Here is a 55,264-nt window from a genome sequence, read left to right on the forward strand (position 1 = left end):
GCACGCCGATCTGGTCAGCTATCCGGCGGGCGATGGCCTGGTCAAGCTGGCGGCCGGCTGGCTGATCGAGCGGGCAGGGTGGAAGGGCTTTCGCGACGGGGATGCCGCAGTGCATCGCCTGCAGGCGTTGGTGCTGGTCAACCATGGCCGTGCCACGGGCGCGCAACTGCTGGCCCTGGCGCAGCGCATCCAGGGCGATGTGCTGGCGCGATTCGGCGTCGATCTGGAAATCGAACCCAACGTTCTCTGAAGCGCTCCTGGAGCACGCGCTGCTCCAGGCACTTCACTCGCGGTGACGGAAAGCGGACATGAAAAAGGGGATGCCTAGGCATCCCCTTTTTGCGTACCGCCGGAGGATCAAACCTGAGGTTTGATCTCCTCCTTCTCTGCGGCCGCTTCTTCTTCCGGCTGTGCCTGTTCTACCGCTTCGCTCGCAACCTGCTCGCTGGCAGCAGGGGCTGCTTCAGCGCTCGGCTCGACGGCAGGGGCTGCCTCTTCGCTTTCGCTTGCAGTGGCGCTCGGCTCTTCAACCGGGGCGCTTTCCGCGACTACCGGCTCGTTCTGCTCGGCCGGTGCGGCGGCGGCAGCTTCGGCGGCTTCACGGGCCAGGCGCTCGGCTTCGCGCTGACGACGACGCACTTCGCGCGGGTCGTTCGAGGCGCGGCCGGTGGCATTGGCCGGAACTGCTTCCGCTGCCGGAGCGACTTCCTCGGCTACTGCCGGAGCAGGTTCCTGGGCAGCTTCGACGACCGGCTCGGGCTGTGCAACCGGCTCGACAGCAGGTGCTTCGACGGCTGCCGGCTCTTCGGCTGCAGCGGCAGGGGCTGCCTCGACCGCCGTTTCGGCGACCACAGCGCTCTCGACCGCTTCGCTCACTGGGGCTTCGGCTGGCGCCTCGACCGGCTGTGCAGCAGGCGCTTCAGCCTCGACGGCCTCGACTGCTGGCGCTTCAGTGGCCGGCGCTTCGCTGGCGACGGCTTCGCTGCTGTCGACGCTTTCTGCAACGACCGCAGCGGCAGTGGCGACTGCGACCGGGGTGGCGGCCTGGGCGTCGTTGCCAGCGGCTTCGCTGTTCTCGGCGCTCTCGATCAGGTTGCCATCGGCATCACGCTGACGCTCGCGACGGTTGCTGCGGCGACGCTGACCGCGAGAGCGACGACGCGGGCGCTCGCCTTCAGCGTTACCCTGCTCGTCGTCTTGCAGCTGCTCTTCGTTCGGCAGCGCTTCGTCCTGTACGGCCTCGGCCTGCTCGGCGCGCGGCTGACGCTCCTCGCGTGGCGGACGCTGACGCTCCTGGCGCTCGCCGCGTGGCTGGCGCTCGGCGCGCTGCTCGTCGCGTTGCTCGTTGCCAGCGTCCAGCGGCTCGCGCAGTTCGCGCACGCGCTCTTCACGCGGGGCACGCTCTTCGCGCGGCTTGCGCTCGCGACGGTTCTCCTGGCCTTCGCGCGGTGCGCGTTCTTCACGCGGAGCACGCTCTTCGCGCGGCTGGCGCTCTTCACGGGGCTCGCGGGCCTGACGCTCTTCACGCGGGGCGCGCTCTTCACGAGGCTTGCGCTCGTCGTCACCACGGCGACCGCCGCGGTTACGGCTCTGCTGGCGACCGTTGCGACGCTCTTCGCGCGGCGGACGCTCCTTGCTCTTCTTCTCGACCACCGCCGGCTGGACTTCTTCTTCCTTGCCGGCGAACAGGCTGACCAGCGACTTCACCAGGCCCTTGAACAGGCTCGGCTCCGGTGCGCTGACGGGGGGCAGCGGCGCCTGCGCCTGCGGCTCGGCGGCGACCGGCGCGTTGCTGCGCGGTGCGGCCTTGATCGCGGCTTCCTGGCGAACCAGGGTGCGGGTGGCGGCGGCGGGGTGGGCGGCTGCGTCCTCGGCCTCGGTGGTGGCGGCGATTTCGTAGCTGGTCTGGCTGCTCAGGGCTTCCGGACTGTCGTCACGCAGGCGCTGGACTTCGAAGTGCGGCGTTTCCAGGTGATCGTTCGGCAGGATCACGATGCGCGCGCGGGTGCGCAGTTCGATCTTGGTGATCGAGTTGCGCTTCTCGTTGAGCAGGAAGGCGGCGACCGGGATCGGTACCTGAGCGCGGACTTCGGCGGTGCGATCCTTCAGCGCTTCTTCTTCGATCAGGCGCAGGATGGCCAGCGACAGGGATTCGACGTCGCGGATGATGCCTTGACCGTTGCAGCGTGGGCAGACGATGCCGCTGGTCTCGCCGAGGGACGGACGCAGGCGCTGACGGGACATTTCCAGCAGGCCGAAGCGCGAGATGCGGCCGACCTGAACGCGGGCGCGGTCGGCTTCCAGGGCTTCGCGGACTTTCTCTTCCACGGCGCGCTGGTTCTTCGCCGGGGTCATGTCGATGAAGTCGATGACGATCAGGCCGCCGATGTCACGCAGGCGCAGCTGGCGGGCGATTTCCTCGGCCGCTTCCAGGTTGGTCTGCAGGGCGGTTTCTTCGATGTCGCTGCCTTTGGTGGCGCGCGCCGAGTTGATGTCGATGGACACCAGGGCTTCGGTCGGGTCGATGACGATGGAACCACCGGACGGCAGCTTCACTTCACGCTGGAAGGCGGTTTCGATCTGGCTTTCGATCTGGAAGCGGTTGAACAGCGGCACGCTGTCTTCGTACAGCTTGATCTTGCTGGCGTACTGCGGCATCACCTGCTGGATGAAGGACAGGGCTTCTTCCTGGGCTTCGACGCTGTCGACCAGCACTTCGCCGATGTCCTGGCGCAGGTAGTCGCGGATGGCGCGGATGATGACGTTGGATTCCTGGTAGATCAGGAACGGGGCAGGGCGGCTGGTGGAGGCTTCCTTGATGGCGCTCCACAGTTGCAGCAGGTAATCGAGGTCCCACTGCATTTCTTCGCTGGAGCGGCCCAGGCCGGCGGTGCGCACGATCAGGCCCATGTCGGCCGGAGCGTCGAGGCCATTGAGCGCTTCACGCAGTTCGTTGCGCTCTTCGCCTTCGATGCGGCGGCTGATGCCACCTGCGCGCGGGTTGTTCGGCATCAGGACCAGGTAGCGGCCGGCCAGGCTGATGAAGGTGGTCAGGGCCGCGCCCTTGTTGCCGCGTTCTTCCTTCTCGACCTGGACGATGACTTCCTGGCCTTCCTTGAGTACGTCCTTGATGTTGACGCGGCCGCCTTCAGGGGCCTTGGAGAAGTATTCGCGAGAGATTTCTTTGAGGGGGAGGAAGCCGTGGCGTTCGGAACCGAAATCGACGAAGGCGGCTTCAAGGCTGGGTTCGACGCGGGTGATGCGGCCTTTGTAGATGTTGGCCTTCTTCTGTTCGCGGGCGCCGGACTCGATGTCCAGATCGTAGAGTTTTTGGCCATCTACCAGGGCAACACGCAACTCTTCGGGCTGAGTCGCGTTAATGAGCATTCTTTTCATGTGGTACCAATGGGCTCCGGGCTAGCGGAAGCCACGTTAGGCACACACGACTATCAGAGTCGGTGTCAGGCGCGTCAGAAACGGTCGTAAATCGTTCCACTGTCTAGCGACGGTCGGCCATCGAAGGCCGCGGTCGCGACGGACGTCTCCTGCTTGCTGTGGTGACAGAAAGCACTCAGTCAGGAGGAGGAATCAACTGGCGGAAGCGGACGAGATGAGGCGTCTTTGATCAAGCTATGAGCTACGCAGTCCGACAGTTGTACATCTCCACCCTACACGTATCGCTGAAAATCGGGTGCCGCGCGCGGATTCCGCAGCGGTTGTCAGTTACCGCGACCGCCCCACTGGGCGAGTCGCGCATCATACTCAAGGCGTTGTTTCCGAATTCTTCACGGCCTTTTGCGGCCTTCTAACACTGAACAATCCGTCGGACGGCCTCACGTCCTGAAAGGGTTGCGCGGGCAGGGGATGGCAAGTTTGGCGATCATCCGCAAGCCAGGCCACTTTTGGCGGCGTTCGCGACTATAGCAGCAATGATTAAGTGCTTCAATTCCATAAAAAATTGTTATGATTGCGCGATGACTACTCCTGCCTCTCCAACCTCCGGCGTCCAGCTGATCGAGGTTGCACCGGAACTCGCCGGCCAACGCATCGACAATTTCCTCCGGACACAGCTCAAGGGCGTGCCCAAGACCCTGATTTACCGCATCCTGCGCAAGGGTGAAGTGCGCGTGAACAAGGGGCGCATCAAGCCCGAGTACAAGCTGCAGGCTGGTGACGTGGTACGGGTGCCGCCGTTGCGCCTGGCCGAGCGCGATGAGCCCGAGCCGCTGGCTCAGGGCCTGCTGGAACGCCTCGAAGCGGCCATCGTCTACGAGGACAAGGCGCTGATCGTGCTGAACAAACCGGCGGGTATCGCCGTGCATGGTGGCAGCGGCCTGAACTATGGGGTGATCGAGGCGTTTCGCCAGCTGCGCCCCGATGCCAAGGATCTGGAGCTGGTGCACCGCCTGGATCGTGATACCTCGGGTCTGCTGATGATCGCCAAGAAACGCAGCATGCTGCGTCATCTGCATGAGGCGCTGCGCGGTGATGGCGTCGACAAGCGCTACATGGCGCTGGTGCGCGGGCACTGGGCGACGGCCAAGAAACAGGTCAATGCGCCGCTGCAGAAGAGCAATCTGCGTTCCGGCGAGCGCATGGTCGAGGTTGATGGGGAAGGCAAGGAGGCGCTGACGCTGTTCCGCGTGCTGCGCCGCTTCGGTGACTTCGCCACCCTGGTCGAGGCCAAGCCGGTCACCGGGCGCACCCACCAGATCCGCGTGCATGCCAAGCATGCCGGGCACTCCATCGCCGGTGACTCCAAGTACGGCGATGACGAATTCACGCGCGAGATTCGCGAGCTGGGCGGCAAGCGCCTGTTCCTGCATGCCTACGAGCTGCATGTGCCGCTGCCGGATGGCGGTGTGCTGAAGCTCGAGGCGCCGGTGGACGAGATGTGGGCCAGGACCCTGGAGCGTCTGAGTGCCTGACTATCAACTGCTGGTCTTCGATTGGGATGGCACGCTGGTCGACTCCATCGGTCGCATCGTCGAGGCCATGCATCGCGCTGCCGATATCACCGGCGTGCCGCGCTGCAGCGATGTGGCGGTGCGCGGCATCATCGGTCTGGAGCTGGGGGTGGCGATCGGCACGCTCTATCCGGAACTCGATGAATCGTTGCGCATCGAAGCCATTCGGCGTGCCTACAGCGAGCAGTACCTGGCGCTGGAAACCGAGCCGTCGCCGCTGTTCGACGGCGTGCGCGAGTCGCTCGAAGTCTTTCGCGAGCAGGGCTATCGTCTGGCGGTCGCGACCGGCAAGGGGCGCAAGGGGCTGCATCGGGTGCTGGCGGACAAGGGTTGGCTGGACTACTTCGATATCACCCGTTGCGCTGACGAGACGGCGAGCAAGCCGGATCCGCTGATGCTGCACGAGATTCTTGCGCATTGCCGGGTGCAGCCCGAGCGGGCGTTGATGGTGGGGGATTCGACCTTCGACCTGCTCATGGCGCGCAATGCCGGGATGGACGCGGTAGCGGTCGGTTTCGGTGCTCAGCCATTGTCGGTTCTGCGTGAATGTGCGCCGCGTTTGGCAATCAACGAGTTCAATGAGCTGCGCGCGTGGCTGGAAGGCCGTCATGCGCAGCATCCTTCAGAGGTGAGTGAGCATGTCGGATGAGTGGAAGTCATCGTCGTCGTCGGGCGAGGATGCCAAGAGCTGGAAACTGCTTGAGAAAACCCTGCTTTCAAGTGTGCAGGAGCAGCGTCGGTCCCGGCGCTGGGGGATCTTTTTCAAGCTGCTGACCTTCATCTATCTGTTCGGTGCGTTGGCGCTGGTGTTGCCGGCGCTCGACCTGAAGTCGGCCTCGACCACGACGGCGCACACGGCGCTGATCGAGATTCGCGGCATGATCGCCGATCGTGAGGAAGCCAGCGCCGACAAGGTGGTGGGCAGCCTGCGTGCGGCGTTCGAGGACAGCAACACCAAGGGTGTGATCCTGCGTATCAACAGCCCGGGCGGCAGTCCCGTGCAGTCGGGCTACATCTATGACGAGATTCGTCGCCTGCGTGGCGAGTACCCGCAGACCAAGGTCTACGCGGTGATCAGTGATCTCGGGGCGTCCGGCGCCTACTACATCGCCAGTGCGGCGGACGAGATCTACGCCGACAAGGCCAGTCTGGTCGGCTCGATCGGGGTCACGGCGGCCAGCTTCGGCTTCGTCGATACCATGGAGAAGCTGGGTGTCGAGCGTCGCGTCTACACCTCCGGCGAGCACAAGGCCTTTCTCGATCCGTTCCAGCCGCAGAAGGAAGAGGAGACACGCTTCTGGAAGACCGTGCTGGAAACCACGCACCGTCAGTTCATCGACAGCGTGAAGAAGGGGCGGGGTGAGCGACTCAAGGCGGATGAGCATCCCGAGCTGTTCTCCGGCCTGATCTGGTCCGGCGAGCAGGCTCTGCAGTTGGGTCTGATCGATGCCCTGGGCAGTGCCAGCTATGTGGCGCGCGAGGTGATCGGCGAGAAGGAAATGGTCGACTACACCCAGCGGGACACGCCGTTCGATCGCTTCGCCAAGCGCCTGGGTACCAGTGTGGCGGATCGCATCGCGCTGTGGATGGGCTTCCAGGGGCCGACGCTGCGCTGAGGAATGCTCCCGTAGGGCGGGTGTAATCCGCCAGTCTCGGTCGGCGGGTTGCACCCGCCCTACGGTATCTCGACGCCCTCGTTGAGCAGCATGTCCACCAGGCGGATCAGCGGCAGGCCGACCAGGCTGGTGGCGTCTTCGCCTTGCGTGCTGCGGAACAGGCTGATGCCCAGGCCCTCGGATTTGAAGCTGCCGGCGCAGTCGAAAGGTTGTTCGCGCTGCAGGTAGCGCAGGATCTGTCCGTCATCGAGCGGGCGAAAGTGCACGGTGAAGGGAACGCAGTCGACCTGGCATCGGCCGCTGCCTGTATCGAGCAGGGCCAGGCCGGTGAGAAAGGTGACGCTGCTGCCGCTGGCGGCGCGCAGTTGCTGCTGGGCCCTCGGCAGGTCATGGGGTTTGCCGAGAATCTGGCCGTCGCTGAGGATGGCGACCTGATCCGAGCCGATGATCAGGTGGTTGGGGTGCTGGTCGGCCAATGCGCGGGCCTTTGCCTCGGCCAGGCGCCTGACCAGGTCGATGCCGGTTTCGCCTGCCAGGCGGGTTTCGTCGATGCTCGGCGACTGCCAGGTGAAGGGCAGTTGCAGGCGGTCGAGCAGTTCGCGGCGGTAGGGCGAGCTGGAGGCGAGCAGCAGCGCGGGCATGTTCTCTTCCTTATATAAGTGGGCGAGAAATTCTACTGGTCGTGCCTGGGTGAATACAGGCTCAATTTCCTTTGACACGGGCAGGGTGCATCCCTAGAATGCTGCGCCTATGTTGAATGGGCCGATTCCACCTCACGTTGATCCGCGCAAGCTCGCCGACCGCGAAGCTACCCTCGAAGGGCAGCTCGAACTGGCCAGCCTGCCGCGTCTCTGCGACCCGCTTGCCGATACGGCGGGCGCGGTGCAGGCGAAGTTTCACTTCGGGCGTGACGAGCAGAAAACTGTGGTGATCCGCAGTGAGCTCGAGGTTGAGGTCAAAATGGTCTGCCAGCGTTGTCTGGAGCTGGTCGCGCTACCCATCCGCAGCGAATGTGAATACGCGGTGGTTCGGGTTGGAGCGAACACTCAGTCCTTGCCGAAGGGCTACGACGTGCTGGAAGTGGGTGAGGAGCCGCTGGAGCTGCTCGGTCTGGTCGAGGATGAATTGCTTCTCGCCCTGCCGATCGTTCCTGCTCACGCCCCAGGTGATTGCCAGCAGCCGGACGGTCTCGATGAGCCCGAGCCGGGCGAGGACGAGGTATCGCGGTCCAACCCGTTCAGTGTATTGGCGCAGTTAAAGCGTGACCCAAACGTTTAGGAGTTAATGAGTTATGGCTGTTCAGCAGAACAAAAAATCCCGTTCCGCCCGCGATATGCGCCGTTCGCACGACGCACTCGAGGCCAGCGCCCTGTCCGTAGAGAAGAGCACCGGTGAAGTTCACCTGCGCCACCACGTTTCTCCGGAAGGCGTATACCGCGGTCGTAAAGTGATCGACAAGGGCGCTGACGAGTAATCCTTGTCCGCCTCGATCATCGCGATTGATGCAATGGGTGGGGACTTCGGTCCCCACTGCATTGTTCCGGCCTGCATTTCCGCGCTGGCCGAGTTCCCCTCGCTACACCTGACCCTCGTCGGTCAAGCTCCCCTCATCGAAGAACAGCTCGCTCGCCAGTCCGGCGTCGATCGCGCGCGCCTGCAGGTTCATCACGCCAGTGAAGTGATCGCCATGGACGAGCGTCCGGCTCAGGCGCTGCGCGGCAAGCCCGATGCTTCGATGCGCGTGGCGCTGGAGCTGGTGCGGCAGCGTCAGGCGCACGCCTGCGTCAGTGCCGGCAACACCGGTGCGCTGATGGCGTTGTCGCGCTATCTGCTCAAGACCCTGCCGGGGATCGATCGGCCGGCCATGGTCAGTCCGATACCCACCGAGCGCGGCCATTGCTACCTGCTGGACCTGGGCGCCAACGTTGACTGCAGCGCCGAGCACCTCTACCAGTTCGCCATCATGGGTGCGGTCGCGGCCGAGACGCTGGGTATCGCGCGGCCACGGGTGGCGCTGCTCAATGTCGGCACGGAAGACATCAAGGGCAACCAGCAGGTCAAGCTCGCCGCCAGCATGCTGCAGCAGGCGCATGGGCTGAACTTCGTCGGCTACATAGAAGGTGACGGTGTCTATCGCGGCGAGGCCGACGTGGTGGTGTGCGACGGTTTTGTCGGCAACATCCTGCTCAAGTCCAGCGAGGGGCTCGCGCGAATGGTCACCGGGCGGGTCGAGGCGCTGTTCAGGGAGGGGCTGTTCGCCCAGGCCATCGGCGCCCTGGCGATGCCGCTGCTGCGTCGCCTCAAGGCCGATCTGGCGCCGGCACGGCACAACGGCGCGAGTTTTCTCGGGCTGCAGGGCATCGTCGTGAAGAGTCATGGCGCCGCCGGCCGGGAGAGTTTCCAGAGCGCCATTCGCTGCGCGCTGCGCGAGGTGCAGGAGAATCTGCCGCAGCGACTGCATGGTCGACTCGAGGACTTGTTGTTGTAGACTCGTCGCGTTTTCGCTGTGTGACGGGGCCGGAATGTGACCGCGGCGCGTAGCCTGTCATCCAACTGTCAGTTTGCTGCGCCAGGCTCGCCTGGCGCTGGTTTTTCGACTCAAGGGACTTATTCATGTCTGCATCCCTCGCATTCGTCTTCCCCGGTCAGGGTTCGCAAGCCCTGACCATGCTCGCCGATCACGGTGCCCAGCAGAAGCTGGTGCTCGATACCTTCGGCGAGGCTTCCGAAGCCCTCGGTTACGACCTCTGGGCGCTGACCCAGCAAGGTCCGGAAGAGCAACTGAACCAGACCGACAAGACCCAGCCGGCCATCCTCACGGCCTCCATCGCCCTGTGGCGTCTGTGGCAGGCCGAGGGCGGCGCCAAGCCGGCATTCGTCGCCGGTCACAGCCTGGGTGAGTACTCCGCGCTGGTTGCCGCTGGCAGCATCGCGTTCGCCGATGCCGTGAAACTGGTCGAGCGTCGTGGTCAGCTGATGCAGCAGGCCGTGCCGGCCGGGCAGGGCGGCATGGCGGCGATTCTCGGTCTGGAGGACGCCGACGTGCTGGCCGCTTGTGCCGAAGCGGCGCAGGGTGACGTGGTCAGCGCGGTCAACTTCAACGCCCCGGGTCAGGTGGTGATTGCCGGTAGCGCCGCTGCCGTCGAGCGCGCCATCGAGGCCTGCAAGGCGCGTGGCGCCAAGCGCGCCATGGCGCTGCCGGTCAGCGTGCCGTCGCACTGCGCACTGATGAAACCCGCCGCCGAGCGTTTCGCCGAGTCGGTCGAGGCGCTGAGCTGGCAGGCCCCGCAGATTCCGCTGGTGCAGAACGTCAGTGCTGCCGTGGTATCCGATCTGGCCACCCTGAAGGCCGACCTCCTGGCTCAGCTGTACAGCCCGGTGCGCTGGGTCGAGTCCATCGTGCGTCTGTCCGAACAGGGCGTGACCGATCTGGTCGAGTGCGGCCCGGGCAAGGTGCTCGGTGGTCTGAACAAGCGCTGCGTCAAGGGTATCAATACCCACAACCTGGATACCCCCGACGCCTTCGCTGCCGCTCGCGCTGCGCTGGCTTGAAACGGTTTTGGAAAGGAGAAGCACATGAGTCTGCAAGGTAAAGTCGCGCTGGTCACCGGCGCCAGCCGTGGTATCGGCCAGGCCATCGCTCTGGAGCTGGGCCGTCAGGGCGCCATCGTCATCGGTACCGCCACCAGCGCCTCGGGCGCCGAGCGTATTGCCGAAACCCTGAAGGCCAATGGTGTCGAAGGCGCCGGCCTGGTGCTCGACGTGAGCAACGACGAATCCGTTGCCAGCACCCTCGAACATATCCAGCAACATCTTGGCCAGCCGTTGATCCTGGTCAACAACGCCGGCATCACCCGTGACAACCTGATGCTGCGCATGAAGGACGACGAGTGGTTCGACGTCATCAATACCAACCTGAACAGCCTCTACCGCCTGTCCAAGGCCGTGCTGCGTGGCATGACCAAGGCGCGTTTCGGGCGCATCATCAACATCGGTTCCGTCGTTGGGGCCATGGGCAACGCCGGGCAGGTCAACTACGCTGCTGCCAAGGCCGGCCTGGAAGGTTTCAGCCGCGCACTGGCGCGTGAAGTGGGTTCCCGTGGTATCACGGTCAACTCGGTGGCTCCTGGTTTCATCGACACCGACATGACTCGCGAGCTGCCGGAAGCCCAGCGCGATGCGCTGCTGACGCAGATTCCGCTGGGTCGTCTGGGGCAGGCCGAAGAGATCGCCAAGGTGGTCGGTTTCCTGGCTTCCGATGGCGCAGGTTACGTCACCGGGGCTACTATCCCGGTGAATGGCGGTATGTACATGAGCTGAATGTGACGCGAGCCATCAGAAAACTGTCATAGTCGCTGTCTAAAATCCGTTATAAAGCTGCAACAGGTTTATAGACAGATCGTTGAAGTGTTCCTGGGGGCTCCCCGGCATTCAGCTTGAAATGCTAAAAACCCTTTCTATACACTTGGCCGCTACCAGCTGCCTGGATTTGTCCAATTAGGAGTGAAAACAAGGTATGAGCACCATCGAAGAACGCGTCAAGAAAATCGTTGCCGAGCAACTTGGCGTTAAAGAAGAGGAAGTTACCAACAGCGCTTCCTTCGTCGAAGACCTGGGTGCCGACTCTCTTGACACCGTTGAGCTGGTGATGGCTCTCGAAGAAGAATTCGAGACCGAGATCCCGGACGAGCAAGCAGAGAAGATCACCACCGTTCAGGAAGCCATCGACTACGTGACTGCCCACGCGCAATAAGTCACCGTCAGCTTTCTGACCGAGAAAAGCCGCACTGCCCTAAACAGGCGTGCGGCTTTTCTTTACGTGCAGGGCGCATGCAGCGCCTGAGTAGAACAAGAGGAGATTGCTGTGTCGCGTAGACGCGTCGTGGTTACCGGTATGGGCATGCTGTCGCCGCTGGGTAACGATGTGCCGAGCAGCTGGCAGGGCATTTTGGCCGGGCGCAGTGGCATCGGTCTGATCGAACACATGGACCTGTCCGCCTACTCCACCCGTTTTGGCGGGTCGGTCAAGGACTTCAACGTCGAGGAGTACCTCTCCGCCAAGGAGGCGCGCAAGCTAGACCTGTTCATCCAGTACGGTCTCGCTGCCTGCTTCCAGGCCGTGCGTGATTCCGGCCTGGATATCACCGACGCCAATCGCGAGCGCATCGGTGTGGCCATGGGCTCCGGTATCGGCGGCCTGACCAATATCGAGAACAACTGCAAATCGTTGCACGAGCAGGGGCCACGGCGCATTTCGCCGTTCTTCGTGCCGGGCTCGATCATCAACATGATTTCCGGCTTCCTGTCGATCCACCTGGGTCTGCAGGGGCCGAACTACGCCATCGCCACGGCGTGCACCACGGGCACCCACTGCATTGGCATGGCGGCGCGCAACATCGCCTATGGCGAAGCCGACGTGATGGTCGCCGGTGGTGCCGAGATGGCGGCCTGCGGCCTCGGCATGGGCGGCTTCGGTGCGGCTCGTGCGCTGTCCACGCGTAACGACGAGCCGACCAGGGCCAGTCGTCCCTGGGACAAGGGCCGTGACGGCTTCGTGCTGTCCGATGGCTCCGGTGCGCTGGTGCTGGAAGAGCTCGAGCACGCCAAGGCGCGCGGTGCCACCATCCATGCCGAGCTGATCGGCTTCGGCATGAGCGGTGACGCCTTCCACATGACCTCGCCGCCCGAGGATGGCGCCGGTGCTGCCCGCTGCATGGCCAACGCCCTGCGCGATGCCGGCATCAACGCCGACCAGGTGCAGTACGTCAACGCTCACGGCACTTCCACCCCGGCCGGCGATCTCGCCGAAGCGGCTGCGTTGAAGAGCGTGTTCGGCGAGCATGCCTATCAGCTGTCGGTCAGCTCGACCAAGTCGATGACCGGCCACCTGCTGGGCGCCGCCGGTGCGGTGGAGGCGATCTTCAGCATCCTCGCGCTGCGCGATCAGGTCGCACCGCCGACCATCAACCTGGACGAGCCGGACGAAGGCTGCGACCTGGACTTCGTGGCGCACCAGGCCAAGGCCATGCCGATCGAGATCGCTCTGTCGAACTCCTTCGGCTTCGGCGGCACCAACGGCTCGCTGCTGTTCCGTCGGTTCCACGGCTGATGCTGAGCTGGGTCAACGGCGCGCCCGGCGAGCAGTTGTCGGTTCGCGACCGTGGCCTGGCTTACGGCGATGGTCTGTTCGAGACCATTGCCGTGCGTGGCGGGCAGATCGCGCTGCTGGCGCGGCACATGGCGCGTCTTGCGCAAGGCTGTCAGCGCCTGTCCATCGCGCTCGACATGACCCTGATGCAGGACGAGCTGCAGGCGTTCGCCGCGCAGCTCGGTGATGGCGTGGCCAAGCTCACCGTTACCCGTGGCCAGGGGCAGCGCGGTTATGCGCCGCCGCAGCCTTGCCAGCCTCTGCGTATCCTGCAGGCAGCGCCCATGCCGCACTACCCAGCCGAGCATGCCGAGCAGGGCGTGCGCCTGTTCCCCTGCGCGACCCGTCTGGCCGAGCAGCCGCTGCTGGCCGGGCTCAAGCACCTCAATCGCCTCGAACAGGTGCTGGCTCGTGCCGAATGGCAGGATGCCGACTGCGCCGAAGGCTTGATGCGTGACTGTACGGGGCGGGTGATCGAGGGCGTCTACAGCAACCTGTTCCTGGTCGTCGGGGGGCGCTTGCTGACCGCCGAGCTGTCGCGCTGCGGCGTGGCGGGGGTGATGCGCGCCGAGATCCTGCATCAGGCCGAGCGCCTCGGTCTGCCCATCGAATCACGGGACATTTCCCACGACGAACTGCTGGCGGCGGACGAAGTCTTTCTCTGCAACAGCCTCTACGGCATCTGGCCGGTACGGGCGTTGCAGGAACGATACTGGCCGGTCGGGCCGCTCACCCGTAAACTGCAGGCCATCGTTCGCGACCTATTGAGTAAATAACTGGTGCTACGCAAGATCTTGGTGCTGCTCGAGTGCGGCGTGCTACTGGCTGCGCTGCTGGTAGTGGTTGCCGCCTGGCAACAGCAGAGGGCGCTCGAGCAACCCCTGCATCTGAATGACGAGCTGCTGCTGGAAGTGCCTGCGGGCGCGACGCCCGGCGGCCTGCTTAATCGCCTGCAAGCCGAGGGGGTGATCGGCAATGCCTTCTGGCTGCGCCTGTACTGGCGTTTCAACCTGCGTGCTCCGGCGCTGCACAGCGGCGAATACCGCCTGCTGCCCGAGCAGACGGCCCAGGATGTGCTGAACCTGTGGCGGCGTGGCGAGGTGGTGCAGTACAGCATGACCCTGGTCGAGGGCTGGAACTTCCGCCAGGTCCGCGCCGCACTGGCGCGCCAGGAGCGTCTGCAGCAGCGCCTGGCCGATCTCTCCGACGACGAGCTGATGGAGCGCCTGGGCCTCGGCGGGCAGAACCCGGAAGGGCGTTTCTTCCCCGATACCTACCGTTTCGTGCGTGGCATGAGTGACGAGGACCTGCTCAGGCAGGCCAATGCCCGCCTCGAATCCGTGCTCGCCGAGGAATGGCAGCAGCGCGCCGAGGGGCTGCCCTATCGCGAGCCTTACGATGCGTTGATCATGGCCTCGATGATCGAGAAGGAAACCGGCGTACCCGAAGAGCGTGGCGAGATCGCCGGCGTGTTCGTCCGGCGTCTGCGCATCGGCATGCGTCTGCAGACCGACCCTACCGTGATCTACGGCATGGGCGAGCGCTACAAGGGGCGGATCACCCGTACCGATCTGCGTACCCCGACGCCTTACAACACCTACACCATCGATGGCATGCCGCCGACGCCGATCGCCATGGTCGGCCGCGAGGCCATTCATGCCGCGCTCAACCCGCGTGAAGGCAAGTCGTTGTATTTCGTCGCCAGGGGCGACGGCAGCCACGTGTTCTCCAATAGCCTGGCCGAGCACAACCGCGCCGTGCGCGAGTACCAGCTCAAGCGCCGTGCCGACTATCGCTCCAGCCCCGCGCCCAGCGCGGCGGCCGAAACTGAATAAGGGCAATCCGTGACCGGTCTGTTCATTACCCTGGAAGGCCCGGAAGGTGCCGGTAAAAGCACCAACCGCGAGTACCTCGCCGAACGTCTGCGCGAGCAGGGCGTCGACGTGCTGCTCACCCGCGAGCCGGGCGGCACACCGCTGGCCGAGCGCATTCGCGAACTGCTGCTGGCGCCGAGTGACGAGCCGATGGCGGCCGATACCGAGCTGCTGCTGGTGTTCGCCGCGCGCGCCCAGCATCTGCAGCAGGTCATTCGCCCGGCCCTGGCCAGAGGCAGTGTGGTGTTGTGCGACCGTTTCACCGACGCCACCTACGCCTACCAGGGCGGTGGGCGCGGTCTGTCCACGGCGCGCATCGCGCAGCTCGAGCAGTTCGTGCAGGGTGAGCTGCGTCCTGACCTGACGCTGATCTTCGACCTGCCCGTGGAGGTCGGCCTGGCCCGCGCCGCTGCCCGCGGTCGCCTGGATCGTTTCGAGCAGGAGCAGCGCAGCTTCTTCGAGTCGGTGCGTCACGCCTACCTGGCGCGTGCCGAACAGTCGCCACAGCGCTATCGGGTGCTCGATGCCGGGCAGAGCCTGGCGCAGGTGCAGGCCGATATAGATGCCCTGTTGCCGAGTCTGCTGGAGGCGTGCCGTGGCTGAGGTCTACCCCTGGCAGGAGAATCTCTGGCAGCAGCTGGCCGGGCGCGCACAGCATGCCCATGCCTACCTGCTGCACGGTCCGGCCGGGATCGGCAAGCGCGCCCTCGCCGAGCGGCTGATGGCGCGGCTGCTGTGCCTCAGCCCGAACGGTCTGGATGCCTGCGGCAACTGCAAGTCCTGTCACCTGCTGGCGGCGGGCACCCATCCTGACAACTTCGTCCTCGAACCCGAGGAGGCGGACAAGCCGATCAAGGTCGACCAGGTGCGCGAGCTGGTCGAGTTCGTGGTGCAGACCGCGCAGCTCGGCGGGCGCAAGGTGGTGTTGCTGGAGCCGGCCGAGGCGATGAACCTGAATGCTGCCAACGCGCTGCTGAAAAGCCTGGAAGAGCCGTCCGGCAACACCGTGCTGTTGCTGATCAGCCACCAGCCCAGCCGTCTGTTGCCGACCATCAAGAGCCGCTGCGTGCAGCAGGCCTGTCCGTTGCCGAGCGAGGCCGTGAGCCTGGCCTGGCTGGCGCAGGCGTTGCCCGAGCAGGGCGACGAGGAACGTGCCGATCTGCTGACCCTCGCCGCGGGCTCGCCCCTGGCGGCGCTGCGCATGCACGCGCAGGGCGTGCGCGAACAGCGCGCCCAGGCGGTAGAGGGCGTGAAGAAGCTGCTCAAGCAGCAGGTATCGCCCAGCCAGTTGGCCGAGAGCTGGAACGCGCTGCCGCTGAATCTGCTGTTCGACTGGTTCTGCGACTGGGCGCAGCTCATGCTGCGTTACCAGTTGACCCAGGACGAGGAGGGGCTGGGCCAGGCCGACATGCGCAAGGTGGTGCAATATCTGGCGGACAAGACCGCGCAGGACAAGGTGCTGGCCATCCAGGAGTGGTTGCTGGCGCAGCGGCAGAAGGTGATGGGCAAGGCCAACCTCAATCGCGTACTGCTGCTCGAGGCTCTGCTGGTGCAGTGGGCCGCGCTACCTGCCACGGGGCGTGGCTGACCCGGCAGCCGTCGGATTCGGCAGGGCGTCACATTCTGCTGGCTGTGGGCCATGAGCTGGTTTGCGTAGCAGCATGAACAGGCCCTAGAATCAACCATTAAGCAATAAACGCTAGGAATGCGCTGATGAGCCTGCCACCCAATCTTGGGCCCCGTAACGGAATCCTGTCCCTGACCATCAAGGACAAGTCCGTGCTGTATGCGGCCTATATGCCTTTCATCAAGAATGGCGGTCTCTTCATCCCCACCAACAAGAGCTACAAGCTCGGTGACGAAGTGTTCATGCTGCTCAACCTGATGGATGAGCCGGAAAAGATCCCGGTCGCCGGCAAGGTGGTGTGGATCACCCCGAAAGGCGCCCAGGGCAACCGCGCTGCTGGGGTCGGGGTGCAGTTCAACGATGGTGACAACACTGCACGCAACAAGATCGAGACCTACCTCGCCGGTGCGCTGAAGTCCGACCGCCCGACCCACACGATGTAATGCAGCCGGCCGCGAACCTGCCTCGTCGCGGCCAGGCACTTGCCGGTCAGGCAGTCAGCGTCCGCTTTCGATTACAATTCGGGCTTTCCCTTTGCCCGAGTTTCCCGCTGTGCTGATCGACTCCCACTGCCACCTTGATCGTCTCGACCTCGCCGCCCATGGCGGTTCGCTGGATGCTGCCCTGGACGCGGCGCGCGCCGCTGGCGTAGGGCATTTTCTGTGCATCGGCGTCAGTGCCGACAACGCCGCGACCGTGAAAGGCCTGGCCGAGCGCTACGCGGATGTCGACTGCTCGGTGGGGGTACACCCGCTGGACCTGGAACCGGGCGCGGCGCCGGCACTCGATTGGCTGCTGGGCGAACTGGCGCATCCGAAGGTGGTGGCCATCGGTGAAACCGGGCTGGACTACCACTATGAGCCCGAGTCCGCCGGCCTGCAGCAGGCGTCGTTCCGCCTGCACCTCGAGGCGGCGCGTATCACCGGCAAGCCGGTCATCGTGCATACCCGCGAGGCCCGTGCCGATACCCTGGCGCTGCTGCGCGAAGCCGCGCTGCCGCAGGCCGGCGTGCTGCACTGCTTCACCGAAGACTGGGAAATGGCCAGGGCGGCGCTGGACATCGGCTTCTACATCTCGCTGTCCGGCATCGTCACCTTCCGCAATGCCGAAGCGCTGCGCGAGGTCGCCCGTCAGGTGCCGGCCGATCGCCTGCTGGTGGAGACCGATTCGCCTTACCTGGCGCCGGTGCCGCATCGCGGCAAGCCCAACCTGCCGCAATACGTGCGCGAGGTCGCCGAGTATCTGGCCGTGCTGCGTGGCGTGAGCTACGAGACCCTGGCCGAGCAGACCTCCAGCAACTTCAAGCGACTGTTCCCACTGGCCGGCGTCGCCTGAGGTCGAGGCATGGCCGGAGCGCCTGCGCGGCGGCCGCACGCCAGACAAAAAAAACCCGGACTCTGGGGGATGAATCCGGGTCAAGACCATTAGGAGTAAATCAAGGTACGCGGTCCACGGTACCTCGGCTGACGGGGCACTTGGGGGGAGATGCCGCGCGTCAGTAACTTTCAGTATTGGCCATGCTGGCCGGGCGTCCAGAGCAAATCGTGTGTTTTTTAAACAGATTTGGAATACCCCGGGCGCTGCTGAGTCCTCACCCTTTTGCCAGCTGGGCCAGCAGGTTCAGCGTCTCCTCGATGACCCGCTGCGAGGTGTAGAAATGCGGTGACAGGCGCACGCCGAGCCCGCGTTGCGCGCAGATCACCTGATCCTCGCGCAGGCGCTGATACAGCGCCGCATTGTCCCAACCGGCCAGGCTGAAGTTGAGGATGCCGGCCCGGCGTTGTGCCGCGAGCGGGCTGTGCAGCGTGGCGCCCGGCAGTCTGGCAATACCCTCGCTCAGCTGCTGCACGCGTTGTTCCAGGTATTCGCCGACCCGTTGCATGCCGACCGCCTCGAGCAGCGACAGGCTCGCATCGAGGGCGAAGGCGCCGAGCATGTTCGGGCTGCCGCACTCGAAGCGCCGGGCACTGCGCGCCGGCTGCCAATCCTGGCGGGTGTAGTCGCCGGCGTGTTCCAGCATGTGCCAGCCGTACTCGTGCAGCTGCAGACGATCACGTACCGCCGTGCGGCAATAGAACACGCCCAGGCCTTCGGGGCCGAGCATCCACTTGTGCCCGTCGGCCATGGCGAAATCGCAGTCGTAGGCCTGCACGTCGAAGGGCAGGGCGCCGAGCTGCTGGATGGCATCGATGCAGAACAGCACGCCGTGCTGGCGGCAGCCCTGGCCCAGGCGTGGCAGGTCCAGGCGCAGGCCGCTGGCGAACTGCACCGCGCTGACCGAGAGCAGGCGCGTGCGCGGGCCGATGGCCGCGAGCAGGGCGCCTTCCGGGTCGCCGCCGCTCAGGCCGACCTCGATCACCTCGACGCCCCGTGAGGCCAGGGCGAGCCAGACGATGCGGTTGGAGGGAAACTCCTCGTCGCTGATGATCACCTGATCGCCTGCGCGCCAATCCAGCCCGAAGGCGACGAAGGACAGCGCCTCGGAGGTGTTCTTGACCAGGGCTATATCGCCTGTGCTCGGTGCGTTCATCAGGCGCGCCAGGCGTTCGCGCAGACTACGCTCGACTTTCAGCCAGTCGGAATAGTCACGCGCACCGTGGGCCACGTTCGCTTCCGAGAACCGCCGAACCGCTTCAGCACTGCGTTTCGGCCAGGGTGCGACCGCCGCATGGTTGAGATAACGCAGCCCTTCTTCCTGGGGAAACTCATCATGAAACACGTACATGGTCGGATGATCCGTGCAATTTGGCTACATTTGGGCATAATAGGCCGCTTCGATTTTTGACCCCGTAGTCCCTTTATGCAGAAAGAACCCCGTAAGGTCCGCGAATTCCGTCGCCGCGAACAAGAAATTCTCGATACCGCGCTGAAACTCTTCCTCGAGCAAGGTGAAGACAGCGTTACCGTCGAGATGATCGCTGACGCGGTCGGTATCGGCAAAGGCACTATCTACAAGCACTTCAAGTCCAAGGCGGAGATCTACCTGCGCCTGATGCTCGACTACGAGCGTGATCTCAACGAGCTGCTGCATTCGGCCGATGTCGATCGCGACAAGGAAGCGTTGTCGCGTGCCTACTTCGAGTTTCGCATGCGTGATCCGCAGCGCTACCGGTTGTTCGACCGCCTGGAAGAGAAGGTGGTCAAGGGCAACCAGGTGCCGGACATGGTCGAGCAGCTGCACAAGATCCGTGCTTCCAACTTCGAGCGCCTGACCCAGCTGATCAAGGGCCGCATCGCCGAAGGCAAGCTGGAAGACGTGCCGCCGTACTTCCACTACTGCGCCGCCTGGGCGCTGGTGCACGGCGCCGTGGCGCTGTATCACTCGCCGTTCTGGAGCAACGTGCTCGAGGATCAGGAAGGCTTCTTCCAGTTCCTCATGGACATCGGCGTGCGCATGGGCAACAAGCGCAAGCGCGACGCCTGACCCCTGCATGTCGGCCATGGGAATGTCCCGTGGCCGACATGGCGATATACTCCAGCCCATTCCTCCACTGGAGTTCTCCATGATCGTCGATCGCCAGGGCAGACGCTTCCGCAACCTCCGCGTCAGCCTGACCGCCGCCTGCAATTATGCGTGCACCTATTGCGTGCCGAACGGCAAGCGCCTGGTCGCCGCACAGGACGAACTCTCTGCCGACGCCATGGCGCGTGGCGTGGCTTACCTGATCGAGGCAGCCGGCATCGAGCGCCTGCGTATCACCGGTGGTGAGCCGCTGGTCAGCACGCGCCTGGAGCCCTTCCTGCGTCAGGTCAGCCAGTTCGGCCTCGACGACATCAGCCTGACCACCAATGGCCAGTTGCTGGAGCGCAAGCTGCCGCTGCTGGTCGAGTGCGGCATTCGTCGTCTCAACGTCTCGCTCGATACCCTGGATGCCGATGCGTTCCGTGGCATCGCCCGGGGCGGCGACCTGGCCACGGTACTCGCCGGCATGGAAGCGGCGCGTGAGGCCGGGATGAAGATCAAGGTCAACATGGTGCCACTGCGCGGACAGAATCTCGATCAGGTGCTGCCGTTGCTGGAGTACTGCCTGGAGCGAGGTTTCGAGCTGCGTTTCATCGAACTGATGCGCATGGGCCACCTGGCGCGCGACCCCAATGCCTTCAACCAGCAGTTCGTGGGGCTGCCCGAGTTGCTCGAGCTGATCGGCGGCCGCCACCAGTACGTGCAGGCCAGTGCGCCGGTGGATGCCACCGCGATGCGCTATGCCATTCCTGGCGCCGGTCATTTCGGGGTGATCGCCAACGAAAGCGTGCCGTTCTGCCGGACCTGCTCGCGCCTGCGCCTGTCGTCCACCGGCTGGTTGCACGGCTGCCTGTCGTCGAGCAACCGCCACTTCGTCGGTGACCTGCTGGACAAGCCGCGTCACCAGGCCTTGCCGGCCTTGCAGCGGCTGCTGGTCAAGGCGCTGGGGGACAAGCAGGACCTGGCGTTTTCCGGTGGCGTCACGGTGATGAAGATCATCGGCGGCTGACACGCCGCCGCCGCTGTACCGCTGCGCGCGGCGTGGCTCGGCAGTCACGCCGCAGCCATATAGACTGTGCGGGCTTTCCCTTTGCGAGTGTGCCGCGAATGTCTGCCCGTTTCCCCATCGATTACATCGAGCCGGTTTTCCGTCCGCCGAGCGAGGCGCAGTCACTGATCCTGCCGGTCACCAATGGCTGCTCCTGGAACCAGTGCACCTTCTGCGAGATGTACACCGCTGCGCAGAAGAAATTCCGCGCCCGGGACGAGGCACAGGTGCTGGAGGAGATCCGTCGCGCAGGCGAGCAGTTGATCGTCAACCGGGTGTTCCTCGCCGATGGCGACGCCCTGGTGCTGCCGACCAGGCGCCTGCTGGCCATTCTGCAGGCCATCCGCGAGCACATGCCCGAGGTGCGCCGGGTTTCCAGCTACTGCCTGCCGCGCAACCTGCGCAAGAAATCGGTCGAGGAACTCAAGGAGCTGGCCGATGCCGGCCTGAAGATGGCCTATGTCGGCTGCGAGTCCGGCGATGACGAGGTGCTGGCGCGGGTCAACAAGGGGGAAACCTTCGACTCCAGCCTCAGCGCGCTGGACAAGCTCGGCCAGGCCGGCATCACCCGCTCGGTGATGATTCTCAACGGGCTCGGCGGCCAGGCGCTCAGCGATCAGCACGCAGACAATTCGGCGCGGCTGATGAACGAGGCGCAGCCCGAATACCTGTCCACCCTGGTGGTCAGCTTTCCCATGGGCGAGGCGCGCTTTCGTGAGCAGTTCGCCGATTACCGCCCGCTGAGCCAGTTGCAGCTGTTCGGTGAGGTCGAGCGTCTGCTCGCCGGGCTCGAGCTGCAGCACACGGTGTTTCGCAGCGATCATGCCTCCAACTACCTGGTGCTCAAGGGCAACCTCGGTCGTGACAAGGCGCGCCTGCTGGCCCAGGTGCGCAGCGCCATCGAGCAACCGCAGCAGGCGAACTTGCGCCAGGAGTGGCAGCGGGGGCTTTGAGCAGCCTGGCGCAGAATCTGCATCTATGCCTTATCCGCCGGTTTTCCGTCACCGGCATGAGGAGGATCGATTCATGCGTAACCTGTTTCTACTGGTGGCGCTGCTGGGCCTGGCTGGCTGCATGAAGGTGAGTGACCTGGCCGATGGCGCCGAGTACCACCTGCGCGATGCCGGCGTTCTCGACCACGGGCGCACCGAGCGCATGGCCTCGCGGCGTCTGCAGCAGGACTCCTTCATCTACATCGCCCAGGGCCATTTCGTGCCGCCGGGGCATGGCTATCCGCGTCCCAACGTGGTGGCGGAGGAGGCCTTCAAGGGCTTCGTCGAATACTTTCCGCTGGTGCGCCGCGCCAAGCAGCCGCTGGGCCTGGAGGAGGCCATGGCCGAGGCCCGCGCGGCAGGCGCCCATTACCTGCTCTACAGCCGTTTCGCCTACAGCGACGACCGCATCGGCAACGAGGATGAATGGGCGGATCAGGAGGCGCTGGATCGACTCGGCACCGACCGCGCGTCGATCCAGCTGATGCTGATCGAGACCAACACCCGCTACCTGGTGGACACCGCGCGCATCCGCAGTCGTGGCGGTTTCCTGACGTTCTATGACGCCCAGCCCCAGGACCTGATCGGCCCGCCGCTGCACGACTATGCGCGCAGCCTGATCGGTCTCGGCCGCTGATCCGTTGCACAGGGCGCCGGGCGCCCCCTGCCAGTCAGCCGCAGGCCTTCGAGGTCAAAGCCTGCCCCAGGGTGTATCCTTGACCGTTCGCGGAAACGGACGAGGAGAGAGCATGAGCGATCCAGGCAAGGCGGGCGACCTGCTGGCGCAGATTCCCAAGGGCGAAGGCAAGGGCCTGCCGCCCGTGCACCTGTGGAACCCGGATTTCTGCGGCGACATCGACATGCGCATCGCCCGCGACGGCACCTGGTACTACCTGGGCACGCCAATCGGCCGCAAGCCGATGGTGCGGCTGTTCTCCACCATCATTCGCCGCGATGGCGACGATTATTTCCTGATCACGCCGGTGGAGAAGGTCGGCATCCAGGTCGAGGATGCGCCCTTCGTGGCCGTCACCCTGCAGGTCGAGGGGGAGGGCGAGTCGCAGCGCCTGCGCTTCACCACCAACGTCGAGGACGAGGTGGTTGGTGGCGCTGAGCACCCCATTCGCGTGGAGATCGATCCTGTGACACTCGAACCCTCGCCCTACATTCTGGTACGGCGTAACCTCGAGGCGCTGATTCACCGCAACGTGTTCTATCAGCTGGTGGAACTGGCGATCGAGCGCGAGGTCGACGGAGAACCCTGGCTGGGCGTGTGGAGTGATGGGCAGTTCTACCCCATCGGCCCCGTGCCGGCCTGAACAGTCCTGACGAGGTGGCAAAATGGATGAGCCGCGAATCGCAACCCAGCGCCTGCTGCTGCGCACGCCACAACCCGAGGATGCCAGCGAGGTGCAGCGCCTGGCCGGCGACTTTCGTATCGCCGACGTCACCCGCAGCATTCCCCATCCCTATCCGCCCGAGCTGGCGCAACGCTGGATCGAGCGCTGCGCAGAGGAGTGGGCCAGCGGAGCCGCGGCCAACTTCATCATCACCGAGGTCGACAGCGGCAAGCTGGTCGGCTGCATGGCGCTGAAGGACATCAGCCGTGGCGAGGCCGAGGTAGGCTACTGGATCGGCGTGCCGTACTGGAGTCGCGGCTATGCCAGCGAAGCGTGCAATGCGCTGGTGGACTTCGCCTTTCGCCACCTGCGCCTGCGCCGTCTGCATGCCAGCCACTTGGCGCGCAACCCGCAGTCCGGGCGCGTGCTGTTCAAGGCCGGCTTTCGTCACCTCGGTCTGGGCCACGCCGCCTGCGGTAGCCAGGGCAAGGTGGAACCGGTCGAACTCTACGAGCAGGTGTCCGGCGAGTGATCCGTGCCTTGTTCATCTGCAGCCGCAATCGTCTGCGCAGCCCCACGGCCGAACGGGTATTCGCTGACTGGCCGGACATCGAGACCGACTCGGCCGGGCTGGCTCCCGACGCCGAGGTGCGCGTCTCGGCGGAGCAGCTCGACTGGGCGACGGTGATCCTGGTGATGGAGAAGAACCACCGCAGCAAGCTGACGCGCCAGTACCGGCAGGCGCTGGCGGGCAAGCGGGTGATCTGCCTGGATATCCCCGACGACTATGCCTACATGCAGCCAGAGCTGATCGAGCTGTTGCGGCGCAAGGTACCGGCACTGCTGCGTTGATCGAGCAGGCCTGACGGTTTCGCTGGCACCGGGAGTGGTTGAAAAGTTACAGTATTACGTTTCATTCAGCCCCTGCCGAAGCCGTCCATGTCCTCCTCACGTCTGCACTCGATCGACGCCCTGCGCGGCCTGGTCATCCTTCTCATGCTGCTCGATCACGTTCGCGAAACCTTTTACCTGCATCAGCAGGTCGCAGACCCGATGGACGTGAGCAGCACCGATCCGGCGCTGTTCTTCAGCCGCACCCTGGCGCACCTGTGTGCGCCGGTGTTCATTCTGCTGACCGGGCTTTCGGCGTTTCTCTACGGCGAGAAGCAGATGAGCCGGGCGGCGACCAGTGCCTTCCTGTTCAAGCGCGGACTCTTTCTGCTGGTGCTGGAGTTCACCCTGGTCAATTTTGCCTGGACCTTCCAGTTTCCGCCCACGGTCATCTACCTGCAGGTCATCTGGGCCATCGGCCTGAGCATGCTGGCGCTGGCGCTGCTGTTGTGGCTGCCCAGGGCCTGGCTGGCGGGCCTGGGGCTGCTGCTGGTGGCGGGGCACAACCTGCTCGATGGGCTGCATGTCGACCCGCAGTCGGCGCTGCACATTCCCTGGGCGGTGTTGCATGAGCGTGGCTGGATCCTGCTGGGCGACTCCGTGCGCCTGCGCACGTCCTACCCGCTGCTGCCGTGGATCGGGGTGATCGCCCTGGGTTATGCGCTCGGCCCCTGGTTTCGCGGCACCTGCGCGCCGCAGCAGCGGAGCCGCTACCTGTGCGTCGCCGGCTGCGCCGCACTGGTGCTGTTCGTGGTGCTGCGTCTGCTCAATGGCTACGGCGAGCAACCCTGGGCGGTCGAGGCGACGGGCATGCAGACCCTGATGAGCCTGTTCAACCTCACCAAGTACCCGCCGTCACTGCTGTTCCTGGCGTTGACGCTGGGGCTTGGTCTGTTGCTGCTGGCGGCCTTCGAGCGGCGCAACGACGGGCGCATGGTGGGCACGCTGGCCGTGTTCGGCAGTGCGCCGATGTTCTTCTACCTGCTGCACCTGTACGTGTTGAAGCTGCTCTACATCGCGGCCCTGGCGATCTGGGGGAGCAACCAGGGGCATTACTTCGGCTTCGCTGCGGTGCACTGGATCTGGCTCATGACGCTGGCGCTCGCGCTGCTGCTGTTCGCCCCGACGCGCTGGTTCGCCCGGCTCAAGGCGCGGCGGCGGGACATGCGCTGGCTGAAGTATCTCTGATCGCCCACGCCGTCAGCGGGCGGCGGTGCGAGGCGGCACGTATCGCAGGCGCCGGAATCGCCGACCCTGCGGATCGGCGATTCCGGCACGCGGCGCTACAGCTTGATGTTCATCGACAGGTACGCCGAGCGACCTGGTGCCGGGGAGAACATCGCCTGGTCGTCACCGCCCCAGAAGAAGTTGTCGAACCACACGTACTCGTATTCACGGTCCGTCAGGTTCTTCAGTTGCAGGTCGAGGCTGGTGCTGTCGTCGAGCTGGTAGTGGATGCTGGCATCGAGCACCGCGAAGCCGCCGTACTTGCCCTGGGCGTTGTGTTCGTCGATGTAGTAGTCACCCTGCGCGCGGGCTTGCAGGCCGATGCGCCAGGCGTGGTCGAACTGGTAGTCGGTGCCCAGGTTGCTGATGTAGCGCGGCGTGGAGAACACCTCCTTGCCGGCCAGCGATTCACCGCCGGAGTACGCGCTGATCACCTTGGCTTCCTGATAGGAATGGGATGCCCAGACGCTCCAGCGATCCGTCAGGGAGACATTGATCTGCAGGTCGACGCCACGCCGGCGGGTTTCCCCGAGGCCGACGTTGGTGCCGGTTGCCGGCATGTTGGCCACTTCGTCGGTGGCGTCCTGCTGCCACACGGCGATGCGCGCTTCGCTGTCCGCGAATGGCTTGAACTTGATGCCGATTTCCTTGCCGGTGTTGATCGACGGGCTGTAGCGCGGTTGTCCGGCGGTCAGGTAGGCGGGGTTGGTCGAGCCCGTGAGGATCTGGAAGGTGCGCCCCCAGTTGGCGTACAGGTTGATGTCCTCGCTCAGGCTGTAGACGACGCTCAGCTTGGGCTGGCGAATCCAGCCGTAGTCCTGCAGCTCGGCCTTCACCCCGCCGGGCATCTCGCTGTTGCCGGAGAACCGGTCCACCCGGTAGGCAGGGATGATCTGCAGCTTTTCGCTGGCCTGGATGATCGCCTGCACGTAGGCACCGCTGTTGTACAGCGTGTAGCGCTCGTCATTCTGTACGCGTGCTGGCGTGGCATCGAAGTTCGTGGGCACGCCATGGTTGAACCGATAGCGCTGGTACTCGTTGTTCTGCTGCTCGTGGTTGATGCCGCCGTCGAGGGCCAGCAGGTCATTGGCGCGCCAGGTCAGGTTGCTCAGCACACCTGTCTGGCGCTCGTTCCAGAGGCGGCGCTGGCGCGGGGCGTTGCCGGGTTGGTAGTCGCTGAAGGTTACCCGGCGGTCATCGTCGTAGCTGTTGTAGTAGAGCTTGTTGCTCAGCTCGAGTGCGTCAGCGAGGCGGATGTCGGCATGCAGGCTCAGGTGCTTCATGTCGCGGTCGCTGTCGTCGTTGCCGTTCTTCTCCGCTGACTGCGTGCGGCTGGCGGCCAGTTGGCTGGCGGTGAGAAAGCCCGGCTCTTCTGCCTGATGGTGATAGAGGCGGGCGACCAGGCCGAGCCTGAAGGCCTGCGCGTCGTCGCTGAGGAACCACTTGCCTCCCAGCGAGTACTTGTTGGAGCGGCTGTGGTCACGGAAGCCTTCGCTGTCCTGTTTGGCGAGGATGTAGTTCTGCGCGAAGTTGCCTTCCTCGCGGCCCAGTGCCAGTTGCACCTCCCGGGTATCGAAGCTGCCGTAGGTGACGCGGCCGTCGGTGTAGTTGCCGCCCTGGCGCGTGACGAAGTTGATGTTGCCACCGATGTTGTGCAGGCCGTAGCGCGGATCGTTGGTGCCGCGCACCACTTCGATGTAGTCGATGTCGAGCGGGAACAGCATGTCGATGAAGCGCTGGTTGCCGCTGTTGACGTTGCTCGGGATACCGTCGATCAGCACCTTGATGCCGTTGATGTAGCCCTCGCCATTGAAGGCGCGCAAGGTCGCCTTGCCAGACTCGGCGCCCATGCGCGTTTCGGTCAGCTGGATGCCGGGCATCTGGCCGAGCAGTTCCCAGCTGTTGCTCACGTTCTGCTGTTCGATGCGCTCGCTGCCCATCACGTCCACCGAGGTGAGGATGCGTTCGGTGCCGAGGACATTCCGTTTCTCGGGGGTCACGTAGACGGCGCCGAGGGAGACGCTGGCGTCGTTGGGGCGAACGGCGTGGAGGTCGGTCGATGCCAGCGCCGACAGAACGGCGAGGGAGGCCGAGGTGGTTTTCATCGGGGATCCTAGTACTGCGTTTCTGGGAGGGAGGTGCGCATGGCCGATCACGGATGGGCCGTTCGGTGCGTTCGCTGAAGTGTGCGAATGTGTATGTTATACCATAACAAATAATCTGCGTTCGACCATCCATGAATCTCCCGGCATCGGTGCAATAGCCGAGATAGAGCGCTTTCCTGCTCGGGGCAGGGGACCGCTCCGCGTCCATGGCCACTCGGCGAGTGCCTGGCGCGGGAATGCTCCCCGGGCCGGCGCGTGACGAACGATTAGACGCCAGCGTACTAATGGCGTATCACTATCAATGTCTTGTGCGGTCCAAGCGAAGCAGACGTCCTATGCAGCCCCTGGGGTCGATCAATACAACTGCCAGCGCCAATGACGAGCGGTTCGACGGAATGGTCCGCCTGATCTGTGCCCACTTCGCTGTACCGGCCTGCGTGCTGGTCGCGGGCGAGGGGCGCACGCGCCGTATCTGGGCCAGTGCCGGGCTGAGCGATACGCAACGACGGCAGATCGCGGATGCCCGCGAGGCCGGTCCACTCGCTGAGATCCAGCACCTGCGCATCCTGGTGGTCTGGCCGTTGCTGGCGTGTCAGGGCGGGCAGCTCGGTTGCCTCTATCTGCTCGATGAGACCCATCGGCTGCTGGACGCCAGCCAGGAACAGGCCCTGCAGGAGTTCGCCTGGCTGGCGCTCGATCTGCTGGAGCGGGAGGCGAAGGACGTCAGGCAACGGCATGAACTGGCGGCCCTGCGCGAGAGCGAACGGCGCATGGCGCTGGCCATCGCCGGCAGTGGCACCGGCATCTGGGACCGCAACGTCAGCAGCGGTGAGATTCACTACTCCAGCAGCTGGAAGGCATTGCTGGGCTATGCCGACCATGAAATCGGCAACCGCATCGAAGAGAGCTACACGCGGGTTCATCCGTCCGAACTCGACTACGTGCGTGCGACCATCCAGGCACACCTCGAGCGACGCACCGAGGCCTATGAAGTGGAGCACCGGCTGCTCTGCCGGGATGGTCAGTACAAGTGGGTGTGCAGCCGTGGCAAGGTGGTCGAGCGTGACAGCGATGGCCAGCCGTTGCGGATGATCGGCACCACCACCGACATCACCGCCATACGCCGGTTGTCCGATCAGGTGCAGCAGACCGTCGAGCTGATGACGGACCTCACCAACGAGATACCCGGCATGGTCTTCCAGTTCCTGCGCCCGCTGCAGGGTGAGCCTGCCTTCACTTACGTCAGTGCCGGTGCGCAAGCGATCTGTGGCCTCAGCGCCACGCAGTTGATGCAGGATGCCCAGGCGCTGACGACGGTCGTCCATCCGGATGATCAGGACGCCTTCCTGGACACCTTCACGCGCTGCGCCGAACAGCTGACGCCCTGGCACCACGAATTCCGCGTGCAGGTACCGGGGCGCGACGTGGTCTGGTGCGAGGTCGAGGCCTGCCCGCGTCGCCAGGGCGACGGCAGCGTGCTCTGGCACGGTTTCATGACCGATGTGACCGAGCGCAAGCAGATCGAGGCCGAGCTGCAGGCATTCGCCACCACCGACTTCCTTACCCAGCTCGCCAATCGCCGTCACTTCATGCGTCAGCTCGAGATCGAGCTGGCGCGCCTGCAACGCAGTTCGGGCCAGAGTGCGGCGATACTGATGTTCGACCTGGACTACTTCAAGACCATCAACGACCGCTGGGGGCACAACGTCGGCGACCAGGCCCTGCGCCACTTCGCCACCATCCTCTGCGCGCAGCTGCGCAAGAGCGATACCGCCGGACGCCTGGGCGGCGAAGAGTTCGCCGTGGTGCTCAGCGAGACCGACCAGCAACAGGCCACGCATTTCGCCACCCGCATCCAGAGCGAGCTGGCCAGGACGCCGATCCTGCATGCCGGCGAGCAGATATTCCTGGCCGTCAGCGTGGGTATCTCATCGCTCACCGCCAACGACAGCAACGTCGAGGCCGCCCTGTCACGTAGCGACATCGCCCTGTACTGCGCGAAGCGCGGCGGGCGCAACCGCATCGAGTACCACTGAAGCCGGCTGTCGGCGTCGCGTCGCAGGGCGTTGCGCTGGACGTCTGGCCGTCAGCTCACTAACGTGATGGCCCCGACGTGAATCACCACAGGACATCATCATATGGACGTGCAATGCAGCTCCCTCGAGGACGTGCGCCAGCGTATCGACGAGATCGACCGCGCCATGGTCGAGCTCATCGCCCGGCGCGGTGGTTTCGTCGCGCAGGCGGCGCGGTTCAAGAAGGACAGTGCCGATGTACGTGCCCCGGCACGCGTCGAGCAGGTCATCGCCAAGGTGCGGGCGCTCGCCAGTGAGCGCGGGGCCTCGGCCGAGGTGGTCGAGCAGGTGTACCGCGCGATGATTGCCGCATTCATCGACGAGGAACTGCGTACGCATGCCGCGCTCGGCGCCGAGGCTGGCGCCGTCTGAGGCGGGCAAGGTTCAGGTGCTCCACTGGCGCTGCTTGTCCATGATGAAATCGATGAAGGCGCGCAGACGCAACGGCATGTGCCTGCCGCTCGGATAGAGCAGGGTGAAGGGCCGCGAGCGCCCGGCGAACGCTTGCAGCACCTCGACCAGCGAGCCTTCGGCCAGTTCGCGTTCGACGATGAAGCGGTAGGTCTGGAACAACCCGGCGCCGTGCTTGGCCAGGGTCACGCCACTCAGCACATCGTCCGAGCAGGTGCAGCCCCCGGCGCTGACGACCTCCCGCTCCTCGCCGTCATCGTTGAACAGCCAGGTGATGCGCCGCCCGCTGCTGGGCAGCTCGAACTGAATGCAGTCGTGCCGCTCGAGGTCGTCCAGCGTCTGTGGGACGCCTTCGCGTGCCAGGTAGTCGGGAGTGGCCACCACCACCAGGCGGGCGTCTTCCAGCGGCCGCGCGATGAGGCTCGAATCCGGCTGCGCGCGCACGCGGATGGCCAGGTCGTAACCTTCAGCGACGAAGTCGATGTTGCGATTGCCCAGGTGGATATCGACCTGCACCTTGGGGTAGCGGCGGCGAAACTCCGGCATCAGCGGCAGGATGCGGTGGTGCCCATAGGTGGTGGGCAGGCTGATGCGCAGCGTCCCCGAGGGTTCCTGCTGCTGGCCGCTGACCGCGCGCTCCGCTTCGACCAGCTGGGTCAACGCCTGGCGGCACTGCTCGTAGTAGCCACGGCCACCTTCGGTCAGGCGAATGCTGCGGGTCGTGCGCAAGAACAGTCTGGAGCCCAGGCGTTCCTCCAGCCGGCCGATCGAGCGACTGACCGCCGCCGGCGTCACGCCCGCGGCCAGCCCTGCCGCGGTGAAACTGCCCAGCTCGGCAGCAAGGCAGAACAGTTCGATGCTGCCAAGCAGTACATCGTCGAATTGGCGCGGCATGATTGATTACACCGTGTATCAACTGAAGTTATTGAGGTCATATTTATCTGCTTTCATGGCAAAAATATAGTTCTCCCAACGGCGCCCAGGGCGCCTTCTCAGCGGGAGAAACGACATGAGCAACAACAGAACGGTAGTGATCACCGGTGCCTCCAGCGGCATCGGCTTCGGCCTGGCCAAGGCCTTCCTCGCCCAGGGGTTCAATGTGGTGGGCAACGCGCGCAGCGCCGAGCGGCTGGAGCAGGCCAGGGCGCAACTGGGCAGCCCCGCCGGTTTCGTTGGCGTGGCAGGCGATATCGCCCGGCCGCAGGCCGCTCGCCAGTTGATCGATGCCGGCATCGAAGCGTTCGGCCAGGTCGATGTGCTGGTCAACAACGCCGGTTTCTTCCTGCCCAAGCCTTTCCTCGACTACAGCCCGGAGGATATCGACAGCCTGCTGGAGACCAACCTCAAGGGCGTGGTCTATGCCTCCCAGGCGGCTGCGGCGCACATGATCGAGCGTCGTCAGGGGCAGATCATCACCATCACCGCGGCCATCGCGCTGCAGGCCAATATCGACGTGCCCGCCGCGCTGCCGGTGCTGATCAAGGGCGGCCTCAACCAGGTCACCCGCGCACTGGCGCTGGAGCTGTCGCCGCACAATATCCAGGTCAACGCGGTGGCACCTGGCATCATCGAGACACCGATGCACGATCCGGCGACTCATGATTTCCTCAAGGGCCTGCAACCGGCAGGACGCATCGGGCAGGTCGAGGACATCGCCGAGGCCGTGCTGTACCTGGCTGGCGCCAGTTTCACCACGGGCGTGGTGCTGCCGGTCGATGGCGGCATGAGCAGCGGTAAATGGTAACGGGCGGATGACGCGGCCACGGCCGTGCCACCGCCAGCAGATCCCTTCCCTAACCACAGGAGCATCACCATGCCTTTCGTCAGCGTACGCATCACCCGCGACGGGGTTACCCGCGAACAGAAAGCCCAGGTCATCAAGGAAATCACCGAGACCCTGGAGCGCGTTCTGAACAAGAAGCCCGAGCTCACTCATATCGTGATCGAGGAAGTCGACACCGATAACTGGGGCTATGCCGGAATCACCACCACCGAGTACCGCGCCGGGTTATCCCGGACGTGATCCAGGCGCGCTGGCCACGAGCTGGGCGGTCCTGGCCAGCGCGCCTGCGAGCAGACAGTGCCGGTCGTATGACCGGCACTGTTCATCTGACGGCCACAAGACGGGCTGCTCGTTCGCAGCGGCCTCACTCGTGGGCGAGTTGCGCACAGATTCTCGGTGCAGCGGCGTACAGGCAGGAATAGTGGGACAGCCCATCCAGGCGCTCGACCTGTGCCCCTTTCGGAAAGCGCTCGGCCAGATATTCCGCCATGCCGATGGGCGCCCAGTTGTCCTCCGTGCCGTGCCACAGGAACACAGTTCCCTGGCGGGCGAAGAGATTGGCTGACCAGGGTTGCAGGTACTGCCGAACATCCCGTGTGTAGCCGGTGACGCCCCAGGCGAAGCCTCGCCGCAGCACGCGCTGGATGAATACGCTGAAGTCGGGCGATTGCACCAGCGCTTCGTCCTGGCCTCGGGCACTGGCGAACAGCATTCGAAACAGCATGTGCGGTGCTCGCCTGGCCAGCAGCGCCTGCCACCTGGCCAGCCAGCGGAACAAGATCGGGCTGTGCCTGGCCAGCGAGAAGACGGCCTTGCCGGCCATCTCATCGACGAAATCCCCGGCATCAAGAGGAGCCGCCGCCGCAACGAGATGCAGCCGAGCAACCTGTCCGGACATGAGCGCGCTGACCTCCAGTGCGACATGAGCCCCGAGGGAGAACGCGATGAAGTCGACTGGGGCGCCCTGCACGGTCTCGTCAATCGACTGGGCGATCTGCCGGTAGTAGTCGGTGCCGGTTGTCGAGCGGTCGATAGCGAAGCGATCGAAGCAGAGAACACGCAGCCCCAGTTCGCGCGCCGGTGCCTCGAGGATCGCACTCTCGTACGGTGAGCCGGGCACCCCATGGAAGTAAACGACGGGTTTGCCAGCAGGTGTTCCGTATTCCGTGAATTCCATGTCGAGTACCGGGCAGTGTGAGAGCCCTTTCTATCACTGTCGTGAAGACTGCGCGCCAGGGCGAATGGCCGCACTACGACGATGTCTTCACTCCGGCAACCTGACCTTCTTCTTCGTCCCCAGCAGATTCCAGCTGGCCACGAACAGTGCGGCCACCAGTGGGCCGATGACGAAGCCGTTGAGACCCAGCAGGGCGAGACCGCCGAGGGTGGAGACGAGGATCAGGTAGTCGGGCAGACGGGTGTCCTTGCCCACCAGTATGGGGCGCAGGATGTTGTCCACCAGGCCGATCACCAGCACGCCGAAGGCGGTGAGGATGACGCCTTGCCACAGGTTGCCGCTGAGCAGCAGGTAGACCGCGACCGGGGCCCAGACGATGCCGGCGCCAGCGGCTGGCAGCAGTGACAGGAAGGCCATCAGCACGCCCCACAGCAGCGGGCTGTAGATGCCCAGCGCCCAGAAGATGAAACCACCGAGCGCGCCCTGAACTGCGGCGACCAGGACATTGCCCTTGACCGTGGCGCGTACCACGCGGGTGAACTTGATCTGCAGGCGGCGCTTGGTGCTGTCGGCCAGGGGGATGGCGACGCGGATGTTGCGCACCAGCTCCTGGCCGTCGCGCAGGAGGAAGAACAGCAGGTACAGCATCACCCCGAAACTGATGAAGAACTCGAAGGTGCCCTGGCCGATGGCGAAGACCTTGGTCGCCAGGTACTGGCTACCGGTCGTGGCGCCCTTGGATATCTGCTCGCGCAGGCCGTCGAGGTTGGCGATGCCGAAGCGCTGCAGTTGCTCTTGCATGGGCGGCGGCAGCGCGCGCAGGGTGCTGGTCACGTAGGCACCGAAATCCAGCTCGCCGGACTCCAGCTGTTCATACAGGCTGGTGCCCTCGGCCACCACCGCAGAGGTGATGAAGATCACCGGCAGGATCGCCACCAGCAGGCAGATGGTCAGCGTCAGCAGGGCGGTCAGGTTGCGCCTGCCGTTGCAGCGCTGATTGAGGCGTGACTGCAGCGGGGCGAACACCACGGCGAGCACCATCGCCCAGAACACGGCGCCGTAGAACGGCAGGAGTATCCAGAAGAAGGCGATGGTCACCAGCGCGAGCAGGAGGATGAAGGCTTTCTGTTCGAAGGTCGGGTTGCGCATCTTGGTTTCGTTCAGCGGAGGCATGCCAGTTAGTCCCCGCAAACGCCGGCAAAGTGCCCGCGAATCCACTGCTGACCGGTCTTGCTGCCTTGCCACAGCTGCGTACGACTGCCGCCAAGGTGCATGGCCATGGGGGCTTGACAGCTCTGGGATACTGGAAGGTGTGAGCGCGATCATTCATCAGGCCAAACGGAGGGTTTGCCATGCGCGACGAGGAACTCAGGGCGTTGTTCGATCAACAGGCGGCTGGCTATGACCAGCAATGGGCCGGGATGGCGCCGATTCGCGAGGCGCTCTATCTGCTGCTCGATGCGCTGTTCGCCGAGCTGCCGGCCGATGCGCGGGTGCTCTGCGTGGGCGCGGGTACCGGTGCGGAGATCGGCCACCTGGCCGCGCGCTTTCCCGGCTGGCGGTTCACCGCGCTGGACCCTTCCGAGGCGATGCTCGATGTCTGTCGCCAGCGTGCGCAGCGCGAGGGCTTTGCGCAGCGTTGCGAGTTTCATGCGGGCTATCTCGACACGCTGGCGGACGAGCCGGTGCATGACGGCGCGACCTGCTTCCTGGTCTCGCAGTTCTTGCTGGAGCCGCAGGCACGCACGCGCTTCTTCCGCCAGATCGCGCAGCGGCTCAAGCCGGGCGGGCTGCTGGCCAATGCGGACCTGGCCGCGGATATCCACGCGCCGGCCTACGAGGTGCTGCTGCGTAACTGGATGACGCTGATGTCCGGTGCCGGCGTTCAGCCGCAGATGCTCGAGCGTGTACGCATTGCCTACGCGCGAGACGTGGCGGTGCTACCGGCGCAGCAGGTGGCCGGCATCATCCAGGCCGCCGGCTTCGCGGCGCCGGTGCAGTTCTTCCAGGCCGGGTTGATGCATGGCTGGGGCTGCCAGCGCGCTGCGGATGCCTGAGGGCACGGCTCATGGGCGCTCGACGCTACTCGTGGCGCGTGCTGCTCTCGCGGTCGCGCGGGTAATGGCGGGCGAAGGGGAAGGGCGGTAGCCAGGCTTCGCGGCGAATGGTCCAGAGCTCGTAGGTGGGGGTGAACTGGTCCGGCGCATCCAGCGAGCCCAGGTTCAGTTCGATCTCATCCGCCGTGCGCGAATACACCGACGAGCCGCAGCGCGGGCAGAAATGGCGGCCGCCATACTGGCCGGTTTCGCCGCTCAGGGTCACGGCGTCCTGGGCAAAGATTGCCGAGGCATGGAAGAGTGCGCCGTGGTACTTGCGGCAGTCCATGCAGTGGCAGACGCCGACCCGGTAGGGTTGGGCGCTGGTGCTGAAGCGTACCTGGCCGCAGAGGCAGCCGCCGGTGATCTGTGGCATGTGAGGGTCTCCGCTCGTTGGCTATCGTCTGTGACCCTAGCAAAGCTGCAGGCAACCGACGTGCGCAATGGCTCGGCGCTTCTGCGACCGGCGTCTCAACCTGTCCGCCGAGCGGGCAATCGCATGGGCTATCATCCAGTGCTGAACAGGGACATGGAGGCAGGCTGATGGGGTTCTACTTGGTGATCGGCGCGTTCATCGTCTTTCTGCTGCTGTTGCTGCGGGCCATGCGCAGGAAGCCCTCAGGCGCAAACCACTCGGGCGATGGGGGAGGGACTGGTGTGGATGGCGGCGGCAGCTTCTTCGGCGATTTCGGTGGCGACTGTGGTGGCGGTGATGGTGGCGGCGGCGGAGACTGAGTTCTGCCGGCCCGCTCCTGTCGCAATCCGTTGCCCTGTATCATCGGCGGCAGAGTGTCGCGGTTTCAGCATTGGCCGCAGGCACGCCGTATTGCGTACCGGGGCCATGCAGCTGGCAGGTCCCGCCTTCTGCGAGAGATGACAGCATGATCGAGGTAACCGAAGTTTCCATCGCCGAGCTGCGCGCCGCGCTGGAGTCCGGCCGCACCACTGCGGTCGAATTGGTCAAGGCCTATCTGGCGCGTATCGAGGCCTACGACGGGCCCGCCACGGCGACCCGGCTCAACGCCGTGGTCGTGCGCAACCCGGATGCACTACAGGAAGCCGAGGCGTCGGATGCGCGCCGTGCGCGTGGTGAAACGCTCGGCCCGCTGGACGGCATTCCCTATACCGCGAAGGACAGTTACCTGGTCAAGGGGCTGACGGCGGCTTCCGGCAGCCCGGCCTTCAAGGACCTGGTGGCACAACGTGATGCGTTCACCGTCGAGCGTCTGCGTGCCGCCGGCGCCATCTGCCTGGGCAAGACCAATATGCCGCCGATGGCCAACGGCGGCATGCAGCGCGGGGTATACGGCCGCGCGGAGAGTCCCTACAACGCGGATTACCTGACGGCGCCGTTCGCCTCGGGCTCGTCCAACGGCGCCGGTACGGCGACCGCTGCCAGTTTCGCCGCGTTCGGCCTGGCCGAGGAGACCTGGTCCAGCGGGCGCGGCCCGGCGTCGAACAATGGCCTGTGCGCCTACACGCCGTCGCGCGGGGTTATCTCGGTGCGCGGCAACTGGCCGCTGACGCCGACCATGGACGTGGTGGTGCCGTATGCCCGGACCATGGCCGACCTGCTCGAGGTACTCGACGTGGTGGTGGCCGATGACGCCGACACGCGTGGCGACCTGTGGCGTTTGCAGCCCTGGGTGCCGATCCCGAAAGCCTCCGCTGTGCGTCCGCAATCCTACCTGGCGCTGGCAGCCAAGGCCGATGCGCTGGCTGGCAAGCGCCTGGGTGTGCCACGCATGTTCATCAACAAGGACGAGGCAGCCGGCACCAGTGAGTCGCCGGGCATCGGTGGTCCGACCGGCCAGCGCATCCACACCCGGCCAACGGTGATCGCCCTGTGGGAGGCGGCCCGCCAGGCGCTGGAAGCTGCCGGCGCCGAAGTGGTGGAGGTGGACTTCCCGCTGGTGTCCAACTGCGAAGGGGATCGCCCGGCGGCACCGACGGTGTTCAACCGGGGTATCGTCACGCCCGAATTCCTGCATGACGAGCTGTGGGAGCTGAGCGGCTGGGCCTTCGACGACTTCCTGCAGGCCAACGGCGACCCGCAGCTGCAGCGCCTGGCCGATGTCGATGGGCCGCAGATCTTCCCGCATGACCCCGGTACGCTGCCGAATCGCGAGGGCGACCTGGCGGCGGGCATGGACGAGTACGTCAAGATGGCCAAGCGCGGCATCAAGCCCTGGGACCAGATCGCCACGCTGCCTGATGGACTGCGTGGCCTGGAACACACGCGCAAGATCGATCTGGAGGACTGGATGGCACAACAGGGGCTGGATGCCGTGCTGTTCCCCACCGTTGCCGATGTCGGCCCGGCGGATGCCGATGTGAACCCGGTATCCGCCGACATCGCCTGGAGCAATGGCGTGTGGGTGGCCAACGGCAATCTGGCGATCCGTCACCTGGGTGTGCCGACCGTGACCGTACCCATGGGCGTGATGGCCGATATCGGCATGCCAGTGGGCCTGACCTTCGCAGGCCGCGCCTACGACGACTCGGCCTTGCTGCAGCTGGCGGCTGCTTACGAGTCCACTGGCAGCAAACGCCAGGTCCCACCGCGCACGCCGCCGCTGGGGTGATGCGCGGTGCCGGGAGGCCCCTCTCTCGCAAGCGGGAGAGGGGGGCGGCACCGCTGGTCGTAGGAGCGGCTTCAGCCGCGATGGCCTTAGAAGCTGCCGGCGCTAACGTGGCAGGCGATACCCTTACTGGCGCAAATCCACCGCCGGCGCGCCCTGGCCATCGAACAGTTGCGCAGGTTGGCTGGGCAGGATGCTGGGGCGGCTGCCGTTGCTGCTGCCATTGCCGATGATGCGGATATCGCTGTACTTCTTGCCGGACAGTGCGGCCAGACCGGCGCCGTCGCGTACCACGGTGGGACGCAGGAAGACCATCAGGTTGCGCTTGATGTGCGACTCGCGAGTGGAGCGGAACAGCCCGCCTATCAGTGGAATGTCACCCAGCAACGGCACCTTGGAAACGGCTTCGGTGACGTCGTCCTGAATCAGGCCGCCGAGCACGATCACCTGGCCATCGTCGGCGAGGATGGTGCTCTTGATCGAGCGCTTGTTGGTCACCAGGTCCACCGCCTGGGCATTGAGCCCGGTGCTCGGCGCGATGGAGGAGATCTCCTGTTCGATCTCCAGGCGCAGGGTGGCGCCTTCGTTGATGTGCGGGGTGACCTTGAGGGTGACGCCGATGTCCTTGCGCTCGATGGTGGTGAAGGGGTTGCCCGCGCCAGAGGCGTCGGTGGTGTAGGAGCCGGTCTGGAAGGGGACGTTCTGTCCGACGAGAATCTCCGCCTTCTGGTTGTCCAGGGTCAGCAGGCTCGGCGTCGACAGCAGGTTGCTCTTGCTGTTGGCCGACAGCGCGGTGATCAGCGCGCCGAAGCGGTCGCTGCCAACGCCGATGATGGCGCCGTCGGGGAGGGTGGTGTTCTCCGGTATTTCATCGTTCTGCAGGATCTGCAGCACCGAACCGACGGACAGTCCGGTACCGGCGAAGTTGACCCCGCCCAGGCCGCCACGGCCACCACGTGCATCCACCGCCCATTGCACGCCCACGGCATCGGTGATGTCGCCGGAGACTTCGACGATGGCCGCCTCGACCATGACCTGCGCGCGCGGCACGTCGAGCTGACGGACGATGTCCTCGAGGGTGGCGACCTGATCCGGGTCGGCCAGCAGCACCAGGGCGTTGAGGCTCTCGTCGGCACGGATGAGGATGTTCGACTGCTTGCCGCTGGTCTCGCCGGTCTCCTGGCTCTTCAAGCCTTCGGAGATTTCCCCGAGGGTTTCGGCCAGGGCCTTGGCGTCGTTGTGACGCAGGCGAATCACCCGCGTGTTGGCCGAGCGGCTGGTGGGCGTATCCAGCGAGCGGGCGAGGTCGGCCAGCTTGGCGCGGGCGTCCGGCGGGCCGAGAAGAATCAGGCGATTGGTGCGGGCATCGGCCACCACCTGGGTAGCGCCACTGCCCTTGGCCTGGCCGCGGGCGATGGCGGTGTTGAGGACCTCGGCGGCGTCCATCACCCAGGCATGTTGCAGGGTGACCACGCTGAAATCCTGCGCGCCGCTCTGGTCGAGCTGGCGCATCAGGTCCTGGATGCGTGCGATGTTGGCGCTGCGGTCGCTGATGATCAGCGCGTTGGCCGAGGTGACGGCAGCCAGGTGACCGTACTGCGGTACCAGCGGGCGGATCAACGGGATCAGCTCGGCTACCGGCACGTGCTGTACCTGGATCAGCCGGGTTTCCAGGCGGTCCGGTGCGGCCCGGCCTTCACCGGCTTCGGCCTTGGCTTCGGCATTGGGCACGATGCGCGCCTGGTCGCCCTGGGTCAGTACGCTGAAACCGTGGGTGGCCATCACCGAGAGGAACAGCTGGTACACCTCGGAGAGGCCCAGCGGGGTGCTGGACACTACGCTGACCTGGCCCTTCACACGCGGGTCGACGACGAAGGTCTGCCCGGTGATGGCGGCGATCTGGTCGATGAACTCGCGGATGTCCGCACCCTTGAGGTTGATGGTCCAGCTTTCTTCCTGCTGGTTGGCGCTGCTGGGCACCTGTTCGATCTGCGCAAGCAGCGGCAAGGGCGTGCTGGCCAGGCTGGCGGCTATCAGGACGAGTGTCAGTCGGCTTCGGAGAACAGGCATCGGTTCAGTCGCTTTCCATGGGCTGATCGGGGGGCGTTTCTTCGGGCAGTGTGCCGGAGGCTTCCATCTGTTCGCGCAGCATCTGCATGCGCTGGCGCAGTTGTTCGAGGTTGTCCTGGTCGAGTCGTTCGAGTTGTTGTTGCGGGTCTTCCTGCGTCGCTTCGAACGGTGGGGTATAGCTGTACTGCCCACTCTGCTGGCGCGGGAACCCGAGGCTCTCGCGGCGGCCGTTGCGCAGCAGCTCGACGCGATCGGCATAGATGGCGTCCACACGCACGCCATCGCTCACTTCCATGCCGACGGCATAACGTTGGGCATGCTCACCCTGGGGCTGGATCAGCGCACTGGAGCGCTGCGGGTCGCTGTGCACGAAGCTGCCGAGCAGGGTCAGTTGCAGATTGGTGGTCGGCGCGGGGCCGCTATCGGCCTGCCGAGGGGCGCCGAACAGTTGGCCGACAGGGGCCTGGCCGTGCTGCACCTGGCCGGAGTCGGCCTGCTCAGGGACGGGCTGCACCTGGCCGCGTACCAGGCGCAGCAGGTCGGCGCTCTGCCACGCCAGGCTGACGCTCAGAGCGATCAGCACGAGCATGCCGATCAGGCTCGGGGTATTGTCCTTGAGCCGCTGGGAAAGGGCCGAGATGGGCAAAGGTATCACTCCGGAAACGACGTTCTAGCTCTTCTTATGTGCGGGGCGTCGCGCGCTGATCATAGCAGCCCGCGTGATGTTGGCATCCCCCAAATAGGGTGGGTGTGCTGTGCTGGGCAATGTGTTAAAGATAATCGATCGATTGTTAAAGAAAGACCGTCCTTGAGGTGGCCCATTGGGGCGAACAGTCAGGTTAGGCTGTGCTACCGAGACAAGACTCCGTTCTAAGGTCACGCATGAACGCTTCGCTGCACGACACTCCGCTGCGCCGCCTGCCTTTCAGCTTCGCCAAGCGCCATGGCGTGGTGTTCGTCATGCATGACGGCCGCGCCGGCCTGGGCTATCGCCTCGACTGCGACCCGGTGGCATTGGCCGAGGCGCAGCGTTTCGCCGGGCGCAGCCTGCCGCTGCAGGCAATGAGCGCCAGCGAGTTCGCCCAGGCATTGGGCGCGGCCTATCAGCATGACTCCGCATCCATGCAACTGGCCGAGGACATCGGCGGCAGTCTCGATCTGGCGTCGCTGGCCGATCAGGTGCCGGAAACCGAGGACCTGCTGGAACAGGAGGACGACGCACCGATCATTCGCCTGATCAACGCGATTCTCGGCGAAGCGATCAAGGAGAACGCCTCCGACATTCACCTGGAAACCTTCGAGAAGCGCCTGGTGGTGCGTTTCCGCGTGGACGGCATCCTGCGTGAAGTGCTCGAACCCAAGCGCGAGCTGGCGACCTTGCTGGTCTCGCGGGTCAAGGTGATGGCGCGGCTGGATATCGCCGAGAAACGCATCCCGCAGGACGGGCGTATCTCGCTCAAGGTGGGGGGGCGCGAGGTGGACATCCGCGTGTCCACGCTGCCGTCGGCCAACGGCGAGCGGGTGGTGCTGCGCCTGCTCGACAAGCAGGCCGGGCGCCTGTCGCTGCAGCACCTGGGGATGCGCAGCGAAGATCGCGCGCTGATGGAAGACAGCGTGCGCAAGCCGCATGGCATCCTGCTGGTCACCGGGCCCACCGGCTCGGGCAAGACCACCACGCTGTATGCCAGCCTGGTCAGCCTCAACGACCACACGCGCAACATCCTCACCGTCGAGGACCCCATCGAGTATCACCTCGAAGGCATCGGCCAGACCCAGGTCAACACCAAGGTGAACATGACCTTCGCCCGTGGCCTGCGCGCCATCCTGCGTCAGGACCCGGATGTGGTGATGGTCGGTGAGATTCGCGACAAGGAAACCGCCGAGATCGCCGTGCAGGCGTCGTTGACCGGTCACCTGGTGCTTTCGACCCTGCACACCAACAGTGCCATCGGCGCGATCACCCGTCTGGTGGACATGGGCGTGGAGCCCTTCCTGCTGTCGTCATCGCTGCTCGGCGTGCTGGCGCAGCGCCTGGTGCGGGTGCTCTGTCCGGCATGCAAGGAGCCCTACAGTGCCGATGCGGCCGAGTGCGCGCTGCTGGGGGCGTCGCTCGATCAGGCGCCGACGCTGTACCACGCCCGTGGCTGTGCGCACTGCCATCAGCAGGGCTATCGTGGGCGTACCGGTATCTATGAGCTGGTGGTGTTCGACGAGACCATGCGCAGCCTGGTGCACAGTCGCGCTGCCGAACAGGACATGATCCGCCACGCCCGCACCCTGGGGCCGAGCATTCGCGACGATGGTCGGCGCAAGGTGCTGGAAGGGGTGACCACGGTCGAGGAAGTGTTGCGCGTGACGCGAGAGGAATGATGGCGAGCGTGATATGGGCATCGGCTGTAGCAGCGGCTTCGGCTGCGGGGCGGCACGGATCGCGGCTGAAGCCGCTTCCACGGGAACGACGGGAGCGGTTTGCCGATGGCCGCCTTTGAATACATCGCCCTCGACGGCAGTGGCCGCCAGCAGAAGGGCGTGCTGGAGGCCGACAGCGCCCGGCAGGTGCGGCAGCTGCTGCGTGAACGCCAGCTGGCGCCGCTCGAGGTCAAGGCCACGCGCAGTCGCGAGCAGGGTGCTGGCCAGGTGCGCCTGGGCTTTGCCCGTGGTCTGTCGGCACGTGACCTGGCACTGGTTACTCGCCAGCTGGCGACGCTGATCCAGGCGGCGCTGCCCATCGAAGAAGCGTTGCGCGCCGCCGCCGCGCAATCCACCCGTTCGCGTATCCAGGGCATGCTGCTGGCGGTGCGTGCGCGGGTGCTGGAGGGGCACAGCCTGGCCGCCAGCCTCAAGGAGTTTCCCGCAGCGTTTCCCGAGCTGTATCGCGCCACGGTGGCCGCTGGCGAGCACGCCGGGCATCTCGGGCCGGTGCTGGAACAGTTGGCGGACTACACCGAGCAGCGCCAGCAGTCGCGGCAGAAGGTGCAGCTGGCGCTGCTCTATCCGGTGATCCTGATGTGCGCGTCGTTGCTGATCGTCGGTTTTCTGCTCGGCTACGTGGTGCCGGACGTGGTCAAGGTCTTCGTCGACTCCGGGCAGACCCTGCCGGCACTGACCCGTGGGCTCATCGCCCTGAGTGACTGGGTCAAGGCCTGGGGGCTGCTGGCGGTGGTGGCGCTGGTACTGGCGGTTATCGCTTTGCGTGCCGCGCTGCGTGACGAGGCATTTCGCCTGCGCTGGCATCGTTTCCTGTTGCGCATCCCGCTGCTGGGGGGGCTGGGCCGCGCCACCGATTGCGTACGCTTCGCCTCGACCCTGGCGATCCTCACCCGCAGCGGCGTGCCGCTGGTGGAGGCGCTGGCGATTGCCGGCGAGGTGATCGGCAATCGGGTGATTCGCGCCGAGGTGCTGGTGGCGGCGCAGAAGGTCCGTGAGGGCGGTAGCCTGACCCGTTCGCTGGAGGCGACCGGGCAGTTTCCGCCGATGATGTTGCATATGATCGCCAGCGGCGAGCGCTCCGGGGAGCTGGATCAGATGCTGGCGCGTACGGCGAAGAACCAGGAGAACGACCTCAGCGCGCAGATAGCCTTGCTGGTCGGGTTGTTCGAGCCGTTCATGCTGGTCTTCATGGGGGCAGTGGTGCTGGTGATCGTGCTGGCCATCCTGTTGCCGATTCTTTCTTTGAACCAAATGGTGGGATAGCAGGTGAGAAAATCTCAGGCGGGCTTCACGCTCATCGAAATCATGGTGGTGGTGGTCATCCTCGGCATCCTGGCGGCGCTGGTCGTGCCGCAGGTGATGAGCCGGCCGGACCAGGCCAAGGTCACTGCCGCGCAGAACGACATCCGCGCCATCGGTGCCGCGCTGGACATGTACAAGCTGGACAATCACAACTACCCCAGCACCCAGCAGGGTGTGGAGGCGCTGGTGAGCAAGCCGAGCGGCAACCCGCCGGCGAAGAACTGGAACAAGGACGGCTACCTCAAGCGCCTGCCCGTCGATCCCTGGGGCAATCCCTATCAGTACCTGGCGCCCGGCACCAAGGGGGCCTTCGATCTCTATTCGTTCGGCGCCGATGGCAAACAGGGCGGCAGCGAGCTGAACGCCGATATCGGTAACTGGGACCTCTGACCTGCCGATGCTGGCCTTCACCTGTTGGCGCCCTCGCACGCGCACCGCGCAGGCGCTCGTGGCGCATGGCCAGCGCGGTTTCACCCTGATCGAGCTGCTGGTGGTGCTGGTGATTCTCGGCAGCCTGATCGGCCTCGCGGTGTTCAGCACGGGCATCGCCGGTCCTGCGCGCGAACTGCGTGGCGAGGCCGAGCGCCTCAGTGGATTGATCGGCGTGCTGCTCGACGAGGCGGTGCTGGATAACCGCGAGTATGGCCTGAGCTTTACCCGCGAAGGCTACCGTGTGCTGCGCTACGACTCGCAACGCGCCGAATGGCAGGCGCTGGACCGCCAGGCCCATCGTCTGCCGGAGTGGGCCGAGCTGACGCTCGAACTGGAGGGCGAGGAGCCTGCGTTGCCGGGCGAGGCGGATGCGGCGGTGCCGCAGTTGCTGATTCTGTCCAGTGGCGAGCTGACCCCGTTCCGCCTGCGTCTCGCCGAACGACGCCGTGATGGCCTGCGTATGCAGCTCTCCAGCGACGGCTTCACGCTGCCGCGTGTCGAGGAACTGGGCGCGGGGCGTGCCGGATGAAATCGGCACGAGGCTTCACCCTGCTCGAGGTGCTGGTGGCCCTGGCCATCTTCGCCCTGGTCGCCGCCAGCGTGCTGACCGCCAGTGCGCGCAGCGTGCGCACCGCCAGCCAACTGGAGGACAAGACCCTGGCCATGTGGGTGGCCGACAACCGTATGACGGAGTTGCAACTGGCCGAAACACCGCCTGCCGACGGCCGTGATCAGGGCCAGGTGGAGTTCGCCGGACGCCGCTGGTCGTGGCAAAGCGAGATCGAGGCCACCAGCGAGCCGGCCATGCGCCGCGTGACGCTGTGGATCGCGGTCGATGAGCGCGGCGCCCGGGGTGATCTGCGCGAGCGGGCCGTGGTCAGCCTCAGCGGTTTTCTCGGGGCGCCGCTATGAGGTACGGGCAGCGCGGTTTCACCCTGCTGGAGCTGCTGATCGCCATCGCCATCTTCGCGCTGCTGGGGCTGGCGACCTACCGCATGCTCGACAGCGTGCTCAGTGCCGATGCCGTGACCCGTGAACACGAGCGTCAGCTCCGTGAGCTGACGCGGGCGTTGTCGGCGTTCGAGCGTGACCTGCGGCAGGTCACGGTGCGGCCGATTCGAGATGCCTTTGGCGACCCGCAGCCGGCGCTGCACAGCGACCTGGCCGATGCCACGGCGCTGGAGTTGAGCCGTGCCGGCTGGCGCAATCCACTGGGCCAGCCGCGTGCCGAAGTGCAGCGGGTGCGCTGGCAACTGAGTGGCGAGCAATGGCAGCGTCGCTACTGGCGGGTGCTCGACCGTGCCCAGGACAGCGTGCCACAGGTGCAGCAGGCGCTCGACGGCGTCGAGTCGCTGAGCCTGCGCTACCTGGACAAGGACGGCCAGTGGCAGCCTGACTGGCCGCCGGCCAATGCCACTGGCGATGCGTCGTTCACCGAGCTGCCGCGTGCGCTGGAGCTGCGCCTGCAGCACCGGCGCTATGGCGAGTTGCGGCGTCTGTTGCGCCTGCCGGATCTGCCGGCGCAGGAGCAGCCGGCGGCGCCGCAGGGGGAGCAAGGCGAGCAGGGCGAGGAACCGCAGTCATGAGGCGGCAGCAGGGTGTCGCGCTGATCACTGTGCTGCTGGTAGTGGCTGTGGTCACGGTGGTCTGCGCCGGGTTGATCGCCCGTCAGCAGCTGTCGATCCGCAGCAGCGCCAATCAGATGCACGTGACCCAGGCCTGGCACTACGCGCTGGGTGGCGAGACCCTGGCCAAGGCGATGCTCGAACGGGATCTGCGCCAGGGTGATCCGCGGCAACCGGTGGACCACCTGCTGGAACCCTGGGCCAGGCCATTGCCGCCCTTTCCGCTGGATGAGGGCGGGGAGCTGCGTGTGCGCATCGTCGACCCCAGCGGCCGCTTCAATCTCAACAACCTGGTGAGTCAGGGCCGGCCCAACGAGCTGGCGGTCATGCGCTTGCGCCGTCTGTTGCTGCGCCTGGACATCGGCAAGCCTTACGCCGAGCGCTTGCTCGACTGGCTGGATCGCGACAGCGAGACGCTGGGTGGCAACGGCGCCGAGGATGCTCAGTACCTCCTGGCTGCACCGCCTTATCGCAGCGCCAATCGCGAAATCAGTGACGTTTCCGAGTTGCGCCTGTTGCTGGAGATGGACGAGGCCGACTATCGCCGCCTGCTGCCCTTCGTCAGTGCGCTGCCCAGCGGCACGTTGCTCAACGTCAACACCGCCAGCGCCATGCTGCTTTCTACCCTGTCCGATGGCCTCAGCCCGGATGCGGCAATGTCGCTGATCGCGGCGCGGGGCTCGGAGGGCTACGCCAGCCCGGCTGTCTTCGCTGCCCAGCCTGCGCTTGCCGGGCTGGGGGAGCAGGTGGCGCAGGGCCTGGCGGTCGGCAGCCAGTATTTCGAAGTGTTCAGCGAGGTCAGCCTGGGAGAGCGCAGGGTGGTCTTGCGCAGCCTGCTGCAGCGCGGCAATGATGGCCAGGTTCGTGTCCTGGCGCGTGATCTGGGGCAGGGCGGCATGCCGCCGGAGCCCGTTGAGGAAGAACAAGAATGAAGCCGTTATGGATATTTCTGCCGCCCGAGGCCTGCCAGGGACTCTCGCCGGAATTGCCGGTGCAGTGGGTCACGCCCGGCGAGAGCCGGACGCTGAGCCTGGCCGATGCCTTGCCGGACCTGCCGGCGCACTGGCAGCTGGTGCTGCCGGTGGAGGCGGTGACCGCCTGCGCCGTGCAATTGCCCACGCAGAAGGCGCGCTGGGTACGCCAGGCGCTGCCGTTCGCGGTGGAGGAGCTGCTCGCCGAGGATGTCGAATCGATGCATCTGGCGCTGGGCGAGCAACTGGCCGATGGTCGTCATCGCGTCTATGCGCTGCGTGCAGACTGGCTGCGTGACTGCCTGGCGCTGTTCGCCGCGCAACCGCCGCAGGCGATCCGCATGGATGCCGACATGCTGCCGCATCAGGGCAGCCAGCTGCTGTGGCTGCAGTCGCGCTGGGTGCTGGGGGGCGAGGCACCCTGGCGGCTGGCAGTACAGGCCGCCGACTGGTCTGCGCTGGCCGAGGCGTGCCCGCAGCCGCGAATGGTCAGGGCGACGGCCGAGCAGTCTGCGCCCGAGCCGCACGATGAGCAGCACCCGCTCGAGGATGCGCACCTGTGGCTGGTCGAGCAGGGCGGCGGTATCGACCTGGCTCAGGGGGCGTTCGCGCTGCGCCAGGGTGATGACGGTTGGCAGCGCTGGCGCCCGCTGGCGGCCGTGCTGGCGCTCTGTGTGCTGTTGCAATGGGGGTTCAATCTGGCGCAGGGCTGGTACCTGCAGCGTGAGGCCGATGCCTACGCGGCCTCCAGTGAGGCGCTGTATCGCGAGCTGTTTCCGCAGGACAGCAAGCTGATCAACCTGAGGGCGCAGCTGGATCAGCACCTGGCGCAGTCGTCGACCGCAGGCAGCGCGCTGCTCGGTCTGCTTGGCGAGGTGTCTGCCGCGCTGTACGCCGAGGGAGAACCGCAGGTGCAGGTCAATCAGCTCGATTACAGCGCGGTGCGTGGCGACCTGTCACTGCAATTGCAGGCGCCCGGCTTCGCCGAACTGGAAGGGCTGCGCGAGCGCCTGCAGCAGGCGGGTCTGTCGGTGCAGATGGGCTCGGCCAGTCGTGAGGCGCAGGGCGTCAGCGCGCGTGTGGTGATCGGAGGATGAGCGGCATGGCGATGAGCGAGAAGTTGCAGCAGCATTGGCAGCGTTCACCCCTGGCGCAGCGCTGGCAGGTGCTGCCGTCGCGTGATCGCCTGGCGTTGCTGGCGCTGGGCCTGTTCCTGCTGCTGGTGCTGTTCTACCTGGCGTTGTGGCAGCCCGCGCAGCGCCATGCGCAGGCGGCGCGTGCCGCGTTCGAGGAGCAGCGGGCGCTGTATGCCTACCTGCAGAGCCGCGCGCCACAGCTGCGCGGGCGTGACCTGCAACCGCGCGCGAGCCTCGATCCGGAGCGCCTGCAGGGCCTGGTCACGGCAACGGCTGCGGAGCAGGGCGTGGTGATCGAGCGCCTGGATGCCGAGGGCTACGGTGCCGTGCAGGTCAACCTGCAACCGGTGGCCTTTGCCCAGCTGCTGCGCTGGATCGAGACACTGGAGGGGCAGGGCGTGCGCGTGGAGGAGGCCGGGCTGGACCGCGCCGAGGAGAATCGCGTGACGGCGCGGCTGAGCCTGCGTGCCGGCGAGTGACGGCGGCGCGGGTTCGCTCGCGCGTGCCGGCAGGGCGCGATGGCGCAGTCGGCACGCCCGTTGTCCCGACAGGTAACATCGCGCACCCGATTGGGCGCATAGGAAACGCCGCTGCGCCGATAAGGTGCCGTCGCGGGCGTGCGGGAAAACTGCGCGGCGTCTCCAGTGCCCATGCCGTGGGCGTTTGATGGTTTCTGGCCTGAGTCTTGCTGAGATTATCTGTTTACCCTTTTCTGCTTGATCACTCCTTTTGCGAGCTGTCAATATCTGCCCTGGGCGCTTCCTGTGCTTCTGTAATTACTTGTCGCATTAAGGAAATATCGCCTCATTGGCTGCCGCTAGAATGCCGCTCACCCAGCCAAGGCCCTTTCGTCGCTCGTCCTACACGGATGACGCTGCACCGCCTTCTACAATCCTTACAAGGCCCGGGCCCCTCACTGCCATCGATGCCATACCCAATTCGAAGGAGCAAAGAATGAAGAAGATCGCACTGCTCGGCGCCCTGGCGCTGTCCCTGATGTCGCCTCTGGCCATGGCCGAGAAACCGCTGCGCATCGGTATCGAAGCGGCTTACCCTCCCTTCGCATTCAAGACTCCCGATGGCCAGATCTCCGGCTTCGACTACGACATCGGCAACGCCCTGTGCGAAGAGATGAAGGTCGAGTGCAAGTGGATCGAGCAGGAGTTCGATGGCCTGATCCCGGCCCTCAAGGTCCGCAAGTTCGACGCCGTGCTGTCGTCCATGTCGATCACCGAAGACCGGAAGAAATCCGTCGATTTCACCGGCAAGTACTATGCAACGCCAGCCAAGCTGGCGATGAAGACCGGCACCGAGGTCAAGGACCCGCTGGTCGACCTGAAAGGCAAGAAGGTCGGCGTTCAGCGCTCGTCCGTCTACGACCGTTACGCCACCGACCTGTTCGCTCCGGCGGGCATCGAGGTCGTGCGTTACAGCTCGCAGAACGAAATCTTCCTGGACATGCAGTCCGGTCGTCTGGACGCCACCCTGGCCGACTCGGTGAACATCGATGACGGCTTCCTCAAGACCGATGCCGGCAAGGGCTTCGCCTTCACCGGCCCGGACTTCACCGACGTGAAATACTTCGGCGAAGGCCAGGGCATCGCCGTGCGCAAGGGCGACAAGGCGCTGGCCGACAAGATCAGTGCTGCCATCCTGGCCATTCGCGCCAACGGCAAGTACAAGGCCGTGCAGGACAAGTACTTCGACTTCGACGTTTACGGCGAGTAAGCGATCGCAGATGGACAAAGTGGCACTAACCTTCCCGGAGGTTGTGCCACTTTTTTCTTGGTTCATCCTGTAGTGACCGGCTGGCGGCTCGCCCGTGCTGGCGCTCAGGCGTTGTCGGTCGCTCGGGCGACATGAATTTCCTTTGTGCTAGATGGCGCCATCGTGGTGCCTGAGAGGTATTGGCGCATGCTTCAAGGCTACGGCTCGACCATTCTCGAGGGTGCCTGGCTTACCGTGTCGCTGGCATTGCTGTCGATGGCGGTCGCCATCGCGCTCGGCCTGCTCGGTGCGGCCTTCCGTCTGTCGCCGGTGAGGTGGCTGGCGCTGATGGGCGAGACCTACGCCACGGTGATCCGTGGGATTCCCGAGCTGGTGCTGATCCTGCTGATCTTCTTCGGCGGCCAGGACCTGGTCAACCGCATCGCCCCGCTGCTGGGCTATGAGGACTACATCGACATCAATCCCTTCGTGGCGGGTGTCGGCACCCTGGGTTTCATCTATGGCGCCTACCTGTCGGAGACCTTCCGCGGTGCCTTCATGGCCATCCCCAAGGGGCAGGGCGAGGCGGGCATGGCCTATGGCATGAGCCCGCTGCGGGTGTTCTTCCGCATCCTCGTGCCGCAGATGATCCGCCTGGCGATTCCCGGTCTGACCAACAACTGGCTGGTGCTGGTCAAGGCCACTGCGCTGATCTCCCTGGTCGGCCTGCAGGACATGATGGCCCGCGCCAAGAGCGCCGGTGACGCGACCCGTGAGCCGTTCACCTACATCCTCCTGGCGGCGGCGGTGTACCTGGTGATCACGAGCGTGTCGCTGCTGGTATTGCGCTATCTCGAGCGCCGCTATTCGGTCGGCGTCAAAGCCGCCGAGATCTGAGGGAGTCACCATGCTTTTCGATTACAACGTGGTACTCGACAGCCTGCCGCTGTACTTCGCTGGCGTGCTGGTGACCCTCAAGCTGCTGCTCATCGCCCTGGCCGTGGGCCTGCTGCTGGCGGTGCCGCTGGCGGTGATGCGGGTGTCCAAGCAGGCGCTGGTCAACTTTCCGGCCTGGCTCTACACCTACGTGATCCGTGGCACGCCGATGCTGGTGCAGCTGTACCTGCTGTACTACGGCCTGGCCCAGTTCGAGGCCGTGCGCGAGAGTTTCATGTGGCCCTACCTGTCCAGCGCCACCTTCTGTGCCTGCCTGGCATTCGCCATCAACACCAGCGCCTACACGGCCGAGATCCTGGCGGGCAGCCTCAAGGCCACGCCGCACGGCGAGATCGAGGCGGCCAAGGCCATGGGCATGTCGCGCGGCAAGCTGTATCGGCGCATCCTGCTGCCGTCGGCATTGCGACGGGCGCTGCCGCAGTACAGCAATGAAGTGATCATGATGCTGCACACCACCAGCCTGGCCTCGGTGGTGACCCTCATCGACATCACCGGCGCTGCCAAGACCGTCAGCTCGCAGTACTACCTGCCGTTCGAGGCCTACATCACCGCCGGCCTGTTCTACCTGGTGCTGACCTTCATCCTCGTGCGCCTGTTCAAGCTGGCCGAGCGCCGCTGGCTGGCCTACATGGCCCCGCGCAAGGGCTGATGCCATGACGATTCAAGAGAACCCGAACATGTACAAACTCGAAGTTCAGGACCTGCACAAGCGCTACGGCAGCCATGAGGTGATCAAGGGCGTGTCGATGTCGGCCAAGGCGGGCGACGTGATCAGCATCATCGGCTCCAGTGGTTCGGGCAAGAGCACCTTCCTGCGCTGCCTCAACCTGCTGGAGCAGCCGCATGCCGGCAAGATCCTGCTCAACGGCGAAGAGCTGAAGCTGGTGCCGGCCAAGGACGGTTCGCTGCGCGCCGCCGATGCCAGGCAGTTGCAGCGCATGCGCTCGCGCCTGGCCATGGTGTTCCAGCATTTCAACCTGTGGTCGCACATGAGTGCCCTGGAGAATGTGATGGAGGCGCCGGTGCACGTGCTCGGCGTGAGCAAGGCCGAGGCCCGCGACAAGGCCGAGCATTACCTGGCCAAGGTGGGCGTGGCCCATCGCAAGGATGCCTATCCGGCGCACATGTCTGGCGGCGAACAGCAGCGCGTGGCCATCGCCCGCGCCCTGGCCATGGAGCCGGAGGTGATGCTGTTCGACGAACCGACCTCGGCACTCGATCCGGAACTGGTCGGCGAAGTGCTCAAGGTGATGCAGGACCTGGCGACCGAAGGTCGCACCATGGTGGTGGTCACCCACGAGATGGGCTTCGCCCGCGAGGTGTCGAACCAGTTGGTATTCCTGCACAAGGGCCTGGTGGAAGAGCGCGGTTGCCCGAAGGATGTGCTGGTCAATCCACAATCCGAGCGTCTCAAGCAGTTCCTTTCCGGTAGCCTCAAATAATAAGCAGCTAGACTTTGCCCTTTTAGGGTGCGCTCGAGACCGCTGCCGGTTTTTGCAGACGCCCTGAACTGGTGCAAGGCAAACCTGAACATAGACCCATGACCCCCCATCGAATCGGCTTTCTCTACTGGCCCGGCACCAAGGCCCTGACCCTGTCCCTGGCCGAGGAAGCCTTGCGTGTCGCCCAGCGCGTCCACCCGGAAGTGGTGTACGAGCTGGTTTTCCTCCAGGCCGAACCACTGGTCGCGGGTGACTGGCGCCTGCCGGGCGAGCCCTGGGCCGGGCATCTGGATGGCCTGGACAAGCTGTTTCTGCTGGCCGATACGCCGCCGGCCCAGGTTTCTGCCGGCCTGGCCGCTGCGCTCAAGCAGCAGGTGCGTGGTGGCTGCGTGATCGGCGGCCTGTCCGCCGGGGTCTATCCGCTGGCCCAGCTGGGCCTGCTCGACGGCTACCGTGCGGCGGTGCACTGGCGCTGGCAGGACGATTTCTCCGAGCGTTTCCCCAAGGTCATCGCCACCAGTCACCTGTTCGACTGGGACCGTGACCGGCTCACCGCGTGTGGTGGCCTGGCGGTGCTCGACCTGCTGCTGGCGGTGCTGGCGCGCGACCACGGCGCCGAACTGGCCGGTGCGGTGAGCGAGGAGCTGGTGGTCGAGCGCATCCGTGAAGGGGGCGAGCGCCAGCGCATTCCGCTGCAGAATCGCCTCGGCTCCAGCCATCCGAAGCTGACCCAGGCCGTGCTGCTGATGGAGGCCAACATCGAGGAGCCGCTGACCACCGACGAGATCGCTCAGCATGTCTGCGTCTCGCGTCGGCAGCTGGAGCGCATCTTCAAGCAGTACCTCAATCGCGTGCCCAGCCAGTACTACCTGGAGCTGCGCCTGAACAAGGCGCGCCAGCTGCTGATGCAGACCAGCAAGTCGATCATCCAGATCGGCCTGTCCTGCGGTTTCTCCTCGGGGCCGCATTTCTCCAGCGCCTACCGCAACTTCTTCGGCGCCACGCCGCGTGACGATCGCAACCAGCGCCGCAGCAACAGCCCCTTCGAGCTGACCTCCACCCCGGTCGAGCGCGGCTGACACGGGCGCTCGCCCGGAGGCATCCGGGCGATCTCCAGGGCGCTTGCCGGGTGCTCATGCGGCCACGCCGGCGAGGATGTCGATACCGGCCGGTCAGCCTGCGGAGATTTTTTCCGGCCACGTGCTCCGGGCGACGATCTGCGATTAAACTGCGCCTTTCCGATGCTTTCTGTCGCTTGGGCGACAACCCGCGGAAAACCCGGGGTGGCGCTGTAAGAAGTTGTCGCATGGCGGCAATGCCGCCCCCGTTTCAGTCCCTACAATCCTTGCATTCCCTGTCGTTTCGGGCGCTTTGTCGCCGGTCTGCGACTGGTACTTCTCATCAGGAGAGCTTTGATGTCCGTTCAGCACGATGCGGTGCAACGCGCCGATTTCGACCAGTTCATGGTTCCCAACTACGCCCCTGCCGCCTTCGTGCCCGTGCGTGGTCTGGGTTCGCGAGTCTGGGATCAGAGCGGGCGAGAGCTGATCGACTTCGCCGGCGGCATCGCGGTCAACGTGCTGGGTCATTGCCACCCGGCGCTGGTCGCGGCTCTGACCGAGCAGGCCAATACCCTGTGGCACATCTCCAACGTGTTCACCAACGAGCCGGCGCTGCGCCTGGGCAAGAAGCTGGTCGAGGCGACCTTCGCCGAGCGCGTGTTCTTCTGCAACTCCGGCGCCGAGGCCAACGAGGCCGCGTTCAAGCTGGCCCGGCGTGTCGCCCATGACCGTTTCGGTCCGGAGAAGCACGAGATCATCGCCGCTACCAACAGCTTCCACGGGCGGACGCTGTTCACCGTCAGCGTGGGCGGCCAGCCGAAGTATTCCGATGGTTTCGGGCCGAAGATCCAGGGCATCACCCATGTCCCCTACAACGATCTGGACGCCCTGAAGGCGGCCATTTCCGACAAGACCTGCGCCGTGGTGCTGGAGCCCGTGCAGGGCGAGGGCGGCGTGCTGCCGGCGGACAAGGCTTATCTGGAGGGCGCCCGCGCGCTGTGCAACGCACACGACGCGCTGCTGGTCTTCGATGAAGTGCAGAGCGGCATGGGCCGTACCGGCGAGCTGTTCGCCTACATGAACTACGGCGTGGTGCCGGACATCCTGTCCAGCGCCAAGAGCCTGGGCGGTGGTTTCCCCATCGCGGCGATGCTCACCACCACCGACCTGGCCAAGCACTTCGTTCCCGGCACCCATGGCACCACCTATGGCGGCAACCCGCTGGCCTGTGCGGTCGGCGAGGCTGTGCTGGATATCGTCAATACCCGCCAGACCCTGGACGGCGTGCAGGCCAAGAGCGAACGGTTCAAGGTCCGTCTCGAGGCGCTGGGCAAGCAGTACGGCCTGTTCGAGCAGGTACGTGGCATGGGCCTGCTGCTCGGTTGCGTGCTCAACGACGCCTGGAAGGGCAAGGCCAAGCAGGTGCTCGACGCCGCCACGGCCGAAGGCCTGATGATTCTGCAGGCCGGGCCGGATGTGGTGCGCTTCGCCCCGAGCCTGGTGGTCGACGATGCCGACATCGAGGAAGGCCTGGCGCGTTTCGAACGAGCGCTGAGCAAACTGCCGGCGGCCTGAGTGTTTGCGGGCTGATACCGGGAGGGGGCTGGTCGCGACAGCGGCTGGCCAGGACCCTCCCGTTTCATCGCCGATCCGTCGGGCAGGTCGTCGGCCTGCCTGTCGCAACGATTCTGTGTTTAGAAGGAGTGACCCATGCTGGTGATGCGCCCTGCGCAAATGGCGGACCTGGCGGATGTGCAGCGACTGGCTGCTGACAGTCCGGTGGGGGTCACTTCGTTGCCGGACGACGCAGGTCGGCTGGGCGACAAGATCGCCGCTTCGGAGGCGTCCTTCGCCGCCGAGGTCAGCTTCAACGGTGAAGAAAGCTATTTCTTCGTGCTCGAAGACAGCGCGAGCGGTCGCCTGGTCGGCTGCTCCGGCATCGTCGCGTCGGCCGGCTATTCCGAACCCTTCTACAGCTTTCGCAACGAAACCTTCGTGCACAACTCGCGCGAGCTGAAGATTCACAACAAGATCCACGTGCTGTCGCTCTGTCACGACCTGACCGGCAACAGCCTGCTCACCAGCTTCTACGTCGAGCGGCCGCTGGTCGGCAGCGCCTTCGCCGAGCTCAATTCGCGCGGTCGCCTGCTGTTCATGGCCGGCCACCCGGAGCGCTTCGCCGACGCGGTGGTGGTGGAGATCGTCGGCCACAGCGACGAGGGCGGTGATTCGCCGTTCTGGGATGCGGTCGGGCGCAACTTCTTCGATATGACCTACGCCGAGGCCGAGCGCCTGTGCGGGCTGAAAAGCCGCACCTTCCTCGCCGAACTGATGCCGCATTACCCCATCTACGTGCCGCTGCTCTCGGACGAGGCGCAGGAGGCGATGGGCCAGGTGCATCCGCGTGCGCAGATCACCTTCGACATCCTCATGCGTGAAGGCTTCGAGACGGACCACTACATCGACATCTTCGACGGTGGCCCGACCTTGCACGCGCGCACTTCGGGCATTCGCAGCATCGCGCAGAGCCGCCTGGTGCCGGTGAAGATCGGTGAGGCCGAGGGCGGCGGGCGCCAGTACCTGGTGAGCAACGGCCAGCTGCAGGATTTCCGCGCCATCGTCGCCGATCTCGACTGGGTGCCCGGCAAGCCCGTGCTGCTCAGTGCCGAGGCGGCCGAGGCACTGGGCGTCGGTGAAGGTGCCAGCGTC

The 55,264-nt window shown here is 65.3% G+C and carries 58 protein-coding genes (2 of these 58 cut by a window edge); 48 read left to right on the forward strand and 10 right to left on the reverse strand.

The annotated features are described in order from the left end of the window. Window positions 1–250 carry the end of a UDP-N-acetylmuramate dehydrogenase gene (gene murB, locus E4487_RS11680; protein WP_175253403.1) on the forward strand. 770 nt of this gene lie to the left of the window's left edge, so 250 of the gene's 1,020 nt are visible here — the last part of the coding sequence; its start codon lies beyond the left edge, outside the window; the stop codon is at window positions 248–250. A gap of 107 nt (window positions 251–357) precedes the next feature. Here murB and rne read toward each other — a convergent pair whose 3' ends face one another. Then, complete coding sequence (gene rne / locus E4487_RS11685; RefSeq protein WP_175253404.1) at window positions 358–3,396, reverse strand: ribonuclease E; 3,039 nt, start codon at window positions 3,394–3,396, stop codon at window positions 358–360. A gap of 578 nt (window positions 3,397–3,974) precedes the next feature. On the opposite strand from rne, the gene rluC reads away from it, so the two are divergent. Genes rluC through sppA form a run of 3 tightly spaced genes read left to right on the forward strand, consistent with a single transcriptional unit; the run spans window position 3,975 to window position 6,583 of the window. Further along, on the forward strand, window positions 3,975–4,928 hold the full coding sequence (gene rluC, locus E4487_RS11690) for a 23S rRNA pseudouridine(955/2504/2580) synthase RluC (protein ID WP_037048561.1): 954 nt from the start codon (window positions 3,975–3,977) through the stop codon (window positions 4,926–4,928). Beyond that, complete coding sequence (locus E4487_RS11695; protein WP_175253405.1) at window positions 4,921–5,616, forward strand: HAD-IA family hydrolase; 696 nt, start codon at window positions 4,921–4,923, stop codon at window positions 5,614–5,616. The genes rluC and E4487_RS11695 overlap by 8 nt, the downstream gene beginning before the upstream one ends. Further along, complete coding sequence (gene sppA / locus E4487_RS11700) at window positions 5,606–6,583, forward strand: signal peptide peptidase SppA (protein ID WP_037048549.1); 978 nt, start codon at window positions 5,606–5,608, stop codon at window positions 6,581–6,583. Before E4487_RS11695 ends, sppA begins: the two co-directional genes overlap by 11 nt. Before the next feature lie 59 nt (window positions 6,584–6,642). Here the strand turns inward: sppA and E4487_RS11705 are convergent, their stop codons facing one another. Further along, a complete protein-coding gene (locus E4487_RS11705; RefSeq protein ID WP_175253406.1) occupies window positions 6,643–7,224 on the reverse strand; it encodes a nucleoside triphosphate pyrophosphatase in 582 nt (193 codons plus the stop codon). Window positions 7,225–7,333: 109 nt separating this feature from the next. Between E4487_RS11705 and E4487_RS11710 the strand changes: the two genes are divergently transcribed. From E4487_RS11710 to E4487_RS11770, 13 genes are all read left to right on the forward strand, one after another. Then, window positions 7,334–7,861, forward strand: a complete 528-nt coding sequence (locus tag E4487_RS11710) for a YceD family protein (protein WP_037048544.1) — start codon at window positions 7,334–7,336, stop codon at window positions 7,859–7,861. Window positions 7,862–7,874: 13 nt separating this feature from the next. Next, window positions 7,875–8,057 (forward strand): 50S ribosomal protein L32, encoded by a 183-nt coding sequence (rpmF, locus tag E4487_RS11715; protein WP_037048542.1) that lies wholly within the window; start codon window positions 7,875–7,877, stop codon window positions 8,055–8,057. A 3-nt stretch (window positions 8,058–8,060) separates the two neighbouring features. After that, window positions 8,061–9,071 carry a phosphate acyltransferase PlsX gene (gene plsX / locus E4487_RS11720; protein ID WP_175253407.1) on the forward strand — a complete coding sequence of 337 codons (1,011 nt, stop codon included), beginning with the start codon at window positions 8,061–8,063 and terminating at the stop codon, window positions 9,069–9,071. 125 nt (window positions 9,072–9,196) lie between these two features. Continuing rightward, the gene (fabD, locus tag E4487_RS11725; protein ID WP_175253408.1) at window positions 9,197–10,135 is read left to right on the forward strand and encodes an ACP S-malonyltransferase; all 939 of its coding nucleotides are present in this window, start codon (window positions 9,197–9,199) and stop codon (window positions 10,133–10,135) included. Window positions 10,136–10,159: 24 nt separating this feature from the next. After that, window positions 10,160–10,903, forward strand: coding sequence for a 3-oxoacyl-ACP reductase FabG (fabG, locus tag E4487_RS11730; RefSeq protein WP_037048534.1), 744 nt, complete (start codon window positions 10,160–10,162; stop codon window positions 10,901–10,903). Between the two features lie 196 nt (window positions 10,904–11,099). Then, on the forward strand, window positions 11,100–11,336 hold the full coding sequence (gene acpP / locus E4487_RS11735; protein WP_003245177.1) for an acyl carrier protein: 237 nt from the start codon (window positions 11,100–11,102) through the stop codon (window positions 11,334–11,336). A 111-nt stretch (window positions 11,337–11,447) separates the two neighbouring features. Next, entirely contained in the window at window positions 11,448–12,692 is a 1,245-nt protein-coding gene (fabF, locus tag E4487_RS11740) for a beta-ketoacyl-ACP synthase II (protein ID WP_037048531.1), read from the forward strand. Then, entirely contained in the window at window positions 12,692–13,507 is an 816-nt protein-coding gene (gene pabC / locus E4487_RS11745; RefSeq protein ID WP_175253409.1) for an aminodeoxychorismate lyase, read from the forward strand. Before fabF ends, pabC begins: the two co-directional genes overlap by 1 nt. 3 nt (window positions 13,508–13,510) lie before the next feature. Continuing rightward, a complete protein-coding gene (gene mltG, locus E4487_RS11750) occupies window positions 13,511–14,566 on the forward strand; it encodes an endolytic transglycosylase MltG (protein ID WP_175253410.1) in 1,056 nt (351 codons plus the stop codon). Between the two features lie 9 nt (window positions 14,567–14,575). After that, entirely contained in the window at window positions 14,576–15,208 is a 633-nt protein-coding gene (gene tmk / locus E4487_RS11755; RefSeq protein WP_037048525.1) for a dTMP kinase, read from the forward strand. Then, window positions 15,201–16,193 carry a DNA polymerase III subunit delta' gene (locus E4487_RS11760; RefSeq protein ID WP_175253411.1) on the forward strand — a complete coding sequence of 331 codons (993 nt, stop codon included), beginning with the start codon at window positions 15,201–15,203 and terminating at the stop codon, window positions 16,191–16,193. Before tmk ends, E4487_RS11760 begins: the two co-directional genes overlap by 8 nt. A 125-nt stretch (window positions 16,194–16,318) precedes the next feature. Beyond that, entirely contained in the window at window positions 16,319–16,675 is a 357-nt protein-coding gene (locus tag E4487_RS11765; protein WP_003245164.1) for a PilZ domain-containing protein, read from the forward strand. 109 nt (window positions 16,676–16,784) lie between these two features. Then, complete coding sequence (locus tag E4487_RS11770; protein ID WP_037048521.1) at window positions 16,785–17,567, forward strand: TatD family hydrolase; 783 nt, start codon at window positions 16,785–16,787, stop codon at window positions 17,565–17,567. A gap of 256 nt (window positions 17,568–17,823) precedes the next feature. Here the strand turns inward: E4487_RS11770 and E4487_RS11775 are convergent, their stop codons facing one another. Continuing rightward, window positions 17,824–18,957, reverse strand: a complete 1,134-nt coding sequence (locus tag E4487_RS11775; protein WP_175253412.1) for an aminotransferase class V-fold PLP-dependent enzyme — start codon at window positions 18,955–18,957, stop codon at window positions 17,824–17,826. Window positions 18,958–19,032: 75 nt separating this feature from the next. On the opposite strand from E4487_RS11775, the gene E4487_RS11780 reads away from it, so the two are divergent. The 8 genes from E4487_RS11780 (at window position 19,033) to E4487_RS11815 (ending at window position 25,154) form a co-directional block, all read left to right on the forward strand. Further along, complete coding sequence (locus tag E4487_RS11780; protein ID WP_037048515.1) at window positions 19,033–19,656, forward strand: TetR/AcrR family transcriptional regulator; 624 nt, start codon at window positions 19,033–19,035, stop codon at window positions 19,654–19,656. A gap of 79 nt (window positions 19,657–19,735) precedes the next feature. Then, a complete protein-coding gene (locus E4487_RS11785) occupies window positions 19,736–20,704 on the forward strand; it encodes a GTP 3',8-cyclase MoaA (protein WP_047591247.1) in 969 nt (322 codons plus the stop codon). A gap of 98 nt (window positions 20,705–20,802) precedes the next feature. Further along, on the forward strand, window positions 20,803–21,696 hold the full coding sequence (locus tag E4487_RS11790; RefSeq protein WP_037048511.1) for a radical SAM protein: 894 nt from the start codon (window positions 20,803–20,805) through the stop codon (window positions 21,694–21,696). A gap of 73 nt (window positions 21,697–21,769) precedes the next feature. Beyond that, window positions 21,770–22,372, forward strand: coding sequence for a DUF4823 domain-containing protein (locus tag E4487_RS11795; RefSeq protein WP_047591245.1), 603 nt, complete (start codon window positions 21,770–21,772; stop codon window positions 22,370–22,372). Window positions 22,373–22,484: 112 nt separating this feature from the next. Continuing rightward, a complete protein-coding gene (locus E4487_RS11800) occupies window positions 22,485–23,054 on the forward strand; it encodes a DUF1285 domain-containing protein (RefSeq protein WP_150608946.1) in 570 nt (189 codons plus the stop codon). Between the two features lie 22 nt (window positions 23,055–23,076). Further along, the gene (locus E4487_RS11805; protein WP_134676216.1) at window positions 23,077–23,607 is read left to right on the forward strand and encodes a GNAT family N-acetyltransferase; all 531 of its coding nucleotides are present in this window, start codon (window positions 23,077–23,079) and stop codon (window positions 23,605–23,607) included. Next, window positions 23,604–23,927, forward strand: a complete 324-nt coding sequence (locus E4487_RS11810) for a low molecular weight protein tyrosine phosphatase family protein (protein ID WP_175253413.1) — start codon at window positions 23,604–23,606, stop codon at window positions 23,925–23,927. The genes E4487_RS11805 and E4487_RS11810 overlap by 4 nt, the downstream gene beginning before the upstream one ends. 87 nt (window positions 23,928–24,014) lie before the next feature. After that, a complete protein-coding gene (locus E4487_RS11815; RefSeq protein ID WP_175253414.1) occupies window positions 24,015–25,154 on the forward strand; it encodes a DUF1624 domain-containing protein in 1,140 nt (379 codons plus the stop codon). A gap of 95 nt (window positions 25,155–25,249) precedes the next feature. On the opposite strand, the gene E4487_RS11820 is transcribed toward E4487_RS11815, so the two are convergent. Continuing rightward, window positions 25,250–27,298: a TonB-dependent receptor gene (locus E4487_RS11820; RefSeq protein WP_175253415.1), complete on the reverse strand. Its 2,049-nt coding sequence runs from the start codon at window positions 27,296–27,298 to the stop codon at window positions 25,250–25,252. Window positions 27,299–27,633: 335 nt separating this feature from the next. Here E4487_RS11820 and E4487_RS11825 point away from each other — a divergent pair, with 335 nt between their 5' ends. Both E4487_RS11825 and E4487_RS11830 read left to right on the forward strand, forming a co-directional pair. Beyond that, complete coding sequence (locus E4487_RS11825; protein ID WP_175253416.1) at window positions 27,634–29,334, forward strand: sensor domain-containing diguanylate cyclase; 1,701 nt, start codon at window positions 27,634–27,636, stop codon at window positions 29,332–29,334. 102 nt (window positions 29,335–29,436) lie between these two features. Next, window positions 29,437–29,745 carry a chorismate mutase gene (locus E4487_RS11830; protein WP_037048490.1) on the forward strand — a complete coding sequence of 103 codons (309 nt, stop codon included), beginning with the start codon at window positions 29,437–29,439 and terminating at the stop codon, window positions 29,743–29,745. A gap of 12 nt (window positions 29,746–29,757) precedes the next feature. Here E4487_RS11830 and E4487_RS11835 read toward each other — a convergent pair whose 3' ends face one another. Beyond that, window positions 29,758–30,678: a LysR family transcriptional regulator gene (locus E4487_RS11835; protein ID WP_175253417.1), complete on the reverse strand. Its 921-nt coding sequence runs from the start codon at window positions 30,676–30,678 to the stop codon at window positions 29,758–29,760. A 115-nt stretch (window positions 30,679–30,793) separates the two neighbouring features. Here E4487_RS11835 and E4487_RS11840 point away from each other — a divergent pair, with 115 nt between their 5' ends. Further along, entirely contained in the window at window positions 30,794–31,528 is a 735-nt protein-coding gene (locus E4487_RS11840; protein ID WP_150608958.1) for an SDR family NAD(P)-dependent oxidoreductase, read from the forward strand. 69 nt (window positions 31,529–31,597) lie between these two features. Beyond that, window positions 31,598–31,807: a 4-oxalocrotonate tautomerase family protein gene (locus E4487_RS11845; protein ID WP_037048481.1), complete on the forward strand. Its 210-nt coding sequence runs from the start codon at window positions 31,598–31,600 to the stop codon at window positions 31,805–31,807. A gap of 124 nt (window positions 31,808–31,931) precedes the next feature. On the opposite strand, the gene E4487_RS11850 is transcribed toward E4487_RS11845, so the two are convergent. Both E4487_RS11850 and E4487_RS11855 read right to left on the reverse strand, forming a co-directional pair. Continuing rightward, window positions 31,932–32,744, reverse strand: coding sequence for an alpha/beta fold hydrolase (locus tag E4487_RS11850; protein WP_175253418.1), 813 nt, complete (start codon window positions 32,742–32,744; stop codon window positions 31,932–31,934). A gap of 87 nt (window positions 32,745–32,831) precedes the next feature. Further along, complete coding sequence (locus E4487_RS11855) at window positions 32,832–33,893, reverse strand: AI-2E family transporter (RefSeq protein ID WP_037049114.1); 1,062 nt, start codon at window positions 33,891–33,893, stop codon at window positions 32,832–32,834. Between the two features lie 203 nt (window positions 33,894–34,096). Here E4487_RS11855 and E4487_RS11860 point away from each other — a divergent pair, with 203 nt between their 5' ends. Further along, window positions 34,097–34,801 (forward strand): class I SAM-dependent methyltransferase, encoded by a 705-nt coding sequence (locus E4487_RS11860; RefSeq protein WP_175253419.1) that lies wholly within the window; start codon window positions 34,097–34,099, stop codon window positions 34,799–34,801. Window positions 34,802–34,826: 25 nt separating this feature from the next. Here E4487_RS11860 and E4487_RS11865 read toward each other — a convergent pair whose 3' ends face one another. Beyond that, window positions 34,827–35,216: a GFA family protein gene (locus E4487_RS11865; protein ID WP_175253420.1), complete on the reverse strand. Its 390-nt coding sequence runs from the start codon at window positions 35,214–35,216 to the stop codon at window positions 34,827–34,829. A gap of 167 nt (window positions 35,217–35,383) precedes the next feature. Between E4487_RS11865 and E4487_RS11870 the strand changes: the two genes are divergently transcribed. Both E4487_RS11870 and E4487_RS11875 read left to right on the forward strand, forming a co-directional pair. After that, complete coding sequence (locus E4487_RS11870; RefSeq protein ID WP_175253421.1) at window positions 35,384–35,575, forward strand: hypothetical protein; 192 nt, start codon at window positions 35,384–35,386, stop codon at window positions 35,573–35,575. A 146-nt stretch (window positions 35,576–35,721) separates the two neighbouring features. Continuing rightward, window positions 35,722–37,425 (forward strand): amidase, encoded by a 1,704-nt coding sequence (locus E4487_RS11875; RefSeq protein ID WP_175253422.1) that lies wholly within the window; start codon window positions 35,722–35,724, stop codon window positions 37,423–37,425. A 123-nt stretch (window positions 37,426–37,548) separates the two neighbouring features. Here E4487_RS11875 and gspD read toward each other — a convergent pair whose 3' ends face one another. Then, window positions 37,549–39,492 carry a type II secretion system secretin GspD gene (gene gspD, locus E4487_RS11880; protein ID WP_175253423.1) on the reverse strand — a complete coding sequence of 648 codons (1,944 nt, stop codon included), beginning with the start codon at window positions 39,490–39,492 and terminating at the stop codon, window positions 37,549–37,551. Window positions 39,493–39,496: 4 nt separating this feature from the next. Further along, window positions 39,497–40,147 (reverse strand): type II secretion system protein N, encoded by a 651-nt coding sequence (locus tag E4487_RS11885; RefSeq protein WP_244229880.1) that lies wholly within the window; start codon window positions 40,145–40,147, stop codon window positions 39,497–39,499. A gap of 227 nt (window positions 40,148–40,374) precedes the next feature. Between E4487_RS11885 and gspE the strand changes: the two genes are divergently transcribed. The 16 genes from gspE to aruF form a co-directional block, all read left to right on the forward strand. Continuing rightward, complete coding sequence (gspE, locus tag E4487_RS11890) at window positions 40,375–41,862, forward strand: type II secretion system ATPase GspE (protein ID WP_175253424.1); 1,488 nt, start codon at window positions 40,375–40,377, stop codon at window positions 41,860–41,862. Window positions 41,863–41,967: 105 nt separating this feature from the next. Continuing rightward, complete coding sequence (xcpS, locus tag E4487_RS11895) at window positions 41,968–43,185, forward strand: GspF family T2SS innner membrane protein variant XcpS (RefSeq protein WP_175253425.1); 1,218 nt, start codon at window positions 41,968–41,970, stop codon at window positions 43,183–43,185. A 3-nt stretch (window positions 43,186–43,188) separates the two neighbouring features. Next, entirely contained in the window at window positions 43,189–43,614 is a 426-nt protein-coding gene (gene gspG, locus E4487_RS11900) for a type II secretion system major pseudopilin GspG (RefSeq protein ID WP_037048460.1), read from the forward strand. Between the two features lie 7 nt (window positions 43,615–43,621). Beyond that, window positions 43,622–44,185 (forward strand): type II secretion system minor pseudopilin GspH, encoded by a 564-nt coding sequence (gene gspH, locus E4487_RS11905; RefSeq protein ID WP_081876436.1) that lies wholly within the window; start codon window positions 43,622–43,624, stop codon window positions 44,183–44,185. Continuing rightward, the gene (gene gspI, locus E4487_RS11910; RefSeq protein ID WP_175253426.1) at window positions 44,182–44,568 is read left to right on the forward strand and encodes a type II secretion system minor pseudopilin GspI; all 387 of its coding nucleotides are present in this window, start codon (window positions 44,182–44,184) and stop codon (window positions 44,566–44,568) included. Before gspH ends, gspI begins: the two co-directional genes overlap by 4 nt. Next, entirely contained in the window at window positions 44,565–45,242 is a 678-nt protein-coding gene (gene gspJ / locus E4487_RS11915; protein ID WP_175253427.1) for a type II secretion system minor pseudopilin GspJ, read from the forward strand. Before gspI ends, gspJ begins: the two co-directional genes overlap by 4 nt. Continuing rightward, window positions 45,239–46,213, forward strand: a complete 975-nt coding sequence (gene gspK, locus E4487_RS11920; protein WP_175253428.1) for a type II secretion system minor pseudopilin GspK — start codon at window positions 45,239–45,241, stop codon at window positions 46,211–46,213. Before gspJ ends, gspK begins: the two co-directional genes overlap by 4 nt. Then, window positions 46,210–47,349 (forward strand): type II secretion system protein GspL, encoded by a 1,140-nt coding sequence (gene gspL / locus E4487_RS11925; RefSeq protein ID WP_175253429.1) that lies wholly within the window; start codon window positions 46,210–46,212, stop codon window positions 47,347–47,349. Before gspK ends, gspL begins: the two co-directional genes overlap by 4 nt. A gap of 11 nt (window positions 47,350–47,360) precedes the next feature. Beyond that, a complete protein-coding gene (locus tag E4487_RS11930) occupies window positions 47,361–47,867 on the forward strand; it encodes a type II secretion system protein M (RefSeq protein ID WP_373921517.1) in 507 nt (168 codons plus the stop codon). A gap of 475 nt (window positions 47,868–48,342) precedes the next feature. Beyond that, complete coding sequence (locus E4487_RS11935; protein ID WP_175253431.1) at window positions 48,343–49,116, forward strand: ABC transporter substrate-binding protein; 774 nt, start codon at window positions 48,343–48,345, stop codon at window positions 49,114–49,116. A gap of 186 nt (window positions 49,117–49,302) precedes the next feature. Next, window positions 49,303–49,992 carry an ABC transporter permease gene (locus tag E4487_RS11940; RefSeq protein ID WP_037048443.1) on the forward strand — a complete coding sequence of 230 codons (690 nt, stop codon included), beginning with the start codon at window positions 49,303–49,305 and terminating at the stop codon, window positions 49,990–49,992. A 10-nt stretch (window positions 49,993–50,002) separates the two neighbouring features. Continuing rightward, window positions 50,003–50,701: an ABC transporter permease gene (locus E4487_RS11945; protein ID WP_037048439.1), complete on the forward strand. Its 699-nt coding sequence runs from the start codon at window positions 50,003–50,005 to the stop codon at window positions 50,699–50,701. A gap of 28 nt (window positions 50,702–50,729) precedes the next feature. After that, a complete protein-coding gene (locus E4487_RS11950; RefSeq protein WP_037048436.1) occupies window positions 50,730–51,494 on the forward strand; it encodes an ABC transporter ATP-binding protein in 765 nt (254 codons plus the stop codon). A 98-nt stretch (window positions 51,495–51,592) separates the two neighbouring features. Further along, window positions 51,593–52,573 (forward strand): transcriptional regulator ArgR, encoded by a 981-nt coding sequence (argR, locus tag E4487_RS11955; RefSeq protein ID WP_037048434.1) that lies wholly within the window; start codon window positions 51,593–51,595, stop codon window positions 52,571–52,573. 336 nt (window positions 52,574–52,909) lie between these two features. Further along, on the forward strand, window positions 52,910–54,130 hold the full coding sequence (locus E4487_RS11960) for an aspartate aminotransferase family protein (protein ID WP_037048432.1): 1,221 nt from the start codon (window positions 52,910–52,912) through the stop codon (window positions 54,128–54,130). 135 nt (window positions 54,131–54,265) lie between these two features. After that, window positions 54,266–55,264 carry the 5' portion of an arginine/ornithine succinyltransferase subunit alpha gene (gene aruF, locus E4487_RS11965; protein WP_150608980.1) on the forward strand. 18 nt of this gene lie beyond the right edge of the window, so only the first 999 of its 1,017 coding nucleotides appear in the window; it begins with the start codon at window positions 54,266–54,268; its stop codon lies beyond the right edge, outside the window.

This window comes from Pseudomonas sp. BMW13 (assembly GCF_013357275.1).
In the GTDB taxonomy this organism is placed as follows: domain Bacteria; phylum Pseudomonadota; class Gammaproteobacteria; order Pseudomonadales; family Pseudomonadaceae; genus Aquipseudomonas; species Aquipseudomonas khazarica.

Excerpts from the sequence above, each read along its gene's own strand:
- rne (WP_175253404.1), bottom strand. The coding sequence starts at position 3,396 with ATGAAAAGAATGCTCATTAACGCGACTCAGCCCGAAGAGTTGCGTGTT.
- rluC (WP_037048561.1), top strand. The coding sequence starts at position 3,975 with ATGACTACTCCTGCCTCTCCAACCTCCGGCGTCCAGCTGATCGAGGTT.
- sppA (WP_037048549.1), top strand. The coding sequence starts at position 5,606 with ATGTCGGATGAGTGGAAGTCATCGTCGTCGTCGGGCGAGGATGCCAAG.
- E4487_RS11705 (WP_175253406.1), bottom strand. The coding sequence starts at position 7,224 with ATGCCCGCGCTGCTGCTCGCCTCCAGCTCGCCCTACCGCCGCGAACTG.
- E4487_RS11710 (WP_037048544.1), top strand. The coding sequence starts at position 7,334 with ATGTTGAATGGGCCGATTCCACCTCACGTTGATCCGCGCAAGCTCGCC.
- rpmF (WP_037048542.1), top strand. The coding sequence starts at position 7,875 with ATGGCTGTTCAGCAGAACAAAAAATCCCGTTCCGCCCGCGATATGCGC.
- fabD (WP_175253408.1), top strand. The coding sequence starts at position 9,197 with ATGTCTGCATCCCTCGCATTCGTCTTCCCCGGTCAGGGTTCGCAAGCC.
- fabG (WP_037048534.1), top strand. The coding sequence starts at position 10,160 with ATGAGTCTGCAAGGTAAAGTCGCGCTGGTCACCGGCGCCAGCCGTGGT.
- acpP (WP_003245177.1), top strand. The coding sequence starts at position 11,100 with ATGAGCACCATCGAAGAACGCGTCAAGAAAATCGTTGCCGAGCAACTT.
- pabC (WP_175253409.1), top strand. The coding sequence starts at position 12,692 with ATGCTGAGCTGGGTCAACGGCGCGCCCGGCGAGCAGTTGTCGGTTCGC.
- E4487_RS11765 (WP_003245164.1), top strand. The coding sequence starts at position 16,319 with ATGAGCCTGCCACCCAATCTTGGGCCCCGTAACGGAATCCTGTCCCTG.
- E4487_RS11775 (WP_175253412.1), bottom strand. The coding sequence starts at position 18,957 with ATGTACGTGTTTCATGATGAGTTTCCCCAGGAAGAAGGGCTGCGTTAT.
- E4487_RS11780 (WP_037048515.1), top strand. The coding sequence starts at position 19,033 with ATGCAGAAAGAACCCCGTAAGGTCCGCGAATTCCGTCGCCGCGAACAA.
- E4487_RS11785 (WP_047591247.1), top strand. The coding sequence starts at position 19,736 with ATGATCGTCGATCGCCAGGGCAGACGCTTCCGCAACCTCCGCGTCAGC.
- E4487_RS11790 (WP_037048511.1), top strand. The coding sequence starts at position 20,803 with ATGTCTGCCCGTTTCCCCATCGATTACATCGAGCCGGTTTTCCGTCCG.
- E4487_RS11795 (WP_047591245.1), top strand. The coding sequence starts at position 21,770 with ATGCGTAACCTGTTTCTACTGGTGGCGCTGCTGGGCCTGGCTGGCTGC.
- E4487_RS11800 (WP_150608946.1), top strand. The coding sequence starts at position 22,485 with ATGAGCGATCCAGGCAAGGCGGGCGACCTGCTGGCGCAGATTCCCAAG.
- E4487_RS11805 (WP_134676216.1), top strand. The coding sequence starts at position 23,077 with ATGGATGAGCCGCGAATCGCAACCCAGCGCCTGCTGCTGCGCACGCCA.
- E4487_RS11815 (WP_175253414.1), top strand. The coding sequence starts at position 24,015 with ATGTCCTCCTCACGTCTGCACTCGATCGACGCCCTGCGCGGCCTGGTC.
- E4487_RS11820 (WP_175253415.1), bottom strand. The coding sequence starts at position 27,298 with ATGAAAACCACCTCGGCCTCCCTCGCCGTTCTGTCGGCGCTGGCATCG.
- E4487_RS11825 (WP_175253416.1), top strand. The coding sequence starts at position 27,634 with ATGCAGCCCCTGGGGTCGATCAATACAACTGCCAGCGCCAATGACGAG.
- E4487_RS11830 (WP_037048490.1), top strand. The coding sequence starts at position 29,437 with ATGGACGTGCAATGCAGCTCCCTCGAGGACGTGCGCCAGCGTATCGAC.
- E4487_RS11835 (WP_175253417.1), bottom strand. The coding sequence starts at position 30,678 with ATGCCGCGCCAATTCGACGATGTACTGCTTGGCAGCATCGAACTGTTC.
- E4487_RS11840 (WP_150608958.1), top strand. The coding sequence starts at position 30,794 with ATGAGCAACAACAGAACGGTAGTGATCACCGGTGCCTCCAGCGGCATC.
- E4487_RS11845 (WP_037048481.1), top strand. The coding sequence starts at position 31,598 with ATGCCTTTCGTCAGCGTACGCATCACCCGCGACGGGGTTACCCGCGAA.
- E4487_RS11850 (WP_175253418.1), bottom strand. The coding sequence starts at position 32,744 with ATGGAATTCACGGAATACGGAACACCTGCTGGCAAACCCGTCGTTTAC.
- E4487_RS11855 (WP_037049114.1), bottom strand. The coding sequence starts at position 33,893 with ATGCGCAACCCGACCTTCGAACAGAAAGCCTTCATCCTCCTGCTCGCG.
- E4487_RS11860 (WP_175253419.1), top strand. The coding sequence starts at position 34,097 with ATGCGCGACGAGGAACTCAGGGCGTTGTTCGATCAACAGGCGGCTGGC.
- E4487_RS11865 (WP_175253420.1), bottom strand. The coding sequence starts at position 35,216 with ATGCCACAGATCACCGGCGGCTGCCTCTGCGGCCAGGTACGCTTCAGC.
- E4487_RS11870 (WP_175253421.1), top strand. The coding sequence starts at position 35,384 with ATGGGGTTCTACTTGGTGATCGGCGCGTTCATCGTCTTTCTGCTGCTG.
- E4487_RS11875 (WP_175253422.1), top strand. The coding sequence starts at position 35,722 with ATGATCGAGGTAACCGAAGTTTCCATCGCCGAGCTGCGCGCCGCGCTG.
- gspD (WP_175253423.1), bottom strand. The coding sequence starts at position 39,492 with ATGCCTGTTCTCCGAAGCCGACTGACACTCGTCCTGATAGCCGCCAGC.
- gspE (WP_175253424.1), top strand. The coding sequence starts at position 40,375 with ATGAACGCTTCGCTGCACGACACTCCGCTGCGCCGCCTGCCTTTCAGC.
- xcpS (WP_175253425.1), top strand. The coding sequence starts at position 41,968 with ATGGCCGCCTTTGAATACATCGCCCTCGACGGCAGTGGCCGCCAGCAG.
- gspH (WP_081876436.1), top strand. The coding sequence starts at position 43,622 with ATGCTGGCCTTCACCTGTTGGCGCCCTCGCACGCGCACCGCGCAGGCG.
- gspI (WP_175253426.1), top strand. The coding sequence starts at position 44,182 with ATGAAATCGGCACGAGGCTTCACCCTGCTCGAGGTGCTGGTGGCCCTG.
- gspJ (WP_175253427.1), top strand. The coding sequence starts at position 44,565 with ATGAGGTACGGGCAGCGCGGTTTCACCCTGCTGGAGCTGCTGATCGCC.
- gspK (WP_175253428.1), top strand. The coding sequence starts at position 45,239 with ATGAGGCGGCAGCAGGGTGTCGCGCTGATCACTGTGCTGCTGGTAGTG.
- gspL (WP_175253429.1), top strand. The coding sequence starts at position 46,210 with ATGAAGCCGTTATGGATATTTCTGCCGCCCGAGGCCTGCCAGGGACTC.
- E4487_RS11930 (WP_373921517.1), top strand. The coding sequence starts at position 47,361 with ATGAGCGAGAAGTTGCAGCAGCATTGGCAGCGTTCACCCCTGGCGCAG.
- E4487_RS11935 (WP_175253431.1), top strand. The coding sequence starts at position 48,343 with ATGAAGAAGATCGCACTGCTCGGCGCCCTGGCGCTGTCCCTGATGTCG.
- E4487_RS11940 (WP_037048443.1), top strand. The coding sequence starts at position 49,303 with ATGCTTCAAGGCTACGGCTCGACCATTCTCGAGGGTGCCTGGCTTACC.
- E4487_RS11945 (WP_037048439.1), top strand. The coding sequence starts at position 50,003 with ATGCTTTTCGATTACAACGTGGTACTCGACAGCCTGCCGCTGTACTTC.
- E4487_RS11950 (WP_037048436.1), top strand. The coding sequence starts at position 50,730 with ATGTACAAACTCGAAGTTCAGGACCTGCACAAGCGCTACGGCAGCCAT.
- argR (WP_037048434.1), top strand. The coding sequence starts at position 51,593 with ATGACCCCCCATCGAATCGGCTTTCTCTACTGGCCCGGCACCAAGGCC.
- E4487_RS11960 (WP_037048432.1), top strand. The coding sequence starts at position 52,910 with ATGTCCGTTCAGCACGATGCGGTGCAACGCGCCGATTTCGACCAGTTC.